The 53734-nt window shown below is 58.9% G+C and carries 70 protein-coding genes (1 of these 70 cut by a window edge); 21 read left to right on the top strand and 49 right to left on the bottom strand.

All coding sequences use genetic code 11. From position 1 onward, the window contains the following. The 7 genes from AC07W7_RS21060 to AC07W7_RS21090 form a co-directional block, all read left to right on the top strand. Nucleotides 1-699, top strand: a 699-nt coding sequence (locus AC07W7_RS21060; RefSeq protein WP_495040059.1) for an RHS repeat-associated core domain-containing protein, incomplete at its 5' end; no start/stop codon positions are given. Nucleotide 700: 1 nt separating this feature from the next. Next, nucleotides 701-1063, top strand: coding sequence for a hypothetical protein (locus AC07W7_RS21065; protein WP_495040060.1), 363 nt, complete (start codon nt 701-703; stop codon nt 1061-1063). Nucleotides 1064-1248: 185 nt separating this feature from the next. Then, nucleotides 1249-1659: a DUF6896 domain-containing protein gene (locus AC07W7_RS21070; RefSeq protein WP_495040061.1), complete on the top strand. Its 411-nt coding sequence runs from the start codon at nt 1249-1251 to the stop codon at nt 1657-1659. 186 nt (nt 1660-1845) lie between these two features. After that, the gene (locus AC07W7_RS21075; protein WP_032861653.1) at nt 1846-2088 is read left to right on the top strand and encodes an exodeoxyribonuclease VII small subunit; all 243 of its coding nucleotides are present in this window, start codon (nt 1846-1848) and stop codon (nt 2086-2088) included. Further along, nucleotides 2085-2972, top strand: coding sequence for a (2E,6E)-farnesyl diphosphate synthase (gene ispA, locus AC07W7_RS21080; protein ID WP_076965339.1), 888 nt, complete (start codon nt 2085-2087; stop codon nt 2970-2972). The genes AC07W7_RS21075 and ispA overlap by 4 nt, the downstream gene beginning before the upstream one ends. Nucleotides 2973-3070: 98 nt before the next feature. After that, nucleotides 3071-4969 carry a 1-deoxy-D-xylulose-5-phosphate synthase gene (dxs, locus tag AC07W7_RS21085; RefSeq protein ID WP_169901444.1) on the top strand — a complete coding sequence of 633 codons (1899 nt, stop codon included), beginning with the start codon at nt 3071-3073 and terminating at the stop codon, nt 4967-4969. A gap of 133 nt (nt 4970-5102) precedes the next feature. After that, nucleotides 5103-6998 (top strand): TonB-dependent receptor domain-containing protein, encoded by a 1896-nt coding sequence (locus AC07W7_RS21090; protein WP_495040062.1) that lies wholly within the window; start codon nt 5103-5105, stop codon nt 6996-6998. Between the two features lie 146 nt (nt 6999-7144). On the opposite strand, the gene AC07W7_RS21095 is transcribed toward AC07W7_RS21090, so the two are convergent. The 11 genes from AC07W7_RS21095 to nrdR all read right to left on the bottom strand — a co-directional run bounded on the left by AC07W7_RS21095 (nt 7145) and on the right by nrdR (nt 15352). Beyond that, nucleotides 7145-7942 (bottom strand): cobalamin-binding protein, encoded by a 798-nt coding sequence (locus AC07W7_RS21095; protein WP_197883675.1) that lies wholly within the window; start codon nt 7940-7942, stop codon nt 7145-7147. Further along, nucleotides 7942-8361, bottom strand: coding sequence for a nuclear FMR1 interacting 1 family protein (locus tag AC07W7_RS21100; protein ID WP_076964095.1), 420 nt, complete (start codon nt 8359-8361; stop codon nt 7942-7944). Before AC07W7_RS21100 ends, AC07W7_RS21095 begins: the two co-directional genes overlap by 1 nt. Further along, nucleotides 8358-8975, bottom strand: coding sequence for a GTP cyclohydrolase II (ribA, locus tag AC07W7_RS21105; RefSeq protein ID WP_197883677.1), 618 nt, complete (start codon nt 8973-8975; stop codon nt 8358-8360). The genes AC07W7_RS21100 and ribA overlap by 4 nt, the downstream gene beginning before the upstream one ends. Before the next feature lie 129 nt (nt 8976-9104). Next, a complete protein-coding gene (locus tag AC07W7_RS21110; protein WP_495040063.1) occupies nt 9105-9833 on the bottom strand; it encodes a substrate-binding periplasmic protein in 729 nt (242 codons plus the stop codon). Between the two features lie 66 nt (nt 9834-9899). After that, nucleotides 9900-10865, bottom strand: coding sequence for a thiamine-phosphate kinase (gene thiL, locus AC07W7_RS21115; RefSeq protein ID WP_495040064.1), 966 nt, complete (start codon nt 10863-10865; stop codon nt 9900-9902). Nucleotides 10866-10883: 18 nt separating this feature from the next. Further along, the gene (gene nusB / locus AC07W7_RS21120) at nt 10884-11384 is read right to left on the bottom strand and encodes a transcription antitermination factor NusB (protein WP_076964099.1); all 501 of its coding nucleotides are present in this window, start codon (nt 11382-11384) and stop codon (nt 10884-10886) included. Continuing rightward, the gene (ribH, locus tag AC07W7_RS21125; protein WP_003176356.1) at nt 11381-11857 is read right to left on the bottom strand and encodes a 6,7-dimethyl-8-ribityllumazine synthase; all 477 of its coding nucleotides are present in this window, start codon (nt 11855-11857) and stop codon (nt 11381-11383) included. The genes nusB and ribH overlap by 4 nt, the downstream gene beginning before the upstream one ends. A 90-nt stretch (nt 11858-11947) precedes the next feature. Beyond that, entirely contained in the window at nt 11948-13039 is a 1092-nt protein-coding gene (gene ribBA, locus AC07W7_RS21130; RefSeq protein WP_076964100.1) for a bifunctional 3,4-dihydroxy-2-butanone-4-phosphate synthase/GTP cyclohydrolase II, read from the bottom strand. Nucleotides 13040-13054: 15 nt separating this feature from the next. Beyond that, nucleotides 13055-13717: a riboflavin synthase gene (locus tag AC07W7_RS21135; protein WP_495040065.1), complete on the bottom strand. Its 663-nt coding sequence runs from the start codon at nt 13715-13717 to the stop codon at nt 13055-13057. Nucleotides 13718-13754: 37 nt separating this feature from the next. Continuing rightward, nucleotides 13755-14891, bottom strand: coding sequence for a bifunctional diaminohydroxyphosphoribosylaminopyrimidine deaminase/5-amino-6-(5-phosphoribosylamino)uracil reductase RibD (gene ribD / locus AC07W7_RS21140; protein ID WP_076964101.1), 1137 nt, complete (start codon nt 14889-14891; stop codon nt 13755-13757). Beyond that, nucleotides 14888-15352: a transcriptional regulator NrdR gene (gene nrdR, locus AC07W7_RS21145; protein ID WP_162493898.1), complete on the bottom strand. Its 465-nt coding sequence runs from the start codon at nt 15350-15352 to the stop codon at nt 14888-14890. Before nrdR ends, ribD begins: the two co-directional genes overlap by 4 nt. 139 nt (nt 15353-15491) lie before the next feature. On the opposite strand from nrdR, the gene AC07W7_RS21150 reads away from it, so the two are divergent. From AC07W7_RS21150 to trxA, 3 genes are all read left to right on the top strand, one after another. Beyond that, on the top strand, nt 15492-15947 hold the full coding sequence (locus AC07W7_RS21150) for a YbaY family lipoprotein (protein WP_076964103.1): 456 nt from the start codon (nt 15492-15494) through the stop codon (nt 15945-15947). Continuing rightward, nucleotides 15944-16600, top strand: coding sequence for a class I SAM-dependent methyltransferase (locus tag AC07W7_RS21155; protein WP_495040066.1), 657 nt, complete (start codon nt 15944-15946; stop codon nt 16598-16600). The genes AC07W7_RS21150 and AC07W7_RS21155 overlap by 4 nt, the downstream gene beginning before the upstream one ends. A gap of 69 nt (nt 16601-16669) precedes the next feature. Next, a complete protein-coding gene (trxA, locus tag AC07W7_RS21160) occupies nt 16670-17542 on the top strand; it encodes a thioredoxin (RefSeq protein ID WP_076964106.1) in 873 nt (290 codons plus the stop codon). Here the strand turns inward: trxA and AC07W7_RS21165 are convergent. Then, on the bottom strand, nt 17539-17886 hold the full coding sequence (locus tag AC07W7_RS21165; RefSeq protein ID WP_076964107.1) for a hypothetical protein: 348 nt from the start codon (nt 17884-17886) through the stop codon (nt 17539-17541). The two genes, trxA and AC07W7_RS21165, sit on opposite strands and share 4 nt — an antisense overlap. A gap of 134 nt (nt 17887-18020) precedes the next feature. Here AC07W7_RS21165 and AC07W7_RS21170 point away from each other — a divergent pair, with 134 nt between their 5' ends. From AC07W7_RS21170 to AC07W7_RS21190, 5 genes are all read left to right on the top strand, one after another. Further along, nucleotides 18021-18614: a DUF2796 domain-containing protein gene (locus tag AC07W7_RS21170; protein WP_495040067.1), complete on the top strand. Its 594-nt coding sequence runs from the start codon at nt 18021-18023 to the stop codon at nt 18612-18614. Between the two features lie 135 nt (nt 18615-18749). After that, nucleotides 18750-19460: an ABC transporter ATP-binding protein gene (locus AC07W7_RS21175; RefSeq protein WP_495040068.1), complete on the top strand. Its 711-nt coding sequence runs from the start codon at nt 18750-18752 to the stop codon at nt 19458-19460. 1 nt (nt 19461) lies between these two features. Further along, complete coding sequence (locus AC07W7_RS21180) at nt 19462-20727, top strand: ABC transporter permease (protein ID WP_076964110.1); 1266 nt, start codon at nt 19462-19464, stop codon at nt 20725-20727. An 11-nt stretch (nt 20728-20738) separates the two neighbouring features. Next, nucleotides 20739-21257, top strand: a complete 519-nt coding sequence (locus tag AC07W7_RS21185; protein WP_495040069.1) for a DUF3299 domain-containing protein — start codon at nt 20739-20741, stop codon at nt 21255-21257. Nucleotides 21258-21403: 146 nt separating this feature from the next. Then, nucleotides 21404-22102 (top strand): OmpW/AlkL family protein, encoded by a 699-nt coding sequence (locus AC07W7_RS21190; protein WP_197883685.1) that lies wholly within the window; start codon nt 21404-21406, stop codon nt 22100-22102. Between the two features lie 166 nt (nt 22103-22268). On the opposite strand, the gene AC07W7_RS21195 is transcribed toward AC07W7_RS21190, so the two are convergent. After that, nucleotides 22269-23153: a sugar nucleotide-binding protein gene (locus AC07W7_RS21195; protein WP_099169431.1), complete on the bottom strand. Its 885-nt coding sequence runs from the start codon at nt 23151-23153 to the stop codon at nt 22269-22271. Between the two features lie 194 nt (nt 23154-23347). Beyond that, nucleotides 23348-24331 (bottom strand): GlxA family transcriptional regulator, encoded by a 984-nt coding sequence (locus tag AC07W7_RS21200; protein WP_495040070.1) that lies wholly within the window; start codon nt 24329-24331, stop codon nt 23348-23350. Between the two features lie 96 nt (nt 24332-24427). Here AC07W7_RS21200 and AC07W7_RS21205 point away from each other — a divergent pair, with 96 nt between their 5' ends. Next, the gene (locus AC07W7_RS21205; RefSeq protein WP_076964115.1) at nt 24428-24976 is read left to right on the top strand and encodes a cysteine hydrolase family protein; all 549 of its coding nucleotides are present in this window, start codon (nt 24428-24430) and stop codon (nt 24974-24976) included. Nucleotides 24977-24986: 10 nt separating this feature from the next. Here the strand turns inward: AC07W7_RS21205 and tam are convergent, their stop codons facing one another. Next, nucleotides 24987-25748: a trans-aconitate 2-methyltransferase gene (tam, locus tag AC07W7_RS21210; protein ID WP_495040071.1), complete on the bottom strand. Its 762-nt coding sequence runs from the start codon at nt 25746-25748 to the stop codon at nt 24987-24989. A gap of 400 nt (nt 25749-26148) precedes the next feature. Between tam and AC07W7_RS21215 the strand changes: the two genes are divergently transcribed. From AC07W7_RS21215 to AC07W7_RS21225, 3 genes are all read left to right on the top strand, one after another. After that, the gene (locus AC07W7_RS21215) at nt 26149-26781 is read left to right on the top strand and encodes an isochorismatase family protein (protein ID WP_099169434.1); all 633 of its coding nucleotides are present in this window, start codon (nt 26149-26151) and stop codon (nt 26779-26781) included. 88 nt (nt 26782-26869) lie between these two features. Continuing rightward, nucleotides 26870-27781 (top strand): LysR substrate-binding domain-containing protein, encoded by a 912-nt coding sequence (locus AC07W7_RS21220; protein WP_076964118.1) that lies wholly within the window; start codon nt 26870-26872, stop codon nt 27779-27781. A gap of 105 nt (nt 27782-27886) precedes the next feature. Beyond that, nucleotides 27887-28765 (top strand): pirin family protein, encoded by an 879-nt coding sequence (locus tag AC07W7_RS21225; protein ID WP_076964119.1) that lies wholly within the window; start codon nt 27887-27889, stop codon nt 28763-28765. Between the two features lie 138 nt (nt 28766-28903). Here the strand turns inward: AC07W7_RS21225 and AC07W7_RS21230 are convergent, their stop codons facing one another. Then, a complete protein-coding gene (locus tag AC07W7_RS21230; protein ID WP_017849542.1) occupies nt 28904-29419 on the bottom strand; it encodes a single-stranded DNA-binding protein in 516 nt (171 codons plus the stop codon). A 9-nt stretch (nt 29420-29428) separates the two neighbouring features. After that, complete coding sequence (locus AC07W7_RS21235; protein ID WP_495040072.1) at nt 29429-30823, bottom strand: MFS transporter; 1395 nt, start codon at nt 30821-30823, stop codon at nt 29429-29431. Between the two features lie 178 nt (nt 30824-31001). On the opposite strand from AC07W7_RS21235, the gene uvrA reads away from it, so the two are divergent. After that, complete coding sequence (uvrA, locus tag AC07W7_RS21240) at nt 31002-33836, top strand: excinuclease ABC subunit UvrA (RefSeq protein WP_076964121.1); 2835 nt, start codon at nt 31002-31004, stop codon at nt 33834-33836. A gap of 67 nt (nt 33837-33903) precedes the next feature. Here the strand turns inward: uvrA and bfr are convergent, their stop codons facing one another. Continuing rightward, on the bottom strand, nt 33904-34368 hold the full coding sequence (gene bfr / locus AC07W7_RS21245) for a bacterioferritin (RefSeq protein WP_029299402.1): 465 nt from the start codon (nt 34366-34368) through the stop codon (nt 33904-33906). 155 nt (nt 34369-34523) lie between these two features. Continuing rightward, nucleotides 34524-35972 (bottom strand): catalase, encoded by a 1449-nt coding sequence (locus AC07W7_RS21250; protein WP_495040073.1) that lies wholly within the window; start codon nt 35970-35972, stop codon nt 34524-34526. Nucleotides 35973-36248: 276 nt separating this feature from the next. On the opposite strand from AC07W7_RS21250, the gene AC07W7_RS21255 reads away from it, so the two are divergent. Beyond that, nucleotides 36249-36722, top strand: coding sequence for a hypothetical protein (locus AC07W7_RS21255; protein ID WP_076964123.1), 474 nt, complete (start codon nt 36249-36251; stop codon nt 36720-36722). Nucleotides 36723-36805: 83 nt separating this feature from the next. Here the strand turns inward: AC07W7_RS21255 and rplQ are convergent, their stop codons facing one another. From rplQ to fusA, 30 genes are all read right to left on the bottom strand, one after another. Continuing rightward, a complete protein-coding gene (rplQ, locus tag AC07W7_RS21260; RefSeq protein ID WP_007918448.1) occupies nt 36806-37192 on the bottom strand; it encodes a 50S ribosomal protein L17 in 387 nt (128 codons plus the stop codon). A 41-nt stretch (nt 37193-37233) separates the two neighbouring features. Next, a complete protein-coding gene (locus AC07W7_RS21265) occupies nt 37234-38235 on the bottom strand; it encodes a DNA-directed RNA polymerase subunit alpha (RefSeq protein WP_003176403.1) in 1002 nt (333 codons plus the stop codon). Between the two features lie 22 nt (nt 38236-38257). Next, nucleotides 38258-38878, bottom strand: a complete 621-nt coding sequence (gene rpsD, locus AC07W7_RS21270; RefSeq protein ID WP_003210056.1) for a 30S ribosomal protein S4 — start codon at nt 38876-38878, stop codon at nt 38258-38260. 18 nt (nt 38879-38896) lie between these two features. Continuing rightward, a complete protein-coding gene (gene rpsK / locus AC07W7_RS21275; RefSeq protein ID WP_002555466.1) occupies nt 38897-39286 on the bottom strand; it encodes a 30S ribosomal protein S11 in 390 nt (129 codons plus the stop codon). A gap of 30 nt (nt 39287-39316) precedes the next feature. Beyond that, nucleotides 39317-39673: a 30S ribosomal protein S13 gene (rpsM, locus tag AC07W7_RS21280; protein ID WP_076964124.1), complete on the bottom strand. Its 357-nt coding sequence runs from the start codon at nt 39671-39673 to the stop codon at nt 39317-39319. A 129-nt stretch (nt 39674-39802) separates the two neighbouring features. After that, nucleotides 39803-39919 carry a 50S ribosomal protein L36 gene (gene rpmJ / locus AC07W7_RS21285; RefSeq protein WP_002555468.1) on the bottom strand — a complete coding sequence of 39 codons (117 nt, stop codon included), beginning with the start codon at nt 39917-39919 and terminating at the stop codon, nt 39803-39805. A gap of 28 nt (nt 39920-39947) precedes the next feature. After that, a complete protein-coding gene (gene secY, locus AC07W7_RS21290) occupies nt 39948-41276 on the bottom strand; it encodes a preprotein translocase subunit SecY (RefSeq protein WP_053125863.1) in 1329 nt (442 codons plus the stop codon). Next, entirely contained in the window at nt 41277-41714 is a 438-nt protein-coding gene (gene rplO / locus AC07W7_RS21295) for a 50S ribosomal protein L15 (RefSeq protein WP_003176407.1), read from the bottom strand. A gap of 3 nt (nt 41715-41717) precedes the next feature. Further along, nucleotides 41718-41894, bottom strand: a complete 177-nt coding sequence (rpmD, locus tag AC07W7_RS21300; protein WP_003176408.1) for a 50S ribosomal protein L30 — start codon at nt 41892-41894, stop codon at nt 41718-41720. Between the two features lie 2 nt (nt 41895-41896). Next, entirely contained in the window at nt 41897-42397 is a 501-nt protein-coding gene (gene rpsE / locus AC07W7_RS21305) for a 30S ribosomal protein S5 (RefSeq protein WP_003186035.1), read from the bottom strand. Nucleotides 42398-42400: 3 nt separating this feature from the next. After that, nucleotides 42401-42751 (bottom strand): 50S ribosomal protein L18, encoded by a 351-nt coding sequence (gene rplR, locus AC07W7_RS21310; protein WP_003186037.1) that lies wholly within the window; start codon nt 42749-42751, stop codon nt 42401-42403. 10 nt (nt 42752-42761) lie between these two features. Next, the gene (rplF, locus tag AC07W7_RS21315; RefSeq protein WP_003176412.1) at nt 42762-43295 is read right to left on the bottom strand and encodes a 50S ribosomal protein L6; all 534 of its coding nucleotides are present in this window, start codon (nt 43293-43295) and stop codon (nt 42762-42764) included. A gap of 12 nt (nt 43296-43307) precedes the next feature. After that, complete coding sequence (gene rpsH, locus AC07W7_RS21320) at nt 43308-43700, bottom strand: 30S ribosomal protein S8 (protein ID WP_017848802.1); 393 nt, start codon at nt 43698-43700, stop codon at nt 43308-43310. A gap of 208 nt (nt 43701-43908) precedes the next feature. Then, nucleotides 43909-44214: a 30S ribosomal protein S14 gene (gene rpsN / locus AC07W7_RS21325; RefSeq protein WP_003176414.1), complete on the bottom strand. Its 306-nt coding sequence runs from the start codon at nt 44212-44214 to the stop codon at nt 43909-43911. Between the two features lie 13 nt (nt 44215-44227). Next, nucleotides 44228-44767, bottom strand: a complete 540-nt coding sequence (gene rplE / locus AC07W7_RS21330; RefSeq protein ID WP_003210069.1) for a 50S ribosomal protein L5 — start codon at nt 44765-44767, stop codon at nt 44228-44230. A gap of 22 nt (nt 44768-44789) precedes the next feature. Beyond that, entirely contained in the window at nt 44790-45104 is a 315-nt protein-coding gene (rplX, locus tag AC07W7_RS21335; protein WP_029299388.1) for a 50S ribosomal protein L24, read from the bottom strand. Between the two features lie 11 nt (nt 45105-45115). Beyond that, nucleotides 45116-45484 (bottom strand): 50S ribosomal protein L14, encoded by a 369-nt coding sequence (gene rplN, locus AC07W7_RS21340; protein ID WP_002555479.1) that lies wholly within the window; start codon nt 45482-45484, stop codon nt 45116-45118. Nucleotides 45485-45507: 23 nt separating this feature from the next. Next, nucleotides 45508-45774 carry a 30S ribosomal protein S17 gene (rpsQ, locus tag AC07W7_RS21345; protein WP_003176419.1) on the bottom strand — a complete coding sequence of 89 codons (267 nt, stop codon included), beginning with the start codon at nt 45772-45774 and terminating at the stop codon, nt 45508-45510. A gap of 2 nt (nt 45775-45776) precedes the next feature. Continuing rightward, nucleotides 45777-45968, bottom strand: a complete 192-nt coding sequence (gene rpmC, locus AC07W7_RS21350; protein WP_002555481.1) for a 50S ribosomal protein L29 — start codon at nt 45966-45968, stop codon at nt 45777-45779. Beyond that, complete coding sequence (gene rplP, locus AC07W7_RS21355) at nt 45968-46381, bottom strand: 50S ribosomal protein L16 (protein ID WP_003232424.1); 414 nt, start codon at nt 46379-46381, stop codon at nt 45968-45970. The genes rpmC and rplP overlap by 1 nt, the downstream gene beginning before the upstream one ends. A 12-nt stretch (nt 46382-46393) precedes the next feature. Next, nucleotides 46394-47080 carry a 30S ribosomal protein S3 gene (gene rpsC / locus AC07W7_RS21360; protein WP_003176422.1) on the bottom strand — a complete coding sequence of 229 codons (687 nt, stop codon included), beginning with the start codon at nt 47078-47080 and terminating at the stop codon, nt 46394-46396. Nucleotides 47081-47093: 13 nt separating this feature from the next. Further along, a complete protein-coding gene (gene rplV / locus AC07W7_RS21365) occupies nt 47094-47426 on the bottom strand; it encodes a 50S ribosomal protein L22 (protein WP_003103908.1) in 333 nt (110 codons plus the stop codon). Between the two features lie 11 nt (nt 47427-47437). Further along, on the bottom strand, nt 47438-47713 hold the full coding sequence (gene rpsS, locus AC07W7_RS21370; RefSeq protein WP_002555486.1) for a 30S ribosomal protein S19: 276 nt from the start codon (nt 47711-47713) through the stop codon (nt 47438-47440). Between the two features lie 16 nt (nt 47714-47729). Next, complete coding sequence (gene rplB, locus AC07W7_RS21375) at nt 47730-48554, bottom strand: 50S ribosomal protein L2 (protein WP_003176423.1); 825 nt, start codon at nt 48552-48554, stop codon at nt 47730-47732. 14 nt (nt 48555-48568) lie between these two features. Beyond that, nucleotides 48569-48868: a 50S ribosomal protein L23 gene (gene rplW / locus AC07W7_RS21380; RefSeq protein ID WP_002555488.1), complete on the bottom strand. Its 300-nt coding sequence runs from the start codon at nt 48866-48868 to the stop codon at nt 48569-48571. Next, nucleotides 48865-49467, bottom strand: coding sequence for a 50S ribosomal protein L4 (gene rplD / locus AC07W7_RS21385; protein WP_029299292.1), 603 nt, complete (start codon nt 49465-49467; stop codon nt 48865-48867). The genes rplW and rplD overlap by 4 nt, the downstream gene beginning before the upstream one ends. 12 nt (nt 49468-49479) lie before the next feature. Next, nucleotides 49480-50115, bottom strand: a complete 636-nt coding sequence (gene rplC / locus AC07W7_RS21390; protein WP_003194649.1) for a 50S ribosomal protein L3 — start codon at nt 50113-50115, stop codon at nt 49480-49482. 81 nt (nt 50116-50196) lie between these two features. Continuing rightward, nucleotides 50197-50508, bottom strand: coding sequence for a 30S ribosomal protein S10 (gene rpsJ, locus AC07W7_RS21395; RefSeq protein ID WP_003186070.1), 312 nt, complete (start codon nt 50506-50508; stop codon nt 50197-50199). A 157-nt stretch (nt 50509-50665) separates the two neighbouring features. Beyond that, a complete protein-coding gene (gene tuf, locus AC07W7_RS21400; protein WP_029299269.1) occupies nt 50666-51859 on the bottom strand; it encodes an elongation factor Tu in 1194 nt (397 codons plus the stop codon). A 30-nt stretch (nt 51860-51889) separates the two neighbouring features. Then, nucleotides 51890-53734, bottom strand: partial view of an elongation factor G gene (gene fusA, locus AC07W7_RS21405; protein WP_076964125.1) — the 3' portion only. It continues 261 nt past the right edge of the window; only the last 1845 of its 2106 coding nucleotides appear in the window; its start codon lies off the right edge, out of view — the gene reads right to left on this strand; its stop codon occupies nt 51890-51892.

Genomic DNA, 53734 nt, shown 5'->3' on the forward strand with positions numbered 1-53734 from the left:
GAAAGCGGGCTGCATTACAACCGGCATCGCTACTACAATCCAGATAATGGCCGCTACCTGACGCCCGACCCGGTGAAATTGGCCGGTGGGGTGAACGGATATTTGTATGTGCCTAACCCTACGGGGTGGGTGGATCCGTTGGGGTTGAATGCGTGTCCGGGTGGGGATGGGTGTAAGCCAAGCGCGACCGTTCAGGATCCCGCGAAAAATGTTGATCACGCAGAGCCTACTCTCCCGCAAACGACACGCGCAGAACGACAGGCAAGAATTGATGAGCTTGCAGAAGCAAATGCCTATAGTCGTTTGAAAGAAATGGAGCACGCATTACCAAGAGCTCACTTCCTGGAAAAACATGGCGCGCAGACTACGCTGGACGCTCAACTTGAAAGGGTAATGACGGCTAAAAATCCAACTACAGGAGAAATCGAAAGACACGTTGATGGAAGAAGAGTCGGCCAACCAAAAATACCTAGCGCAGCTACCCGATACCTCAGCCACAGGGACCAATTAAATGCTATTTATCGGGCACAGCTTATACTCAGGAGAACCAACATAGGTAAATCACGCGAACCTATAGATATGGGAAAAGAAATTGGCGAAGGATACAAAAAAGCAAACTTAGAATACGGAAAGCAAACCAAAGCAAAAGTTATACTAGACACAGACGGAAAACCCATTACCGCATATACGGACTTTTAGCATGAAACTATTACCAAAACTTTCAATCATCAGAAGCCTACTATTTACATACAGCTTTGACAATTACGACGACCCCGACAGGGAACGTTTTATTGTTTCAAAAAACGTTAATGACGACAAAGAACTTTCAGAGTTATTCGACAAACTGACGAAACCTGAGTTTCTTCATTACAAAAAAGAAGAAAGAGAGTGGTACATCAATACACTAGAGTACTTCTTGAAAACCGACGAGAACTTTGATTCGGTTTTTTATCTCTTCGATACTTACTTTGACGATGAAATTACTGATCAGAGACAGTTTATGAAAATTTTACTCGAATGCCTCACTCGCTATCACGCCGAGGCAATGCAAAATGAGTCATAAAATTAAGATAGCTATTTAATCAGGTAACAATTACCGCAATAGGCCCAATGCTAAATAGTTCCGTCCCCTTAGGCAATAAGGCTGATTGACAATATAAAAAACCACCCCTCCTCATTTAGCAACATCAATGACGTAGTAAGTTCTTCAAAAGCTGCTGGACCAGACAGACTAAAAAGGTCAAGAAAATGAAAACTCAGACGCTAGAAGATTTAATCTGCGAGTACTTATATCAAGTTAAAAAAGCAACCGAATTACTTGAGTTAACTTTTGGCACAAAAAATATTTTAGGGCTGTGGCACTCCAAAAAAATCCCGCAGCGCGGAAAAGTCACTGATAACGCAACATACGAATTACATGGTATCGGCTGCAGGGTTTATATATCCGATAAGTGTATTGACTTCGATTACAGCCCCGACGATCGAATTGACGGTTTCGACGCATGGAGGCTTTACATGTACGCATGCGAAGTACCCAAAAAATACCAAAAATATACTAACAAAACGACGATCGAACGAGAGTTCAGTGAATACATAGAGAAAGGAAAAGCAAAGAGAATTCAGGGATCAACCTCTAACTTATACTTCCAGAACCCTTGACAAAAAAAATAATAAAAACGAATAAACGGGACGGATCAAGTTGATCGCACGTCAATACTGCAATAGCCCCCCATCCTCCGGGCATGCACAACACCCTCACCCAACGCATGCCCAGCCCCCTCATTTGCCCCTCCCCCCCCTATCTGCTAGTGTCGCGCCCGTTTACCGTCAACCGGAATAGCCGCCATGGCCCGCAAAAAAGTTGCACTCGATTTCGAACAATCCCTCGCCGATCTGCAAACCCTGGTCGAGCGTCTGGAGAACGGCGAGTTGTCGCTGGAAGACTCGTTGACGGCGTTCGAGCAAGGTATCGGCCTGACCCGCGATTGCCAGAGCGCCCTGGCGCAGGCGGAGCAGAAGGTCCAGGTGTTGCTGGAGCGGGATGGGGAGTTGGCCGAAGAACCTTTTGATGCGGAACAACCCCAATGATCGACGTTTATCAGGCCAGCAGCCAGGCCCGGGTCAATGCTGCGCTGGAACCGCTGTTTGTGGCGCCAAGCCCGGAGCTGGCCAGGCTGTATGACGCCATGCGCTACAGCGTGATGAACGGCGGCAAGCGCGTGCGGCCCTTGCTCGCCTATGCGGCCTGTGAGGCGCTGGGGGTGGACGCCGCGCAAGCCAATGGCGCGGCGTGTGCGGTGGAGTTGATTCATGCCTACTCGCTGGTACACGACGACTTGCCGGCGATGGACGATGACGATCTGCGTCGCGGCCAGCCCACGACCCATAAGGCCTTTGACGAGGCGTGTGCGATCCTCGCCGGTGACGGCCTGCAAAGCCTGGCGTTCAGCGCCTTGCTTGATCCGCGCCTGAGCGGCGTGAATGCCGAGATCCGCCTGCGCATGGTCACCGCGTTGGCCAGCGCTGCGGGCCCGGCCGGTATGGTCGGGGGGCAGGCGATTGACCTCGGTTCGGTGGGCCTCAAGCTGGACCAGCAAGCCCTGGAATATATGCACCGGCACAAGACCGGGGCGTTGATCGAGGCGGCCGTGCACCTCGGCGCCCTGGCCAGTGGCCGCGCCGAAGCCGTGCAGTTGGCGGCCTTGCAGACCTATGCCCGGGCCATCGGCCTGGCGTTCCAGGTGCAGGACGATATTCTCGACGTGGAAAGCGATACCGCGACCCTCGGCAAGCGCCAGGGCGCCGATATTGCCCGTGACAAGCCGACCTATCCGTCGCTGTTGGGGCTGGAAGCCGCCAAGGCCTATGCCCTGGAGCTGCGCGACCAGGCCCTGGCAGCCCTGCGACCATTCGACGCGGCAGCCGCGCCGCTGCGCGACCTGGCGCGGTATATCGTCGAACGTCGTCACTGATTACGACCGCATATCAGCCAAGTTCGGTGCTCTGCGTGGGCAGTTTGCGATGCTTGAGGTAAACTGCCGCCTCTTCTATACCTATAACGATTCGCCTGATGCCCACGACGTTTCAAGAGATTCCCCGCAAGCGCCCGACCACGCCTCTGCTGGACCGTGCCAACACGCCGGCCGGCTTGCGCCGCCTGGGTGAAGCCGAGCTGGAAACCCTGGCCGATGAGTTGCGCCTGGAATTGCTCTACACGGTCGGTCAGACCGGTGGGCATTTTGGTGCTGGCCTTGGCGTCATCGAGCTGACCATCGCGTTGCATTACGTGTTCGACACCCCGGACGACCGGCTGGTGTGGGACGTGGGTCACCAGGCGTATCCGCACAAGATCCTCACCGGACGCCGCGAGCGCATGGCTACTTTGCGCCAGAAGGACGGCATCGCCGCCTTCCCACGCCGCGCCGAGAGCGAATACGACACCTTTGGCGTCGGCCATTCCAGCACCTCGATCAGTGCAGCCCTGGGCATGGCGATTGCCGCCCGTCTGCAAAACAGTGATCGCAAGGCGATTGCCGTGATCGGTGATGGCGCGCTGACAGCCGGCATGGCGTTTGAAGCGTTGAACCATGCGCCGGAAGTGGACGCCAATATGCTGGTGATCCTTAACGACAACGACATGTCGATCTCGCGCAATGTCGGTGGCTTGTCCAATTACCTGGCGAAGATTCTGTCCAGCCGCACCTACGCCAGCATGCGTGAGGGCAGCAAGAAGGTACTGTCACGCCTGCCCGGCGCGTGGGAAATTGCCCGCCGCACCGAAGAATATGCCAAGGGCATGCTGGTCCCCGGCACCCTGTTTGAAGAGCTGGGCTGGAATTATATCGGCCCGATCGATGGCCACGACCTGCCGACCCTGATCGCCACCCTGCGCAATATGCGCGACCTCAAGGGCCCGCAGTTCCTGCACGTCGTCACCAAAAAAGGCAAAGGCTTCGCCCCGGCGGAAGTCGACCCGATTGGCTACCACGCCATCACCAAGCTCGAACCACTGGATGCACCCGTGGCGGCGCCGAAAAAGGCCAGCGGGCCAAAGTACTCCGGTGTGTTTGGCGAGTGGCTGTGCGACATGGCCGCCGCCGACCCGCGCCTGGTGGGCATTACCCCGGCGATGAAGGAAGGCTCCGACCTGGTGGCGTTCAGCGAGCGTTTCCCGCTGCGCTACTTCGACGTGGCGATTGCCGAGCAACATGCGGTGACCTTTGCCGCCGGCATGGCCTGCGAAGGCGCCAAGCCGGTGGTGGCGATCTACTCCACGTTCCTGCAGCGCGGTTATGACCAGCTGGTTCACGATGTGGCGGTGCAGAACCTCGACGTGCTGTTCGCCATCGACCGCGCCGGCCTGGTGGGCGAAGACGGCCCGACCCACGCCGGCAGCTACGACCTGTCGTACTTGCGTTGCATCCCCGGCATGCTGGTGATGACGCCGAGCGACGAGAACGAGCTGCGCAAGATGCTCAGTACCGGCCACCTGTACAACGGCCCGGCAGCAGTGCGCTACCCCCGTGGCAATGGCCCGAATGCCGTGATCGAGAAAGACCTGGAACCGATCGAGATCGGCAAGGGTATCGTGCGGCGCCAGGGCAGCAAGACCGCGTTCCTGGTGTTCGGCGTGCAACTGGCCGAAGCCCTGAAAGTGGCGGAAAAAATCGACGCCAGCGTGATCGACATGCGTTTCGTCAAACCCCTGGATGAAGCCCTGGTGCGCGAGATCGCTGGCAGCCATGCGTTGCTGGTAACGATTGAAGAAAACGCCATCATGGGCGGTGCCGGAGCGGCGGTCAGCGAGTTCCTGGCGCGGGAGAATATCCTCAAGTCCGTGCTGCACCTGGGCTTGCCGGACATTTATGTGGAGCATGCCAAGCCGGCGCAGATGCTGGCCGAGTGCGGGCTGGATGAAGCGGGGATCGAGGCAGCCGTTCGCCAGCGCATGGCCTTGCTCGGCCTGTAAAGCGGATCAAACTGTGGGAGCTGGCTTGCCGCGATGCAAACACCTCGGTCTTTCAGAGAGACTAGGGTGATGCTATCGCAGGCAAGCCAGCTCCCACATTTTTTTGTATTGCCTTGGAATCCATGGACGGCCCATGAAACACCTGCGACTTGCCCTGCCACTCCTGCTTTTACCCACTACAGACCTGCTCGCCGACACCCGCGACGCCGCCCTGAAGCTCCCCGATGTGGTCATCAGCGCCAACCGCCAGGTGCAGGCGCGCAATGACAGCAGCGCCGCCAACACCGTGTTCACCCGCGACGATATCGACCGCCTGCAACCCTCCAGCGTGACCGACCTGCTCAGCCGCGTGCCTGGCGTGCAAGTGGCGCGCACCGGTGGCCGGGGCAGCTTGCCGGGGATTTTCTTGCGTGGCACCAAGTCCGCGCAAAGCCTGGTACTGGTGGATGGCCAGCGGATTGCCAATACCACCTCCGGCGACAGCGGCCTGCAATACCTGAATATCGATCAGATTGAACGGGTGGAAGTGCTGCGCGGGTCGCGTTCGGTGATTTACGGCAGCGATGCCATCGGCGGGGTGATTCAGGTGTTTACCCGTCGCAATGCCGGACAAGGCCTGCAACCGCGCCTGAAGCTGGGCTTTGGTAGCAACAACACTTGGGAGCGCAGCCTCGGCCTGTCGGGCGGCGATGAGCGCACACGCTTCAACCTGGGCGCGAGCCTGGATGACACCGCCGGTATTGACTGGAGCCATGCATCCTTCCCCAGCGACCACGACCATGATGCCTATCGCAATAAGTCGCTGAGCTTGAACCTCAGCCATGAGTTCAGCGATCAGTTGGAGGTGGGTTTCAACCTGCTGGATAGCCGTGGCAAGTCGGAATATGACAACAGCTTTGGTCGCTATGATTTCGCTAGCGGGCAAAGTGTCGGCCAGAAGCCCTATACCGACTACACCGTCAGCAGCGCCAGCGCTTATATCGATGCCCAACCCAACGAGGCCTGGCAGACCCGTGTGGAGCTGGGCCACAGTGAAAACCGCGACACAAAACGTGACAAGCTCAGCGCTGACTTCAGTGTGTTCAACACCTATCGCGACTCGATCAACTGGCAGAACGACCTGACGCTCGATCAGCAGAACAGCCTGATCCTCGGTGGCGAATGGTATGAAGACCGTTTTCACGGCAGCACCACGTTCAGCGAAAACAGCCGCTGGAACCGCGCCGCGTTTATCCAGCATCGTTTCAAGGGGGGGTGGTTTTCCACCGAACTGGGGCTGCGCCGCGACGACAACCAGCAATTCGGCGGGCAGAACAGTTGGAGCGGCACGCTGACCTTGCCGGTCAACAGCGACAACGACGTATTACTGAGTTACAGCGAGGGCTTTCGTGCGCCGACCTTCAATGACCTGTACTACCCAGACACCAAGTACAGCAACCCCAACCTACAACCCGAAACCTCGAAAAGCTACGAACTGCAATGGCGCAGCCAACTCAGTGACAGCACACGCCTGGAAGCTTCGCTGTACCGCACCGACCTGAAAGACGCGATCATCCTCGACGCCAGCAGCAAACCGCAAAACGTCGCCACCGCCCGCATCAACGGCCTCGAAGCCGCACTCAAGCAAGAGCTCTTCGGCTGGCAAGGCAACCTGGGCCTATCCATCATCGACCCGCGCGACCGCGACAGCGGCCATACCCTGGCCCGTCGTGCCCGGCGCACCCTGAACCTGGACCTGGATCGGCAGTTCGATCAACTGAGCCTGGGCGCCAGTTGGCAGGCCATCAGCAGCAGCTACGACGCCGAAGACAACAAGAACCGGCTCGCGGGCTATTACCTGCTGGGATTGCGCAGCAGTTGGGCGCTGAATCGGGAAGTGGCATTGTCATTGAAGGTCGATAACCTGCTGGATCGCCGCTATACACGGGCGTGGTACAGCTATGACGAGCCAAACTTCGCGAACAACCAGCCGTATCGCGAAGAAGGCCGGACGTGGATGCTTGGGGTGACGTGGACGCCGCAGCTCTGAGGTTGCCTGGGCCGACGCCATCGCAGGCAAGCCAGCTCCCACATGTGTTCTGTGGTGTAGCTAAAATATTCTGCACTGCCGAGCTCCCACCTTTTGATGGGTGAATACAGTCAAATGTGGGAGCTGGCTTGCCTGCGATAGCGGTCTTAGCGGTTCGGCGCAATCACCTGACACAACCTCGCCACCGCCTCCACCATCTGCCCACTGGGCCGCTCCAGCCCTTTGTCCGGCACGATCAGCAAGCGTCCCTGGGCCACCGCCGCCACCTGGGGCCAGGCCTTCCAGTCGTCCAGTTGCGCTTGATCCGCCGCGAGGATCACCTGGGGATCACGCTGCAACACCGACTCGATACTGACCTGCGGGGCTGGCAGCTTGAGGTCATCAAACACATTGCGCGCGCCACACACGCTGAGTGCATCGCTGATGATTTGCCCACCGCCTACGGTGTACAGCGGCTGGTTCCATACCTGGTAGAACACCCGCAACGGCTGGCTGCGCTGATAGCGCTGGCGCAACTCGGCCAAGCGTTGACGTAAACGGGCAGCCAGTTGGCGACCTTCTTCAGCGCGGCCTAGTTGTTGGGCGATGGCTTCGACCTGGCTGCTCAGTTGTTCAAGGCTATGGGGTTCGGCGACGTAGACCGGGATGTTCAAGCGCTTGAGCTGCTCACGCTGGGCAGGGCCGACGCTGCCGGGCCAGAGCAGCAGCAAGTCAGGCTGCAGGCTGAGCAGTCGCTCCAGGTCCAACTGCCCATAACGCCCCACCGAGGGCAGGTTACGCAGCGCGTCAGGCCGTTCACCGCCGTCGAGTACGCCCACCAACAGATCGGCAGCGCCCAGTTCAACGACGATTTCAGACAAGGAAGGCGCGAGGCTGACCACCCGCTCGACCGCCGTCGCCGACGCGCTGGCGGCCAGCAGCAGACCCGCCAGCCAGAGGCGCATCAACCGAGCTGACGCGGGATGCGATAGAGGTAGAACAGCACCAGGGTCGACAAGGCCAGGAGAAACAGCGGCACCGCTTCCAGGCCGACGAACACCGCCAGCGCACCGATCCAGGCCGGCAACGCCGCGACCAGCAACGCCGTGCGCCGACGGGCCGCCAGGGTAATCCACGCGGCGGGTTCTTCAGGCGTATCGAGGGCCTTGGAGGTGGCGATCAGCGCATGTTTGTAGCCATGGAAGTAACGCAGGCTGGCAAACATCGACGCGGCCCCGGCGATAAAAAACGGCATCGCCAGCACCGGCAACAGCGGCTCACCCTGGCCAAATACCAGGTTGATCACGAACAACGGCAGCAGCGCCAACGCCAGGTACTGCCACCAACTGAAGGACAGCCGCCGCTTGACCTGGCCACGCGTCACGCCCGGTCTGCCTCGCCCTGATGCTCGTTGCCCATCATGTGGTCGAGCTTGCTGGCCTTGGTTGCCAGGTAGAGTTTGTTGTGCGGATTATGCCCGGTGTGCAACGGCACGCGCTCGGCGACGGTGATGCCCATCTCGGTCAAAGCCTTGACCTTGCGCGGGTTGTTGGTCATCAGGCGCAGGGACTTGACCCCAAGGTGTTCAAGCATCGGCAGGCAGATGGCGTAGTCGCGCTGGTCGGCGGCAAAGCCCAGGCGCTCGTTGGCCTCGACGGTATCGGCGCCACCGTCTTGCAGTTCGTAGGCGCGGATCTTGTTCAGCAAGCCAATGCCACGGCCTTCCTGACGCAGATACAGCAGCACGCCACGACCTTCACGGGCGATGGCTTGCATGGCGGCTTCCAGTTGCGAGCCGCAGTCGCAACGCTGGCTGAACAGTGCGTCACCGGTCAGGCATTCGGAGTGCAAGCGGCCCAGGACGGGGGCGCCATCGGCCACATCGCCCAGGCTGAGCACGACGTGCTCGCGCCCGGAGGCTTTTTCAAGAAAGCCATGCATGGTGAACGTGGCAAAGGGGGTAGGCAGCTTGGAAGCAGCAACGAAAACGACGGGCACCGTGTGCTCCTGATTTCAGATTTCACAGAGGCGGGCATTGTAACAGCACGTTCCTACACACGCTTAAGCTGAATTATCGCTGATAAAGATCAATAGGTTCGATTGGCCTTTGCCTTGGTTCTATGGACGTCAAAACGGATACGCCTGGTTCCAACGCTGGAAAATCGGTTTCAACTCGCCGCTGTCTACCAGTGCCGCCATGCGCCGGTCAAACAGCGCCCGCAACGCCCGCCCCCGCGGGTTGTTGGTAAACCCCAGGAACAATGGCAGCTCGGCAATGTGCGTCAGCTTGAACGCTGCAGGATCCTTGGCCTGGCCAAGGATGTATTTCAGCTCGGCCAGGGCATCGATGTAGAAGTCGGCCCGCCCGTGCTGGAGCATCGGCAAAATCCCGCCACGCCGTTCGATTTGGTTGAAGCGGTGAATATTGGGCAGGTACTCCTCGTACTTGTAGCCACGCACCCAGGCCAGGCGGTAGGTGCCCAGGGTCGCCAGGGTCGGCACCGGGCCGTTGGCCAGGCCCAGGGCGTAGATGTGGTCGGCGTCATAGTGCCAGCACGCGTACAGCACGCCCTCGGCTTCATCATGATAGGAGCCGACCCAGGCATCCACTTCGCCACGCCGGGCCAGGCCGACCGAACGGGTATAGGGCACGCTGCGAATCTTGACCTTGACCCCGGCCGGCTCGAAGATTTCCCGCAACACGTCCCAGGCCAGGCCGCTGCCGTCGGCGTTGGTGTAGTCATTCCAGGTTTCACTGGCCAGACGGATCTGGCTGGGCACTTCGGGGGTGTCACCGGCCCACACGGGAGACGCGACAATACACAGCAGGATCAGCAACCAGCGACGTAGCCCCATGATGACGTCCTCCTGGGAAAAGCGATCGTTTCTACAATGCGCTAAAGGGTAGCGCAGCCTGCCGTATCAAGGCGTCTCGCGAAAATGTTGATAACCGCCCACAGCCGGGGTGATGTCGTGGCCGCTGGCATCCAGCAGTCGCACGCCCGCCCCCGCCGCCACACGCCCGACAACCTGCACCGGCCAACCATCGGCCAGCAATGGCGCCAGCTCAGCAGGCGGCAAGGTAAACGCCAGGACGTAATCGTCGCCACCGCTCAAGGCCGCAGACCGCGCCTGATCCTCCCCCAGGAAGGCCAGCAACGCCGCCGACAGCGGCAAGCGCTGCCGCTCGATCACCAGGCTTACACCTGAAGCCTTGGCGATATGCCCGCAATCGGCCAGCAGGCCGTCGGAAATATCCAGTGCAGCCGTCGCCTTGCCACGCAACGCCATGCCCAGGGCCAACTGCGGTTGCGGCGACCAGTAGTGGCCCAGCAGCGGTTCGGCGATCTGTGCGGCGGCGCTACGCTGCCCCAGGACCAATGGCAAAGCCCCGGCCGCATTGCCCAGGTCACCGCCCACACACAGCAGGTCGCCCGGCTGCGCGCCACTGCGGGTCAACGCCTGCCCCGCCGGGACACGGCCAAATACAGTAATGGTCAGGCTCAGCGGCCCCCGGGTGGTATCGCCACCCACCAGGCCCACGCCGCAGCGCTGGGCCATGGCGTTCAAACCCTGGGCATAGCGTTGCAACCAATCGGCCGTGACCGTCGGTGTGGTGAGTGCAAGCGTGAATGCCAGAGGATTGGCGCCCATGGCCGCCAGGTCGCTGACTGCCACTGCCAGCGAGCGCTGGCCGAGCAGGAACGGGTCGCAGGGGTCGGCAAAGTGCACGCCGGCCACCAGGGTATCGGTGGAGATTGCCAGCTGTTCCCCCGGGGGAACCGCCAGCAAGGCGCAGTCGTCGCCGATCCCCAGGGCAATGCCCTCGCCGCCTTGCGCACAGGGCGCGGCGGCGAAGTAGGTGCGGATCAGCTCGAACTCGCCCATCAGGGAGCCAAGCGCAGGTTAGCGCTTGTTCGCCTTCACTTCGGCGTCACGCAGGCGCGGGGCCAGCTTGTCGAGCACGCCGTTGACGAACTTGTGACCGTCGGTCGAACCATAGACTTTCGCCAGTTCGATCCCTTCGTTGATCACAACGCGGTACGGCACGTCGACGCGCTTGAGCAGTTCCCAGGTGGACAGGCGCATCACGCACAGTTCAACCGGGTCCAGCTCTTCGAGGGTCAGGTCCAGGCAAGGCGCCAGGGCCGTGTCGATCTCGGTCAGGTTGGCATGCACGCCGTGCAGGATGTCGTGAAAGTACGGCAGGTCGGCGAAAGTAAAATCGTTGTCGACGCGAAACTGCGCTTCGATTTCGTTCAGCGAAGTACCCGCCATCTGACGCTGATACAGCGCCTGGGTCGCCAACTGACGGGCAGCCCGGCGCTTTTCGTTCTTCGATGGCTTGCCGGCGTCTGCAGGACGTGGCTCGCGTGGGTTGAAACGATCGCTCTCGTCGGAAATCACTTGGCCTCCAACTGCGACAGCAGGCTGACCATTTCCAGTGCGGACAGGGCAGCTTCAGCGCCTTTGTTACCGGCCTTGGTGCCGGAACGCTCGATGGCTTGCTCGATGGAATCCACGGTCAGCACGCCGAAAGCAACCGGCACGCCGAACTCCATGGACACCTGGGCCAGGCCCTTGGTGCATTCGCCAGCCACGTACTCGAAGTGCGGGGTGCCGCCACGAATGACCGCGCCCAGGGCGATGATCGCTGCGTATTCACCTTGCTGCGCCACTTTCTGCGCAACCAGTGGAATCTCGAAGGCGCCAGGGGCACGGATAATCGTGATATCGCTTTCGCTCACACCGTGGCGAACCAGGGCGTCCACGGCACCGCTTACCAGGCTTTCAACCACGAAGCTGTTGAAGCGGCCAACCACCAGGGCGTAGCGGCCTTTGGGGGCGATGAAGGTACCTTCGATGGTCTTGAGGGTCATTCGACAAATCTCTTAAAGAGCCGGGACGCGTTTATGACGCGCCCCTTAGTGATATTTGAACCGCGAACAACGGGCGACAATCGCCGGCCTTTATTCGGAGGGCACGTATTCTACTACTTCCAGGTCGAAACCGGATATCGCATTAAATTTCATTGGCGCACTCATCAGGCGCATTTTGCGCACGCCCAGGTCACGCAGGATCTGCGAACCGGCGCCGACGATGCTGTAGGTGGTCGGTTTTTTCGCCGGCACCTGGTCAGCACTTTCGCGGATATGCGCCAGCAGCACATCGCCATCCACCGGGTTGCCCAGCAACAGCACGACCCCGCTGCCCGCCGCGGACACCGCAGCCATGGCGGCCCGCAGGCTCCACCGGCCCGGCTGCTTGACCATCAACAGGTCGCGCAACGGGTCCATGTTGTGCACACGCACCAGGGTTGGCTCTTCGGCGCAGATGTTGCCCAGGGTCAGGGCCATGTGCACATCGCCTTCCACCGAATCACGGTAGGTCACCAGGTTGAAATGCCCCAGTTCGCTGTCCAGCGGCTGCTCGGCGATCCGCTGAACGGTACGTTCGTGGATCATCCGGTAGTGGATCAGGTCGGCGATGGTGCCGATCTTGATGCTGTGCTCGGCGGCAAAGGCTTCCAGCTCCGGGCGACGGGCCATGGTGCCGTCGTCGTTCATCACTTCGCAGATCACCCCGCTCGGCTCGAACCCGGCCATGCGCGCCAGGTCGCAGGCCGCTTCGGTATGGCCGGCCCGGGCCAGGGTGCCACCAGGCTGGGCCATCAGCGGGAAGATATGGCCAGGGCTGACAATGTCTTCGGCCTTGGCGTCTTTGGCGGCAGCGGCTTGCACGGTACGGGCACGGTCAGCGGCGGAGATGCCGGTGGTCACGCCGGTGGTCGCTTCAATCGAGACGGTGAACTTGGTGCCAAACCCCGAACCATTGCGCGGTGCCATCAGCGGCAGCTTGAGCAGTTCGCAGCGCTCGCGACTCATGGGCATGCAGATCAGGCCACGGGCGTGCTTGGCCATGAAGTTGATGTGTTCCGGCTGGCACAACTCGGCGGCCATGATCAGGTCGCCTTCGTTCTCGCGGTCTTCGTCATCCATCAGGATGACCATCTTGCCTTGGCGGATGTCTTCAACCAGTTCTTCGATGCTATTGAGCGCCACGCGGCACCCCCTTGGTCAGGATTTCAGGTAGCCGTTAGCGGCCAGAAAACTTTCGGTGATGTTACCGGCTGTAGGCTCTGCGGCCTTTTCGCCCAGCAGCAGGCGCTCCAGGTAACGGGCAAGCAAGTCCACTTCCAGGTTCACCCGGCGACCCGGCTGGTACGAGGCCATGATGGTTTCGCTGAGGGTGTGGGGAATGATGGTCAGTTCAAATTCGGCGCCATTCACGGCGTTCACGGTCAGGCTGGTGCCATCGACGGTGATCGAACCTTTGTGGGCGATGTACTTGGCCAGTTCTTTCGGCGCACGGATGCGAAATTCCACGGCCCGCGCGTTTTCGCTGCGCGCTATCACTTCGCCAACGCCGTCGACATGACCGCTGACCAGGTGGCCGCCCAGGCGGGTGGTCGGGGTCAGGGCTTTTTCCAGGTTGACCGGGCTGCCGGCCTTGAGGTCATTCATCGCGGTGCAGTCCAGCGTCTCGCGGCTGACATCGGCGGCAAAGCCATTGCCCGGCAGTTCGATGACGGTCAGGCACACGCCGCTGACGGCGATGCTGTCGCCCAGCTTGACGTCGCCGAGGTCCAGCTTGCCGGTTTCAACCAACAGGCGCACGTCGCCGCCTTTGGGGGTCATGGCGCGGATACTGCCGATGGATTCGATAATGCCAGTAAACATGAAGTCCTCCAGAAAGAAGCGTGGCGCAGGGCAAGAATTATACGCCCGCTGCTGGCACAGGAATGGCAGTGACTCGCCAGTCGTCGCCTACAGCGCGCATGTCGGTAATCCTGAGTTGGGGGGCATCGGCCAGTTTCTCAAGCGGCCAGTCCAGCAAAGGCCGGGCGGCGGAGCCCAGGAACTTGCCGGCGACAAAAATCACGTACTCGTCCACCAGGCCCTGCTGGGCAAACGCGCCAGCCAGGCTCGGGCCGGCTTCCACCAGCACCTCGTTGACGCCACGGGCCGCCAGGGCCACCAGCGCCGAGCGCAAGTCGACCTGGCCATCAACGCCCGGCACCACCAGGCATTCGGGGCCACGGGGGAACTGGTTTTCCGCGGTCACGCAGGTGATGACCAGGGCCGGGCCGGCCTTGAAGAACGGCGCATTGAGCGGCACCCGCAGGCGACCGTCGATCAGCACGCGCAGCGGCGGGCGCGACATGGCCAGGGCGGTGGTTTGCGCATCCAGGCCCAGTTCGGCGGCGCGCACGGTCAGGCGTGCGCCATCGGCCAGCACGGTATCGGCGCCGGTCAACACCACACTGGCCTCGGCCCGCAGGCGCTGCACGGCGGCGCGGGCGGCGGGGCCGGTGATCCATTGGCTTTCGCCACTGGCCATTGCGGTGCGCCCGTCCAGGCTCATCGCCAGCTTGACCCGCACAAACGGCAGGCCGTGCTCCATGCGCTTGAGGAACCCAGGGTTCAGCGCCCGCGCCTGGCTTTCCAGCACGCCGCCGAGCACCTCGATACCGGCCTGGGCCAGGCGCTGCAGGCCACGCCCGGCCACTTCCGGGTTCGGGTCCTGCATGCCCGCGACCACCCGCGCTACGCCAGCGGTCACCAGCGCATCGGCGCAGGGCGGCGTATGGCCATAATGGCTGCACGGTTCAAGCGTCACGTACACCGTGGCACCCCGGGCTTTATCGCCGGCGGCGCGCAAGGCGTTGGGCTCGGCATGGGGTTCGCCGGTGCGCTCATGCCAGCCTTCGCCGACAATCTGCCCATCGCGCACAATCACACAGCCGACCCGGGGGTTGGGATGGGTGGTGTACAGGCCCTTGCGCGCCAATTCGAGGGCACGGGCCATGTAATGGGCGTCGAGCACCGCCTGTTCTGCAGAAGGAGGGTTCATTCTTTGACCGGCTCACGGGCCAGGCGATCGATCTCTTCGCGGAACTCATTGAGGTCCTGGAAGCGTCGATACACCGAGGCGAAACGAATGTAGGCAACTTCGTCGAGCTTTTGCAGCTCGCCCATCACCAGTTCTCCAACCACCAGGCTCTTGACCTCGCGCTCACCGGTCGCCCGCAGCTTGTGCTTGATATGCGCCAGCGCCGCTTCCAGGCGCTCGACACTCACCGGGCGTTTTTCCAGGGCGCGCTGCATACCGGCGCGCAGTTTCTCTTCGTCGAAGGGCTGGCGGCTGCCGTCGGACTTGATCAGGCGCGGCAGTACCAGTTCGGCGGTTTCAAAGGTGGTGAAACGCTCACCGCAGGCCAGGCATTCGCGCCGGCGACGCACTTGGTCGCCCTCGGCGACCAGACGCGAGTCGATGACCTTGGTGTCGTTGGCACCGCAGAAGGGACAGTGCATGGTGGCAGGCAACAAAAAAAGGGAGGGCCATGGTAGCGCATCCCCGTGGCAAGACAAGCCATAGCCTTTACGGTATATAGGCTGACTATTATGTTTCTTCTGTTTAGTTCACGGATTTTTGCCCTTTTTGGAGCCGTACATGCCGTTACGACCGCTGGTTTTACTCACAATGTTCAGTTTTCTGGTCGCCTGCAGCAGCGAAGCGCCAAAACCAGCGGCCCCGCAACCCACGCCGCAACAAGAGAAAAAAATTCCCGGCCAGGAACCGCTCGGGCCTTTGCCGGCCTATCAGCGTGAAGTGAGCGGCACCCTCAATGGCGTACCGGCCGGTGCCGAAGTGGAGCTGGCGCTGCTGGTGATCGACGACCGCAGCCGCCCGCAACAACTGCTGGCCAGCAGCGTGCTGATCGGCAACAACAAACCGCTGGCCTTCCGCCTGCGCTTCAACCCGCAAGCGTTCCCCACTGGCGCCCGCGTTGAACTGCGCGGCCGCGCCAGCCAGTCCGGGCAGTTGATCCTGCACCTGCCGGCGGTGCGTATCCAGCAAGCCATCACCCAGACCACCGGCCCCCTGCAACTCGTGCGCGCCCCATGACGCCACCGCTGCACCTGCAACGGGCCTTGAGCGAACTGATCGGCGACGCGCAACTGGTGCCCTGCCCGTTACCGGGCACCGACCTGTCGTTATGGCTGCTGGACGCCGACAACATGGACCGCGCCTTCAGCCCCGAGGAAACCCGACGCATCCTGCATGAGCCGCCCTACTGGAGCTTCTGCTGGGCCAGTGGCCTGGCACTGGCCCGCTACCTGGCCGCCAACCCCGAGTGGGTGGCGGGCAAGCGCGTCCTGGATTTTGGCGCCGGCTCAGGCGTTGCGGGGATTGCCGCCGTGAAAGCCGGCGCCCTGGAAGTGGTGGCCTGTGACCTCGACCCGCTGGCACTCGACGCCTGCCGGGCGAATGCGCAACTCAATGGCGTGACGCTGGGCTATTCGGCGGATTTTTTTGCCGAAGCCGATCGTTTCGACCTGATCCTGGTGGCCGACGTGCTGTACGACCGGGCCAACCTGCCGCTGTTGGATCAATTCCTCAGCCGCGGGCGCGAAGCCTTGGTCGCCGATTCGCGGGTGCGGGACTTCCAGCATGCGGATTATCAGCGGCTGGGGATCCTGGAGGCGCTGACCCTGCCGGACCTGGCGGAGCCTTGGGAGTTTCGTAGGGTGAGTCTGTACCATTCGCGCAGGCCTTGAGGCCATCGCTTTCAGCCAACCCCACCAAGCCTTATAGTTGCCCCATTCCCGCTTTCTTCGAGATACCCCATGAGTGAGCCCACGCCCTACATTTTCGATGTCACCACCGCCACCTTCGATCAGGCCGTCATCGAAAACTCGTTCCACAAACCCGTGCTGGTGGATTTCTGGGCCGAATGGTGTGCGCCGTGCAAGGCGTTGATGCCGTTGCTGGCGCAGATTGCCGAGAGCTATCAGGGCGAGTTGCTGCTGGCCAAGGTCGATTGCGAAGCCGAGCAGGATATCGTTGCGCGCTTTGGCATTCGCAGCCTGCCGACCGTGGTGCTGTTCAAGGACGGCCAGCCGGTGGATGGGTTTGCCGGGGCCAAGCCTGAGTCTGAGATTCGCGCGCTGCTGGAACCCCATGTGCAGATGCCGCCCCCTGCCGAGGCGGACCCGCTGGAGCAGGCCCAGGCGCTGTTTGCCGAAGGCCGGGTCAGTGAGGCCGAGGCCGTACTGGTGGCCTTGCTTGGTGAAGACAACACCAACGCCGGCGCGTTGATCCTCTACGCCCGCTGCCTGGCCGAACGTGGCGAACTGGGCGAAGCGCAGGCCGTGCTCGATGCGGTCAAGAGCGATGCGCACAAGGCGGCACTCGCCGGTGCCAAGGCGCAGATCACCTTCCTGCGCCAGGCCGCCGACCTGCCGGACGCCGCTGACCTCAAGGCCCGCCTGGCGCAAAACCCGCAGGATGATGAAGCGGCGTATCAACTGGCCGTGCAGCAATTGGCCCGCCAGCAATATGACGCGGCGCTGGAAGGCTTGCTGAAGCTGTTTATCCGTAACCGCAGCTACAACGAAGGCCTGCCGCACAAGACACTGCTGCAAGTGTTCGAGTTGCTGGGCAACGACCACCCGCTGGTCACGGTGTATCGCCGCAAGCTGTTTGCGGCGCTGTACTAATCAGCAATCCAACTGTACTGCGGCGTATCCCCGCCGCTGGACACCTTCACCTTGGCGCTATGGCGCAGGCGCACCAACAGGCGCTTACCGGCCTGGGCGCTACCGGCCAGCCCTTCGAGGCGGTCTGACAACTCCAGCCCGCTGAGTGGCCCGGCCTCGCGCAGCAGGTCCTGGGCGGCCTGCCACAGGGTCTCGTCCTGATTGACCGGCGCGGCGGCGGGCACGGTGTCCGGCGCCGGCGTGGCCGCCTGCAGGTGCACGCCCAGCCGCGCCCAATCGCTGTCGTCCAGCTCCAGGGTCAAGTCCACGGGCAGCTCGCCGATGGTTCCACGAATTCGCATCATTGCTCGTCCTCAGCACTTTTCTGACGAGCATGCTCCCATGCGTCTTGCGCAACGCCAAGCAGGCGGTCAAACTCTCGGCTCTTTTGTTATAAGATCACATAACAAAACCCTCATTCTCGCCTTGGAGTCTCCCCATGCGCCGCCTGTTGCTCGCTTTGCCGTTTGCCCTGTTGCCACTGGCCGCCCAGGCCGCTGACGAACACAACCACGATCACGACCATGAACATGGCAGCCTTGGCGCCCATGAGCATGGCGTTGGCCGTCTCAATGCAGTGCTCGATGGCAAGGCCCTGGAGCTGGAGCTGGAAAGCCCGGCGATGAACTTGGTGGGGTTCGAGCACCTGGCCACCACCGACGCCGACAAAGCCAAGGTTGCCGCCGCCCGCAAGCAGCTGGAACAACCCCTGGTGCTGTTCAGCCTGCCCAAGGCTGCCGGTTGTGTGGTCAGTACCCAGGAGCTGGAAAGCCCGCTGTTTGGTGACAAGCCAGAAGACGATCATGACCACGCCACCGACGGCAAAGGTGCGGCCGCCCATGACCATGATCACAGCGAAATCCACGCCCACTACCAGTTCACCTGCGCCACCCCTGGCGCGCTGAAAAACCTCGACCTGGCGAACCTCTTCAAGACCTTCCCCGCCACCCAGAAAATTCAGGTACAACTGATCAGCCCGGGCGGCCAGCAAGGTGTTGAAGCAACGGCGGCTGCCGCGACCCTGAAATTCTGACCCCACACGGTTGATGTAGGAGCTGGCTTGCCTGCGATGGCATCGGCGCGGTGTCACTGATACACCGCGTCGTCTGCATCGCAGGCAAGCCAGCTCCCACAGGTGACCGCGCTCTGCAGGTGATATTGAGTTCCCATGACCCAAGCACTGATCGAACTGTCCGACCTGGGCTTTAACTGGCCCGGTCACCCCCAGTTGCTGGAGATCCCGGCGTTTCGCCTGGAGCCGGGGGAAACCCTGTTCCTCAAGGGCCCCAGCGGCAGCGGCAAAACCACCCTGCTCGGCCTGCTGGGCGGGGTGCAGACACCCAGTCGCGGCAGCATCCGCCTGCTGGGCCAGGAGTTGACCGACTTGTCGGCCGGCGCCCGCGATCGGTTCCGGGTCGACCACACCGGCTATATCTTCCAGCAGTTCAACCTGCTGCCGTTTCTCTCGGTCCGCGAAAACGTCGAACTGCCTTGCCACTTCTCCAAGCTGCGGGCGCAGCGGGCGATCCAGCGCCATGGCAGTGTCGACCAGGCCGCCGCGACCCTGCTCGCGCACCTGGGCCTCAAGGACCCGGACTTGCTCGGGCGCCGCGCCGATGCGCTGTCGATCGGCCAGCAACAACGGGTGGCCGCCGCCCGGGCCTTGATCGGACAGCCGGAACTGGTGATCGCCGACGAACCGACCTCGGCCCTGGACCACGATGCCCGGGAAGCCTTCCTTCAATTGTTGTTCGCCGAATGCCGCGAGGCGGGCGCCAGCCTGTTGTTCGTCAGCCATGACCAGAGCCTGGCTTCGCTGTTTGACCGCAGCCTGTCGCTGGCCGAACTCAATCGCGCCGCCGCGCCGCTCGAGGTTTGAGATGTATTTGTTCCGTCTAGCCATGGCCAGCCTGGCAAACCGCCGCTTTACCGCGATCCTCACCGCCTTCGCCATCGCCCTGTCGGTGTGCCTGCTGTTGGCGGTGGAGCGCGTGCGTACCGAGGCCCGCGCCAGCTTTGCCAGTACCATCAGCGGCACCGACCTGATCGTCGGCGCCCGCGCAGGCTCGGTCAACCTGCTGTTGTACTCGGTATTTCGCATCGGCAACGCCACCAACAACATCCGCTGGGACAGCTTCGAGCACTTTGCCGCCAGCCCGCAGGTGAAATGGGCGATCCCCATGTCCCTCGGCGACTCCCATCGCGGCTACCGGGTGATGGGCACCACCCAAGCCTACTTCGAGCACTACCAGTACGGCCGCAAGCAGAACCTGCAACTGGCCAGTGGCCGTGCGTTTGATAGCGACCCGTTTGAAGTGGTGCTCGGCGCCGAAGTGGCCGACGCCCTGCATTACAAACTCGGCGACAAGCTGGTGCTGGCCCACGGCGTGGCGGTGGTCAGCCTGGTCAAGCACGATGACAAACCGTTCACCGTGGTCGGCATTCTGCAACGCACCGGCACCCCGGTGGACCGCACGTTGCACATCAGCCTCGGCGGCATGGAAGCGATCCATATCGACTGGCACAACGGCGTGCCCGCCCAGGGCAAGGGCCGGGTCAGTGCCGACCAGGCGCGCAATATGGACCTCACGCCACAAGCCATCACCGCGTTTATGCTGGGGCTGAACAACAAGATTTCGACCTTTGCCCTACAACGGCAGATCAACGAGTTCCGTGGCGAGCCGATGCTGGCGATCCTGCCGGGCGTGGCCTTGCAAGAGCTGTGGAGCATGATGGGCACCGCCGAAAAGGCGCTGTTCGTGATCTCGCTGTTTGTGGTGCTGACCGGCTTGATCGGCATGCTCACGGCGATCCTCACCAGCCTCAATGAGCGCCGTCGGGAAATGGCGATCCTGCGTTCGGTGGGCGCACGACCGTGGCACATTGCAAGCCTGCTGGTTTTCGAGGCCTTTGCCCTGGCACTGGCCGGGGTGGTTGCGGGGGTTGGCCTGCTGTACGTATGCATCGCCGCGTCCCGTGGCTATCTACAGGCCAATTACGGCCTGGACCTGCCACTGGCGCTGCCCAGCCCGTATGAATGGACGCTGCTCGCCGGTATCCTGATCGCCGCCCTGCTGATGGGCAGCGTGCCGGCCTGGCGCGCCTATCGACAATCGTTGGCCGATGGCCTGTCGATCCGTTTATGAGGAAGGCTTTGATGCGCCGTGCCCTGCTTGCGCTGTTATTGATGGTGGCCCTGCCCGCCTGGGCCGCCGAGCCCCGAGACTTGTCGTGGCAGGAAATGATTCCGCCGGATGCCCCGGTGGAGGTGCCCAATATGACGCCGCTGCACGACCTGTCGAACATGGCCGACGCCCTGTCGGCGGAGGCCGCGCCAGCGGCCAAGCAGGACTTGCCCAATGCTCCGGTGGTGGCCCAGTTGAACGGCCAGCATCTGCGCCTGCCGGGTTATATCGTGCCGCTGGAAGTCAGTGAGGAAGGCCGCACCACTGAGTTCCTGCTGGTGCCGTACTTCGGCGCCTGCATCCATGTGCCGCCCCCGCCGTCGAACCAGATCGTGCATGTCAGGAGCGAGATCGGCGTGAAGCTGGAGGAGCTGTACCAGCCGTACTGGATCGAGGGGCAGATGCAGGTCAAGCCGTCCACCAGCGAACTGGCGGATGCGGGCTATCAGATGGAGGCCGAGAAGATCTACATCTACGAGTTGCCGGAATAGCACCACCAATCAAATGTGGGGCTCCCACAGTGTTGATTGGCGGTGTATTTGGCTGATCGCCGTTTCATTGAGCTGAGTCAAAGGCCCAGGTGCAGCGATCTTTACCATTGGACATAGCCAACTAAAAACGTCCTTTGGAGCCACCCATGCACAAGTCACTGCTTAGCGCTTCCCTCTTCGCGCTCGCACTCGCCGCCCCTCTCGCCCACGCCCACGAGGCTGGCGACATCCTGGTTCGCGCCGGTGCCATCACCGTTAACCCAAAGGCCGACAGCGGCAGCGTCAAGGTTGACCAGGGCCCATTGGCCGGCACCAACCTGGGCGGCAAGGCGACCATGAGCAGCGACACGCAACTGGGCCTCAACTTCGCCTATATGCTGACCAACCACGTCGGTATCGAACTGCTGGCCGCCACGCCGTTCGAGCATGATGTGAAGATCAAGAACACCGCCCTCGGCGCCGCCAACGGCAAGCTCGGTAGCCTCAAGCACCTGCCGCCGACCCTGAGCGTCGTGTACTACCCGCTGGACAGCAAGTCGGCGTTCCAGCCTTACGTCGGTGCGGGTATCAACTACACCTGGATCTATGACGAACACGTCAGCAGCCGCGCCCAGGGCGAAGGCTTCAGCAACTTCAAGGCCGAGAACTCCTGGGGCTGGGCGGCGCAGATCGGTATGGACTACATGATCAACGACAAGTGGATGATCAACGGTCAGGTGCGCTACATCGACATCAGCACCAAGGCCACCGTCGACAACAACGCCCTGGCGGCGGGCACCCGCGCCAAGGTCAATGTGGACGTGGATCCGATGGTCTACATGGTCGGTATCGGCTACAAGTTCTAAACCCGGCTTAATAAACGCCACAAAACAATGTGGGAGCTGACTTGTGTGGGGGCTGGCTTGCCTGCGATAGCATCGCCTCGGTGTCTTTGATAGACCGAGGTGTCTGCATCGCAGGCAAGCCAGCTCCTACATAAGCCGGGCTCCCACATTTTTTTTGTTCCGTCAGCTAGTGATGCCGGTAGAAGCGGTCGAGCAACGCCGGCAGTCCCGCACGCCACGCCCGTGGCTTGATGCCGAATGTATGCAGGATCTTCTTACAGGCCAGCACTGCATGCTGTGGCTCGTCGGCGGCATCCGGCCGGGCGGCGTGGGCCTGGGCTGTCGGCGCTTCGACCGCCAGCGCATGGAAGGTGCGCGCTTCGGTGAGGATCGCCTGGCCCAGCGCCACGGGGGTGGTCGCCTCTTGCCCGGCGTAGTGGTAGGTGCCCCACAGCGGCGCCGCACAATCGAGTTGCTTGAGCACCGAGATAATCACCCGTGCCGCATCGTCCACCGGTGTCGGGTTGCCGCGCCGGTCATCGGCCAGCAGCAAGGGCTCGGGTTGCTCGGCACGGGCCAGGAAACGCCCGAGCGCGCCATCGATACTGTCATCAAGCAGCCAGCCAAAGCGCAGTAGCACATGTTGCGGGCAGGTGGCGCGCACGCTCTGTTCAATGCGCCACAACGCCTGGCCACGCAGGCCCAGGGGCACTGGTTCGTCTTTTTCGCTGTAGGCGGTGGCGCGCGAGCCATCGAACACCCGGTAGCTGGACGGTTGCAGCAGCGTGATGTTGTGGTGTTGGCACAGTTCCGCCAGGCGCTCGACGGCAGACTCCTGCCCGGCCAGGCGGGCCTCGTTCACGCTCTCGGCCTGGAACCAGTCGAAATAGTAGGCGAGGTTGATCAAAGCGTCGGGACGGGTGTCGTCGAGCAATTGGGTAAGGCTGGCGGCATCCCAGCCGTCTTGGGGCGGGCGCGGCGCGAGGAAACCGATATCTTCCTCCGCACCAAGGCGAATCAGCGCTTGCCCGAGGGCATTCCCGCCGCCCAGTAACATAAGGCGCATTCGCATAGATTGAGCAGGCCCGGTCTGTTTGGAACGATGGCTATTATCGACAGGCATGGATGCCATGCCGTTGGTATTGGCCAGAATCGTTGCATTTTGCGGGTTTGTAGCGCAACCGTCACTTACTAAGTAGTCGCTCAATCAAGGCTTTTTGCAGGAGCGAGGCGCAGGCCGTCAGGGACACCGGGCCACTCGATAATTCAGGCAGGTGCTTTCACCCCAAACCGATTGCGGTAATCGCTGGGCGCAAGGCCGGTAATTTTCTTGAAGATGGCGCGAAAGGCGCTCGGGTCTTGGTAACCCACGGTCCAGGCAATCTGATCAATGGTGGTATTGGTGAACTCCAGCATCTGCCGTGCCTTGCCGACCCGCAGGTGCTGGCAATATTCGGTGGGTTTCAAGCCGGTGGCGTTGCGAAAACGCCGTAGGAAAGTGCGCTCTTCCAGGCCGGCCGCCTGGGCCATCGCCGTAAGGGAGACCTCCACCGCACCACTGGCCTGCAACGCGTGCTGGACCTTGAGGATCGCCCCGTCGCCATGGCTGAGGATCGGCGCAAAGTTGCTGCCGCACTGGCTGGCGCTGTCGCTGTGTGCAATCACCAGAAAGCGCGCGGTGTCGGCGGCGATGCTTGGGCCCATAAGGCGCTCGACCAAGCGCAGGCCCAGTTCGGACCAGGCCATCAGCCCGGCGGTGGTGATCAGGTCGCCATCATCGACCATCGGCTTGTCGGCCTCCAGGCGCACCGCAGGAAAACGGCTGGCGAAGGTGTTGGCCGAAGACCAGTGGGCGGTGGCCCTGCGCCCATCGAGCAAACCGCTGCGCGCCAGCATGATCGAACCGATGCACACGCCCCCCAGTACCGTGCCGGCGGCATGTTGCAGGCGCAGCCAGTGCAGCAGCGCGGGCGGCGCCTGCTCTTCGCAAAACTCGCCAATCGACGGCGGCACCAGCACGGCCATCAATGGTTGATCGGGGCCAGGCTGGCTGTCGAAGCCGCGAACAGGCGTACCATCGCCATTGACCTGCCAGTGACTGACACGTAACAAGGGCAACTGCCGGCTCTGATGCTCGGCGGCAATGCGATTGGCGACGCCAAACAGGTCGGTCAACCCATGCACAGCGGCCATCTGCGCGCCGTGATAAATCAGCACGCCGAGCTCGATGATCGAGCGTTCCACAGCCATTGTCAGTTTTCCCCCTGTTATTGTCGGTACGGCCAATCCCCGTGCCACGCGCCAGCCACGATACTGGGCGCATCAACCCCTCACGAGAAAATACCCATGGCCAAGCAAGCACTTATCCTAATCGATATCCAGAACGACTACTTCCCCCACGGCAAGTGGCCATTGACCGGCGTGGAAGCCGCGGCCGACAAGGCGCAACAGGTGCTCCAGGCATTTCGCCAGGCCGGCGACGCGGTGATCCACGTGCGCCATGAGTTCACCTCGGCGGATGCGCCCTTCTTCACCCCAGGCTCCGAAGGCGCGCACATACATGCCCAGGTGCGGAACGAAAACGACGAGCCGGTGGTGCTCAAGCATTTTGTAAATGCGTTTCGCCAAACCAACCTGCGCGAGTTGCTGGAACAACGCAGCATCACCGACCTGGTGGTGGTCGGCAGCATGAGCCATATGTGCATCGACGCAGTGGTTCGGGCAGCGGCGGACTATGGCTACAACGTCACGGTGATCCACGACGCCTGCGCCACTCGCGACCTGGAGTTCAATGGCAAGACCATTGCCGCAGCCCAGGTGCATGATGCCTACATGGCATCGCTGGCATTCGCCTATGCCAGCGTGGTGTCGGCGGATGAGTTCCTGAAGGCCTGACGGCGGGCTGTCAGCGCGTAGCGATAATGAACAGCCGTGGAAACGGCAGCAACACCGTGCCATCGGCCAGGGCGGGATAAGCCTCGCGGATGCGCGCCAGGTAGGCGTCGAGGAAGGCGCCTTTCTCGGCCTCCTCCAGCGGTGCGAGGAATGGCCGCAGGCCCGTGCCCTTGAACCACTCCACCACCGCCTCATGGCCGCTGAGCGGGTGGTAATAGGTGGTGTGCCATACATCGACGGTGCTGCAATGTTTGCTCAACAATTCGTAGTAATAACTCGCCGGGTGACGCGCCTCATGTTTGACCGCGCCGATCTTGCCCGCCCACGGCCCTTGCGCGGCCACCTCACGGGCCAGGCGGTGGGCGGGTTCGTTGAGGTTGTCCGGGGTTTGCACCGCCAGCGTCCCGCCCGGCGTCAACTGCGCCACCAGGTGCGGGTAGAGGGTGGCGTGGTCCGGCACCCATTGCAGCGAGGCATTGGCCAGGATCACATCAAACGGTTGCGCAGGCTTCCAGGCACCGATATCGGCCAATTCAAAGTTGAGTGCCGGCAACCGCTCACGGGCGCTGGCCAGCATGTCCTGCGAGCTGTCCAGGCCAGTGATCGTCGCCCGGGGGAAACGCTCGGCCAGCACCTCGGTGGAATTGCCCGGGCCACACCCCAGGTCGACCGCAGTACGCACCTCACCCGTAGGGATAGCAGCCACCAGGTCGCGGACGGGACGGGTGCGCTGTTGTTCAAACATCGAATACTGCTGGGCAGACCAGGTCATCGGGGGTTCCTTCTTGGGCAAGGGAATGCACTACAGCCTAAATCTTGTGGCGCATGGGGACAAATGCCAGAGCTGAGGGATTTTGCTTCTGCAAGCAAGCCCCCCCGAAGTGAATGCCATCGTTTTTTGTTGCCGCAGGATAACCTCTTGGCCGCCTGTGTACCCGGTGCTGGCAGTACGCAATATGTTTTTACACAAACCTCACCTCCGCTCAATCTCGGACCGCTGCTTGTTCAGGCGGCGGAGCAAAATCCGGCCCTGGGGTGCGCGTTCAACCTGTTGGACACTGAGTTCGAGTTTCAAGGGCTTCTGAGTGAATGGCTTAACCCGTAGTTTTGGTCTCATTACGACCGAGAACACGGTCGCCAGATAACACCATTTCCCTCAAGAGGCTGAAAAAATGAGCTTACCTACCGATAAAACCCTGAGCTATGACCCACTGACTGCTGATAACGCCGCACTGATCCTGGTCGACCATCAAGTTGGACTCATAGCCGGGGTCCGGGACTACTCGATCGGTGAGCTGAAACACAATGTCGTGGCATTAGCCAAAGCGGCCAAGGCGCTTAACCTGCCAATTGTGGTCACGACCACAGCACGGGACAGCTTGTGGGGGCCCACCTTCCCTGAGCTGGTCGACGCCTTGCCAGGCATCGAAATTATCGACCGCTCATCAGTCAACGCCTATGACGACGAACGTGTCGCGCAGGCCATTGAAGCCACCGGGCGCAAGAAACTGATCTTCGCCGGGGTATCCCTTGAGGTCTGCGCAGCCTTTCCCGCCATGACCGCCGTAGCCCGGGGCTACGATGCCTATGTGGCAGTCGATGCATCCGGCACGTTCAGCGACACCAAGCGTCAGGCCGGTCTGCTGCGCATGATGCAAGCGGGCGTGATCCCGTCCGACTACGCCAGCTTGATGGTGGAAATCCTCAAGGACAATGCCCGACCAGAAGCAGAGACTGTCTATGGTGCTATCGACATGCCATGGGCCACGCTGGTCGGGCAGATATACACTGCTTCTCGCCGCTAAAACCTCTTCATCGGGTCACTGGATCAGCCTGCAATATCCCGGCACAATCCCACCTCAGCGTCCAATCAGACGAACAATGAGGTGATGAGTGCTAGATCTCAATGACTTCTTTTTCTTTGTGCAGGTGGTCGACCGGGGCGGATTCACCGCTGCCGGTCGAATCTTACAGATGCCGAAATCCACCCTCAGTCACCGCATTCAGCGACTTGAAAACAATCTGGGCGTTCGCCTGCTCAACCGGACCTCACGCAAATTCGGGATGACCGACGCCGGAACGGATTTCTACCAGCATGCCGTCGCCATGCTGCGTGAGGCAGAGCTGGCCGAGAGCACGATCCGGCATCGCCTGACCGAACCGAGTGGCACGATTCGCTGCACGGCGGGCAACGCGATAATGCAATACGTCATGTCGGAAATTATTGCCGACTTCCTCACCCAGTATCCCAACGTCAATATTGTTTCCCTCGCGGCCAACCGGACCGTCGACATCGTCGGTGAAAACTACGATGTCGCTGTGCGCGCTCATTCCGCCCCGTTGCCCGACTCTGACCTGGTACAGCACACACTTGCGCCGGCCCCCTGGTTCCTGTTTGGCGGAGCCCGTTATCTGGACGCCAACGGTGAGCCCCAGACCCCTCAGGACCTGCACAAACACCCCACGCTGTTCATGGCCCGGCCCGGTGCAGTGCCAATATGGCGCTTGCGCCACGCCCATCACGCGAACGAAGAAGCGGTCATACCGCTGGAGCCGAGGCTACAAAGCGACGATATAACCGGTTTGCAGCAGGCGGCCATCAGCGGCCTGGGTATCGTGGCCTTGCCGGGCTATATCTGCCAGGCAGCTGTACGGTCTGGAGCCTTGCGACGCGTACTGCCACAATGGCTGGCGGGCGATTCGACCATCACCGCGCTCATTCCTTCTCGGCAAGGACTCTTGCCTTCAGTACGCGCGTTTCTCGATCACCTGGCCCGAGAATTCCCGAAAAAGGTCTTGATGTAGATCGTCCATTGCCTTGGACGCTGAATCCTGAAATGGACGGCTTCTCGGTTTCCGGGTTCGCCTCTAGATTGCCCCCCAACAGGACACCAATCAGAGGGCCGTATCATGAATCACATCACCAGGCTTGAACCCGACACACTCGCCAGCCCACGACTGGGTCAGATCGTCTCGGGTGTCACTCACACCATCGGCGAAGGCTTCACCGCTCTGCATTTCTCTGAGGACATGTTTGCCACCCGTATGGACCCGCTGCTTATGGTGGACCACTTCGTCATGACCGCGCCCACTTTCGCACCGCATCTTCATGCCGGGATTTCTGCCGTCACGGTGATGTTCGAGGATTCAGAAGGCAACTTGCTGAACCGTGACACCCTGGGGCACAACCTCGCACTCAAAGCTGGTGACCTGTACTGGCTGGCAGCCGCGAGTGGCGCGGTTCACGAGGAAGTCCCTGAAGCAAATGCTCGCACCCATGCTCTGCAAGTGTTCGTTAATCTCCCGAGCCATCTCAAGCTGACACCCGCGCGTACGCTTCATGTACCGGCACAACAGGTACCGATCATTCAGGCACCCGGACACCGCGTTCGGGTGGTACTGGGACGCAGTGGCGATGTCATCGGAGCGGAGGGCACGCCAGAGCCGCTAACCTTACTCGACGGTTCCCTGCAAGCCGACGGCGTATTTGCTCATACGCTTGCTGAAGGCTTTCAAGCCTGGATTTATGCAGTCAGCGGTACATTGACGGTTCACTGCAATGCAGAGGAGCAGAGCATACCCGCGGGCCACTCCACAACCGTGAGCGCTGGCGCGCAAGTCGAACTAAGGATGACTTCGAGCGAACCGTGCCACTTCGTGCTCATCGCTGGCAGCCCCATCGGTGAACCTTTCATCAAATACGGCCCTCTGGTGATGACAACCGAGGAAGACATCCGTCGCACTCTCGTCAAATACGCCAAAGGCGGCTTCGGACAAATCCCGAGCTGACACACTCTCTAAGCCGCCCTCGGGCGTCCTGCAGATACGCGGCCATCGCGGGTTGCGCTGGCGCAATAAAAAAGCCCCGGCTGCTTATGCACCGGGGCTTTCAGGGTAAAACTTTACATCAAGTATCTGAGCCGGATCCTAGAACGGAATATCGTCATCAAAGCTGTCGAAGTCGGCTGCCGGCTGCGGTGCCGCCTGCTGTGGCGCTGGACGCGACTCACGCTGTGGCTGCTGGCTTGGCTGCGGACGGGACTGCTGTGGACGCGGTGCCGAGTTGGACATGCCGCCCTGGCCCTGTTGGTCGCCCTGTGGACGGCCGCCCAGCAGTTGCATGGTGCCTTGCATGTCGACCACGATTTCCGTGGTGTAACGCTTGATGCCGTCTTTTTCCCACTCGCGGGTCTGCAGTTTGCCTTCGATGTAGACCTGCGAACCTTTGCGCAAGTATTCACCGGCGATCTCTGCAACCTTGCCGAACATCGACACACGGTGCCATTCGGTTTTCTCGACCTTCTGGCCGGTCTGCTTGTCGGTCCACTGTTCGCTGGTCGCCAGACTCAGGTTGGTCACGGCGTTACCGTTAGGCAAGTAGCGAACTTCGGGATCCTGGCCGCATGTACCGACCAATATGACTTTGTTAACCCCACGGGCCATAACGTTCTCCTAGGCTGGGCGCGCTGTCGGCACTGGGTTTACCAGTTGCTCGAGCGTCGCGCGATCCAATAGTTCGGTGTCCAATTTGATGTAAATGGCCGCCTCTTCCGCGACCACGACTGCATCTGTTACCCCTACGACGGCCTTCAGGCGCTCGACCAGACCGCTTTCACGGATCGCCTCGGGCGATAGCGGCAAACGCAGACTTGTGACGTAGGGAGGTTCGCGCATGGTAACAGCAAAGACCAGCCAAAGTGCAGCCAGCCCGGCACATCCGAGGAACACAACCGACAAACCGCCATGCTGGAACATCCAGCCGCCCATGATGCCGCCCAGCGCCGAGCCGAGGAACTGGCTGGTGGAATACACCCCCATGGCCGTGCCCTTGCCGCCGGCCGGTGAAACTTTACTGATCAGCGAAGGCAGTGACGCCTCCAGCAGGTTGAACGCGGTGAAAAACACCACCGTGCCGATTACCAGCGCCCGTAGGCTGTCGCCGAACTGCCAGAAGAATAGTTCAGTGAGCATCAATGTCGTGACGGCGCCGAGCAAAACTCGTTTCATTTTGCGTTTCTTCTCGCCGTAGATGATGAACGGGATCATGGCGAAGAACGAAATCAGCAATGCGGTCAGGTACACCCACCAGTGCTCCTCCTTGGGCAACCCGGCTTTTTCCACCAGCGCCAGGGGCAAGGCGACGAAACTGCACATCAACATCGCGTGCAATACGAAGATACCTAAATCCAAGCGCAGCAGGTCCGGGTGCTTGAGGGTCGGTAGCAGCGCCTGCTTCGCCACACCCGACTCGCGGTGCTGCAGCGGCCCGGTGGAGCGCGGCACCATGAAGGCCACGACCAGGATGCCGAACAGCGCCATGCCGCCGGTGGCCAGGAACAAGCCGTGCAAGCCAAAGGCGCGGGTCAGCAGGGGGCCGACCACCATGGCCACGGCAAACGACAAGCCGATGGTCATGCCAATCATGGCCATGGCCTTGGTGCGATGTTGTTCGCGGGTCAGGTCCGACAGCAGCGCCATCACCGCCGCGGAAATCGCCCCGGCACCTTGCAGGATGCGCCCGGCGATCACGCCCCAGATCGAATCGGCATTGGCTGCCAACACGCTGCCCAGGGCGAAGACGATCAATCCCAGGTAGATCACCGGCCGGCGGCCAATGCGGTCGGAAATGATCCCGAACGGGATCTGGAAAATCGCCTGGGTCAGGCCATAGGCACCAATCGCCAGGCCGATCAGGGCCGGGGTCGCGCCGGCGAGGTCCATGCCATAGGTCGCCAGCACCGGCAACACCATAAACATACCCAGCATACGGAAGGCGAACACCAGGGCCAGACCGCTTGCCGCTCGGGTCTCGCCGCTACTCATGCGTTCGCTGTGGGGATCGTGCATGGAAAAACCTCGTGTGAACCGGCGGCGATTCTACCAGTCCCATCGATTGAGAGGGTATATGCGGCGCTTTGCCGCGTGGCTTTCATGTCAGGCTGCAAGCGGCCTTTTGGCAGTGTATATTCATCCAGTCTTTAGCCGTATACTCCTGCATTATTTACGCCCGCCGTGCGAGGCCATCTTGGACAAGATCCTGATTCGTGGGGCTAGAACCCACAACCTGAAGAACATCGACCTGACCCTGCCCCGGGACAAACTGATTGTCATCACCGGCTTGTCCGGGTCCGGCAAGTCATCACTGGCGTTCGATACGCTGTATGCCGAAGGTCAGCGGCGTTATGTGGAGTCGCTGTCGGCCTATGCCCGGCAGTTCCTGTCGATGATGGAAAAGCCTGATGTCGACACCATTGAAGGCCTGTCGCCAGCCATTTCCATCGAACAGAAGTCCACCTCCCACAACCCGCGCTCCACCGTGGGCACCATCACCGAAATCTACGATTACCTGCGCTTGCTGTACGCACGCGTCGGCATCCCGCGCTGCCCGGATCACGACATCCCCCTGGAAGCCCAGACCGTCAGCCAGATGGTCGACCTGGTGCTGGCCCAGCCGGAAGGCGCCAAGCTGATGCTGCTGGCCCCGGTGATTCGCGAGCGCAAGGGCGAGCACTTGTCGGTCTTTGAAGAGCTGCGCGCCCAGGGCTTTGTCCGCGCCCGCATCAACGGCAAGCTGTATGAGTTGGATGAAGCGCCGAAGCTGGATAAACAGAAGAAGCACACCATCGATGTAGTGGTCGACCGGTTCAAGGTGCGCGCCGATCTGCAGCAACGCCTGGCGGAGTCGTTCGAGACCGCATTGAAGCTGGCGGATGGTATCGCCCTGATGGCGCCGATGGACGACGAGCCGGGCGAAGAGATCATCTTCTCCGCGCGCTTTGCCTGCCCGATCTGCGGCCATGCCATCAGCGAGCTGGAGCCCAAGCTGTTCTCCTTCAACAACCCGGCCGGCGCCTGCCCGACCTGTGATGGCCTGGGGGTCAAGCAGTTCTTCGATATCAAGCGCCTGGTCAATGGCGACCTGACGCTGGCGGAGGGCGCAATACGCGGCTGGGACCGACGCAATGTGTATTACTTCCAGATGCTCGGGTCGTTGGCCGCCCACTATAAATTCAGCCTGGAAGTACCGTTCAACGAGTTGCCGGCCGAGCAACAGAAAGTCATCCTGCATGGCAGCGGCTCGCAGAACGTCGACTTCAAGTACCTCAATGACCGTGGCGATATCGTCAAGCGCTCCCACCCGTTCGAGGGCATCGTGCCTAACCTGGAACGGCGCTACCGGGAAACCGAGTCGGCCAGCGTGCGCGAGGAGTTGGCCAAGTTCCTCAGCACCCAGCCCTGCCCGGATTGCCGAGGCACCCGTTTGCGTCGCGAAGCCCGCCACGTATGGGTCGGCGAGAAGACCCTGCCGGCGGTGACCAACCTGCCGATCGGCGATGCCTGCGAATACTTCGGCGTACTGAAGCTGACCGGGCGCCGCGGCGAGATTGCCGACAAGATCCTCAAGGAAATCCGCGAGCGCCTGCAGTTCCTGGTCAACGTGGGCCTGGACTACCTGTCCCTGGATCGCAGTGCCGACACCCTGTCCGGTGGCGAGGCCCAGCGCATTCGCCTGGCCAGCCAGATCGGTGCCGGCCTGGTGGGCGTGCTGTACATCCTCGACGAACCCTCCATCGGCCTGCATCAGCGCGACAACGATCGCTTGCTGGGCACGCTCAAGCACCTACGGGATATCGGCAACACGGTGATCGTGGTCGAGCATGATGAGGATGCCATTCGCCTGGCGGACTACGTCGTCGATATCGGCCCCGGTGCGGGCGTGCATGGCGGCCATATTGTTGCCCAGGGCACACCGGCCGAAGTCATGGCCCACCCGGACTCATTGACCGGCAAATACTTGTCTGGCCGGGTGAAAATCGAAGTGCCGGCCAAACGTACGCCACGTAACAAAAAACAGGCGCTGCACCTCAAGGGCGCGCGCGGCAACAACCTGCGCAATGTCGATCTGGAAATCCCTCTGGGCCTGCTGACCTGCGTGACCGGTGTATCCGGCTCAGGCAAGTCGACGCTGATCAACAACACCCTGTTCCCCCTCAGCGCCACCGCATTGAACGGTGCCACCACCCTGGAAGCTGCCGCCCATGACAGCATCAAGGGCCTGGAGCTGCTGGACAAGGTGGTGGATATCGACCAGAGCCCGATTGGTCGTACCCCCCGCTCCAACCCGGCGACCTATACCGGGCTGTTCACGCCCATACGCGAACTGTTTGCCGGCGTGCCGGAGTCCCGCTCCCGGGGTTATGGGCCTGGGCGTTTCTCCTTCAACGTCAAGGGCGGGCGCTGCGAGGCGTGCCAGGGCGACGGCTTGATCAAGGTCGAGATGCACTTTTTGCCGGACATCTACGTGCCGTGCGATGTGTGCAAGAGCAAGCGCTACAACCGCGAAACCCTGGAGATCAAATACAAGGGCAAGAACATCCATGAAACCCTCGAGATGACCATCGAGGAAGCGCGGGTGTTCTTTGATGCAGTGCCAGCCCTGGCACGCAAGCTCCAGACCCTGATGGACGTGGGCTTGTCGTATATCAAGCTAGGGCAGTCGGCGACTACGCTGTCCGGTGGTGAGGCGCAGCGGGTGAAGCTGTCCCGCGAGCTGTCCAAGCGCGATACCGGCAAGACCCTGTATATCCTCGATGAGCCGACCACCGGTTTACACTTCGCGGATATCCAGCAATTGCTCGACGTACTGCATCGTTTGCGCGACCACGGCAATACCGTAGTGGTGATCGAGCACAACCTGGATGTGATCAAGACAGCCGACTGGCTGGTGGACCTGGGGCCGGAAGGCGGTTCCAAGGGTGGGCAGATTATTGCGGTGGGTACGCCGGAGCAGGTTTCGGAGATGCCGCAGTCCCACACTGGCTACTATCTGAAGCCGTTGCTGGCGCGCGACCGGGCCTGAGTTTTCGGGCCCAACAAAAAGCCCCTGTCACCGCTACGGTGACAGGGGCTTTTTTATGCCGGCGGAATCAGAACTGCGATTGCAGGTAGTTTTCCAGGCCGATCAACTTAATCAGACCCAACTGTTTTTCCAGCCAATAAGTGTGATCTTCTTCGGTATCGTTCAACTGTACGCGCAGGATTTCCCGGGTCACATAGTCGTTGTGCTTTTCGCAAAGCTCAATGCCCTTGCAGAGCGCAGCGCGAACCTTGTATTCCAGGCGCAAGTCGCTGGCGAGCATCTCAGGCACGGTGGTGCCGGTATCCAGGTCGTCAGGACGCATACGCGGCGTGCCTTCGAGCATCAGGATACGGCGCATCAGTGCGTCGGCGTGCTGTGCCTCTTCTTCCATTTCGTGGTTGATACGCTCGTAGAGCTCGGTAAAGCCCCAGTCTTCGTACATACGCGAGTGGATGAAATATTGGTCACGAGCTGCCAGTTCGCCCGTCAGCAACGTGTTGAGGTAATCGATTACGTCGGGGTGACCTTGCATCGCCCTACATCTCCCTGCTTGAAAGGCTGTAGTTTGAACCAAGCGGACCCGCAGGTCACGGGATGAACGGCATAAAAGTGAAGTTTTTCGGAGAAAAGTAGCTGAAATAACGCAAAAACCGCCCAAATGAGGGCGGTTCTGCTTATCACTTAGAGTTAGTTAATCGATACACCCAGTGCCGTTGCGATCCCTTCTCCATAAGCCGGATCGGCCTTGAAGAAGTGCTGCAACTGACGCTGAACCACATCGCTGGAAACTCCCGCCATCGCGCCGGCGATGTTGTTGATCAACAGCGCTTTTTGCTCAGCATTCATCAGGCGGAACAACGCACCGGCGTGGCTGTAGTAGTCAGTGTCTTCGCGGTGATCGTAGCGATCCGCCACACCACTGAGGGCCAGAGCAGGTTCTGCGTACTGCGGAGCCTGTTTGGGCGCATCGCTGTAGCTGTTGGGCTCGTAGTTGGGAGCCGCGCCACCGTTGCTGCCAAACGCCATGGAGCCATCGCGCTGGTAGTTGTTGACCGGGCTGCGCGAGGCATTCACCGGCAGGTGCTGGTGGTTGGTACCAATACGATAGCGGTGTGCGTCAGCGTAAGCGAACACGCGACCTTGCAGCATGCGATCCGGCGACAAACCGACACCAGGCACCATGTTGCTTGGACCGAACGCGGCCTGCTCCACTTCGGCGAAGTAGTTCTGCGGGTTGCGGTTCAACTCCAGTTCCCCCACTTCAATCAGCGGGAATTCTTTCTGCGACCAGGTTTTGGTCACGTCGAAAGGGTTCTCGTAATGAGCGTTGGCCTGGGCCTCGGTCATGATCTGGATGCACACCCGCCATTTTGGGAAGTCACCGCGCTCAATGGCCTCGAACAGATCGCGCTGGGCGTAATCCGGGTCGGTGCCGGCAAGGCGTGCAGCATCGGCAGGCGCCAGGTTCTTGATGCCTTGCTTGGTCTTGTAGTGCCACTTGACCCAGTGACGCTCACCCTTGGCGCTGATCAGGCTGTAGGTGTGGCTACCAAAGCCGTGCATATGACGATAGCCATCCGGGATGCCACGGTCCGAGAACAAGATGGTGACCTGGTGCAGCGCCTCAGGCGAATGCGACCAGAAGTCCCACTTCATCTGCGCACTTTTCAGATTGCTTTGCGGCAAACGCTTTTGGGTGTGGATAAAGTCCGGGAATTTCAGCGGGTCACGGATGAAGAAGATCGGGGTGTTATTGCCCACGATGTCCCAGTTCCCTTCTTCGGTGTAGAACTTCAGTGCGAAACCACGTGGGTCGCGCTCAGTATCAGCCGAGCCGCGCTCACCGCCGACTGTCGAGAAACGCAAGAAGGTCGGAGTCTGTTTGCCAACCGCTTCAAACAGTTTGGCACTGGTGTAGCGGGTGATGTCTTTGGTCACCGTGAATGTGCCATACGCGCCCGAGCCTTTGGCGTGTACACGACGCTCTGGGATGTTTTCACGGTTGAAGTGGGCAAGCTTCTCGAGCAGGTGAAAATCGTCGAGCAGCAGCGGGCCACGCGGGCCAGCGGAACGGGAGTTCTGGTTATCCGCGACGGGAGCACCGCTGGCGGTTGTAAGGGTTTTATTCTGGCTCATGCTCAATCTCCTCAGGTCAGTCATGGAACTGCCGGCTAATCGGCTTGGAGAGAGTATTGACCAGGAAGATGACACCATCAAATTTATTAAATCATGCACATCGATAGTTAATTACTAACGAAATTCTGATTCAAATAGCCAAAGCCAAACAGGCCACTGGCCGTGGAACCGGTATTGGTACATTTGCTAAAGATTCCTTGGGGGCTCAGAAATAATTTTTAGGTACCCGAACTCATATACTCAGGCCCCACCCCAGAAAAGTCATGGCACACAATGATGAAAATAAATTTGATGGGATTGATGTTCTTAACCTTCAGTATTCCGGCTCTGGCAGCTCCTGCAGCCCCGTCCATTGACGTCACATTCGGTAAGCCTACCCATATCCACCACCTGACCTATCAGAAGCTTTATGACGCCAAACCCTTCAAGGAAGCGACGCTTTATTACTATGAAAATGGGTTATACAAAATCATTTCTCCGGGTGAAGAGCACTATGGCGTCTATGTCGTGAAAGGCTCCTTCGCAGATCAAGACTACGCCATCAGTTATATCTCACTCCCCTCAGAGGACTGGTACGGAAATGTGGCGCTGCATGACCTGACATTTAATGCCAAGACCGGCATCTTCGGACAGCAAGCTCACATCCCCAGCGACCAGAACATCCCCAAGCAAGACGGCACCTTCCTACTCGAGAAGAATCAGGAAGCGGACCCTCGTTCGATCAAGTGGCCTGTTGCCGCTCGACAATAAGCATCATCCCCACAACCGGATGCTTTTCCATCGCCCACAAAAAACCGGGCACTAGGCCCGGTTTTTCGTAGCAGACTGTCGTCTTACTCGGCGGATACAGCTTCGCCAGCAGTAGCACGATCAACCAACTCGACGTACGCCATAGGCGCGTTGTCGCCAGTGCGGAAACCGCACTTGAGGATGCGCAGGTAGCCACCCTCACGGGTAGCATAACGCTTGCCCAGGTCGTTGAAGAGCTTACCAACGATAGCTTTCGAGCGAGTACGGTCGAAAGCCAAACGGCGGTTAGCCAGGCTGTCTGTCTTGGCCAAAGTGATCAGCGGCTCAGCAACGCGACGCAGTTCTTTGGCTTTCGGCAGTGTAGTTTTAATCAGCTCGTGCTCGAACAGCGACACCGCCATGTTTTGAAACATGGCCTTGCGGTGCGAGCTGGTACGGCTCAGGTGACGACCACTTTTACGATGACGCATGGTTCATTCCTTACCAAACTCACGTTCGGTGATTACGACGATCAGGCAGTCGCCTTGTCGTCCTTCTTAAGACTTGCAGGCGGCCAGTTGTCGAGGCGCATGCCGAGGGACAGACCGCGGGAGGCCAGAACGTCCTTGATTTCAGTCAAGGATTTCTTGCCCAGGTTCGGAGTCTTCAACAGTTCTACTTCGGTACGCTGAATCAGGTCACCGATGTAGTAAATGTTTTCCGCCTTAAGGCAGTTAGCCGAACGTACAGTCAGTTCCAGATCGTCAACCGGGCGAAGCAGGATCGGATCGATCTCGTCTTCCTGCTCGATTACCACTGGTTCGCTGTCACCCTTGAGGTCGACGAACGCAGCCAACTGCTGTTGCAGGATGGTTGCAGCGCGGCGAATAGCCTCTTCAGGATCCAGAGTACCGTTGGTTTCCAGATCAATAACCAGCTTGTCCAGGTTAGTACGCTGCTCGACACGGGCGTTTTCCACCACGTATGCGATACGGCGAACCGGGCTGAACGAAGAGTCAAGCTGCAAGCGACCAATGCTGCGGCTTTCGTCTTCATCGCTCTGACGCGAGTCGGCCGGTTCATAACCACGACCACGAGCTACGGTGAGCTTCATGTTCAGGGCGCCGTTAGACGCCAGGTTAGCGATTACGTGATCGGGGTTAACGATCTCGACATCATGATCCAGCTGAATATCGGCAGCGGTAACCACCCCCGAACCCTTCTTCGACAAGGTCAGCGTAACTTCGTCACGGCCGTGCAGCTTGATAGCCAGACCTTTAAGGTTCAACAGGATTTCAATTACGTCTTCCTGTACACCTTCGATGGCGCTGTACTCGTGGAGCACACCGTCAATCTCGGCCTCGACTACTGCACAGCCGGGCATTGAGGACAACAGGATGCGGCGCAGCGCGTTGCCCAGGGTGTGGCCAAAACCACGCTCGAGAGGCTCGAGAGTGATCTTGGCGCGGGTTGGACTGACAACCTGCACATCAATGTGGCGGGGTGTCAGGAACTCATTTACCGAAATCTGCATGGATGCACCTATTTTCTAGCCCTTACTTGGAGTAGAGCTCGACAATCAGGCTTTCGTTGATGTCGGCGGACAGATCACTGCGAGCAGGAACGTTCTTGAAAACGCCCGACTTCTTCTCAGTGTCTACTTCTACCCATTCTACGCGGCCACGTTGGGCACACAGATCGAGAGCTTGGACAATGCGAAGTTGGTTTTTTGCTTTCTCGCGAATCGCGACCACGTCACCAGCACGAACCTGGTAGGACGGGACGTTAACGGTTTGGCCGTTTACGCTGACGGATTTGTGCGATACCAGCTGACGGGATTCGGCACGAGTCGAACCAAAGCCCATACGGTATACAACGTTGTCCAGACGGCATTCGAGCAGTTGCAGCAGGTTTTCACCGGTTGCACCTTTCTTGCCAGCAGCTTCTTTGTAGTAGCCGCTGAACTGACGCTCGAGAACGCCGTAGATACGACGGACCTTCTGCTTTTCACGCAGTTGGGTGCCGTAGTCGGACTGGCGACCGCGGCGTTGGCCGTGGATACCAGGTGCTGCTTCAATGTTGCACTTCGATTCGATCGCGCGCACGCCGCTCTTCAGAAAGAGATCGGTGCCTTCGCGACGAGCGAGTTTGCATTTTGGACCAATGTAACGAGCCATTCTTTACAATCTCCTGGATTACACGCGGCGCTTCTTCGGCGGACGGCACCCGTTGTGCGGGATTGGCGTCACGTCGGTGATGCTGGCGATCTTATAGCCACAGCCGTTCAAAGCACGGACAGCAGACTCACGACCTGGACCTGGACCCTTGACGTTAACGTCGAGGTTTTTCAGGCCATATTCCAGCGCAGCTTGACCAGCACGTTCAGCAGCTACTTGAGCAGCAAACGGGGTGGACTTGCGGGAACCGCGGAAACCCGAACCACCGGAGGTAGCCCAAGAAAGCGCGTTACCTTGACGGTCGGTGATGGTCACGATGGTATTGTTAAAAGACGCATGGATGTGGGCGATGCCATCAACCACTGTCTTTTTAACTTTTTTACGAGGACGAGCAGCAGGTTTTGCCATGATAATTTTCCTGTCGATTCGCTGGGGCGATTACTTGCGGATCGGCTTACGCGGACCTTTACGGGTACGCGCGTTAGTCTTGGTACGCTGACCGCGCACTGGAAGACCACGACGATGACGCAGACCGCGATAGCAACCGAGGTCCATCAAACGCTTGATTTTCATGTTGATTTCGCGACGCAGGTCACCTTCAGTGGTGAACTTCGCCACTTCGCCACGCAGCGATTCAATCTGCTCGTCGCTCAGATCCTTGATCTTAGCGGCTGGGTTTACCCCAGCAACTGCGCAAATTTTCTGCGCAGTAGTGCGACCAACACCATAGATGTAGGTCAGCGAGATAACAGTGTGCTTGTTATCTGGAATGTTAACGCCTGCAATACGGGCCATTCAGTGGGACTCCAATTGACAGCTACCTACGCCCCGGAAGCCAAGAAATAGGGCGCGAGATAATATCGCTGTAATAACAAATAATCAACCCGGCAGCGCACTAGCTGCCGGGCTTCAAGCGGATCACACTCAGCCTTGGCGCTGTTTGTGACGCGGTTCCGCGCTGCAAATTACTCGAACAACACCTTCGCGGCGAATAATCTTGCAGTTACGGCACAGCTTTTTCACCGATGCACGAACTTTCATCACCAACTCCTCGAACCTTATGGGGTACTCAGCGCAACATGCCGCTGCCGTAGCCCTTCAGGTTGGCTTTCTTCATCAGGGATTCGTACTGGTGCGAAACGAGGTGCGATTGTACTTGGGACATGAAGTCCATCACAACCACGACGACGATCAGCAACGAGGTCCCGCCAAGGTAGAACGGAACGTTTGCTGCAACCACCAGGAACTGGGGCAACAAGCACACGGCCGTCATATATAGAGCACCGAACAGGGTCAAACGGGTCAGAACGCCATCAATGTAGCGTGCCGACTGCTCGCCTGGACGAATACCCGGAATAAAGGCACCGGACTTCTTCAGGTTTTCCGCTACGTCTTTCGGATTGAACATCAACGCCGTATAGAAGAAGCAGAAGAAAATAATCCCTGCACTAAACAGCAGAATATTCAACGGCTGACCAGGAGCGATCGACTGCGAGATGTCCTGCAACCAGCCCATACCTTCAGACTGACCGAACCAGGCACCCAACGAAGCCGGAAACAGCAAAATGCTGCTCGCGAAGATAGCAGGAATTACACCGGCCATATTCACTTTCAGCGGCAAGTGGCTGGTCTGCGCGGCGAAGACCTTGCGGCCCTGCTGACGCTTGGCGTAGTGAACAGCAATACGACGCTGGCCACGCTCAATGAACACCACAAAACCGATAATCGCTACTGCCAGCAAACCGATGGCAACCAAGGCGAAGATATTGATATCACCCTGACGTGCAGACTCGAAAGACTGCCCGATTGCCCTCGGAAGACCGGCGACGATACCTGCGAAAATCAACATCGAGATACCGTTGCCAACACCACGCTCAGTAATCTGCTCACCCAGCCACATCATGAACATCGCACCAGCCACAAACGTGGTTACCGCGACGAAATGGAAGCCAAAGTCACCAGTGAACGCTACGCCCTGCCCTGCCAGGCCAATGGACATGCCAATCGCCTGGACAAGAGCAAGAACGACAGTGAGGTAGCGGGTGTACTGGCTAATCTTGCGACGACCAGCTTCACCTTCCTTCTTCAACTGCTCCAGCTGCGGGCTGACGGCGCTCATCAACTGCATGATGATCGATGCCGAAATGTACGGCATGATCCCCAGTGCAAAGATGCTCATCCGCTCCAGCGCGCCGCCGGAAAACATGTTGAACAAGCTAAGAATGGTCCCCTCATTCTGTCGAAACAGGTCTGCGAGTCGGTCCGGGTTGATACCTGGAACCGGGATGTGTGCGCCTATTCGGTAGACGATAATCGCCAGGAACAGAAAACGCAGACGAGCCCAAAGTTCAGACATACCGCCTTTGCCGAGCGCTGAGAGAGCACCTTGCTTAGCCATTTATTCCTCGAACTTGCCGCCAGCTGCTTCGATAGCCGAACGCGCACCTTTGGTGGCGCCGATTCCCTTGCCGATAGTGACAGCGCGAGTCACTTCACCGGACAGCATGATTTTCACACGCTGTACGTTGACGTTGATCACGTTGGCATCTTTCAGGGTCTGCACGGTAACGATGTCGCCTTCCACTTTAGCCAGCTCGGACAAACGCACTTCTGCGCGATCCATGGCTTTCAGGGAAACGAAACCGAACTTCGGCAGGCGACGATGCAGCGGCTGTTGACCGCCTTCAAAGCCTGGAGCGATGGTGCCACCGGAGCGGGAGGTTTGACCTTTGTGGCCACGGCCACCAGTCTTACCCAAACCGCTACCGATACCACGGCCCGGACGATGCTTTTCGCGACGGGAACCCGGCGCTGGACTCAGATCATTGAGTTTCATCGATTAACCCTCGACACGCAGCATGTAGTAAGCCTTGTTGATCATCCCGCGATTCTCGGGAGTATCCTGGACTTCTACAGTGTGACCGATGCGACGCAGACCCAAACCCTTAACGCACAATTTGTGGTTAGGGATGCGGCCGGTCATGCTTTTGATCAGCGTTACTTTAACGGTAGCCATGATCAGAAGATCTCCTTGACGCTTTTGCCACGCTTGGCGGCAATGGATTCAGGAGATTGCATAGCTTTCAAACCCTTGAAAGTGGCGTGAACCACGTTTACAGGGTTAGTCGAGCCGTAGCACTTGGCCAGAACGTTCTGAACGCCAGCAACCTCGAGGACAGCACGCATAGCGCCGCCAGCGATGATACCGGTACCTTCAGAAGCAGGCTGCATGTACACCTTCGAAGCGCCGTGAGCGGACTTCATTGCGTACTGCAGAGTGGTGCCGTTCAGGTCAACTTGGATCATGTTGCGACGAGCAGCTTCCATTGCCTTCTGGATCGCAGCAGGCACTTCACGCGACTTGCCACGGCCGAAGCCAACACGGCCCTTGCCATCACCAACCACGGTCAACGCGGTGAAGGTGAAGATACGGCCGCCTTTAACGGTTTTGGCTACGCGGTTAACTTGAACCAGCTTCTCAATGTAACCTTCGTCGCGCTTTTGGTCGTTATTTGACATAACTTAGAACTCCAGCCCAGCTTCACGAGCAGCATCAGCCAGCGCTTTAACGCGGCCGTGGTACTTGAAGCCAGAGCGGTCGAAAGCCACTTGCGAGACGCCAGCGGCCTTAGCACGCGTAGCGACCAGCTGGCCAACCTTAGTGGCCGCGTCGATGTTGCCAGTGGCACCATCACGCAGTTCTTTATCCAAAGTCGAGGCGCTTGCCAGGACTTTGTTGCCGTCGGCCGAGATGACCTGGGCGTAGATGTGCTGCGACGAGCGGAACACGCAGAGACGCACGACTTCGAGTTCGTGCATTTTCAGGCGTGCTTTGCGAGCGCGACGCAGTCGAGTAACTTTTTTGTCGGTCATTTGCTATGCCCTACTTCTTCTTGGCTTCTTTACGACGGACGACTTCGTCCGCGTAGCGCACACCTTTGCCTTTGTACGGCTCTGGTGGACGGAAGTCGCGGATCTCGGCAGCCACTTGACCTACCAGCTGCTTATCGATGCCCTTGATCAGGATATCGGTCTGGCTAGGAGTTTCAGCGGTGATGCCTTCCGGCAGTTCGTAATCCACTGGGTGCGAGAAGCCAAGGGCCAGGTTCAAAACCGTGCCTTTTGCTTGCGCTTTGTAACCAACACCGACCAGCTGGAGCTTACGCTCGAAGCCTTGGCTTACGCCTTGGACCATGTTGTTTACCAACGCACGCGTGGTACCGGCCATTGCGCGAGTTTGTTGATCGCCATTGCGAGCAGCGAAACGCAGCTCACCAGCTTCTTCAACGATCTCAACGGACGAATGGATGTTCAGTTCAAGAGTACCCTTGGCACCCTTCACCGAAAGCTGTTGGCCTGCGAATTTGACTTCGACACCGGCTGGCAGCTTAACGGGGTTCTTAGCGACGCGAGACATGCTTATCCCCCCTTAGAACACAGTGCAAAGAACTTCGCCGCCGACACCGGCAGCGCGCGCAGCACGATCCGTCATCACACCTTTGTTGGTGGAGACGATAGACACACCGAGACCGCCACGAACTTTCGGCAGATCTTCAACGGACTTGTACTGACGCAGGCCTGGACGGCTAACGCGCTTCACTTCCTCGATGACCGGACGGCCTTCGAAGTACTTCAGCTCGATGGACAGCAGTGGCTTGATTTCGCTGCTGATCTGATAACCCGCAATGTAGCCTTCGTCTTTCAGGACTTTGGCAACAGCTACCTTCAACGTGGAAGATGGCATGCTTACGACGGACTTTTCAGCCATCTGGGCATTACGGATACGAGTTAGCATGTCCGCTAACGGGTCCTGCATACTCATGGGCTAGACGCTCCTAATACAAAAAAATTAGCCTTGCGGCTACATATGTCACCGAGAATCTCCGGGCATAAAACACACGGGCTCAGGCGAGCCGCGTATTTTAGACACACTCCGGAAATGAAACAAGCCCCAAAAGGGGCTTGTTCCAGTTTCTAGGCCACCGGCGGTCAGTATCTTGCGATCCTGGCCACCGAGACGTCGAAAGTACTTACCAGCTGGCTTTGACCAGACCTGGTACGTCACCACGCATAGCCGCTTCACGCAGTTTGTTACGGCCGAGGCCGAACTTGCGGTAAACGCCGTGTGGACGACCGGTCAGGCGGCAGCGGTTACGCATGCGCGAGGCGCTTGCGTCACGTGGCTGCTTCTGCAGAGCTACTGTAGCTTCCCAACGCGCTTCTGGACTTGCGTTCAGATCAACGATGATAGCTTTCAGTGCTGCACGCTTCTTGGCGTACTTGGCAACCGTGAGCTGACGCTTCAGCTCGCGGTTTTTCATGCTCATCTTGGCCATGGTCCTACTCCAATCAGTTGCGGAACGGGAATTTGAACGCACGCAGCAGAGCGCGGCCTTCATCATCGTTCTTGGCAGTGGTGGTCAGGGTGATGTCCAGACCGCGGAGAGCATCGATCTTGTCGTAGTCGATTTCCGGGAAGATGATCTGCTCTTTCACGCCCATGCTGTAGTTACCACGACCATCGAAGGACTTGGCATTCAGGCCGCGGAAGTCGCGAACCCGAGGCAGGGAGATCGACAGCAGACGATCCAGGAACTCGTACATACGCTCACGGCGCAGAGTCACTTTGACGCCGATCGGCCAACCTTCACGGACTTTAAAGCCAGCGATGGATTTCCGAGCGTAAGTCACAACGACTTTTTGACCGGTGATCTTTTCCAGGTCAGCAACAGCGTGTTCGATGACTTTTTTGTCGCCGATCGCTTCGCCCAGACCCATGTTCAGGGTGATTTTGGTAACGCGCGGAACTTCCATCACGTTCGAAAGCTTAAGTTCTTCCTTAAGCTTCGGAGCGATTTCCTTCCGGTAAATCTCTTTTAGTCGTGCCATGGTCTTATCTACCTAGCAGTGTTCAAGCATCAACCGCTTTTTGGGTCGACTTGAAGACACGAATTTTCTTACCGTCTTCTACTTTGAAACCAACGCGGTCAGCCTTGTTGGTTTCGCCGTTGAAGATGGCGACGTTAGAAGCGTGCAATGGCGCTTCTTTCTCGACGATACCGCCCTGTACGCCCGACGCGGGGTTAGGCTTGGTATGACGCTTGACCAGGTTCAGACCACCAATGACCAGACGGTCATCAGCAAGAACCTTCAGCACCTTACCGCGCTTACCTTTGTCTTTGCCGGCGATCACGATGATCTCGTCGTCACGACGAATCTTTTGCATGTCGGATCTCCTTACAGCACTTCTGGGGCGAGCGAGACGATCTTCATGAACTTCTCAGTACGAAGTTCACGGGTCACTGGCCCAAAGATACGGGTGCCGATCGGCTCTTGCTTGTTGTTCAGAAGAACAGCAGCGTTGCCATCAAAGCGGATAATGGAGCCATCAGCACGACGTACGCCGTGACGAGTGCGGACTACAACAGCAGTCATCACTTGGCCTTTTTTCACTTTACCGCGCGGAATTGCTTCCTTGACGGTAACTTTGATGATGTCACCGATACCAGCGTAACGACGATGGGAGCCACCCAGCACCTTGATGCACATAACACGGCGAGCGCCGCTGTTATCGGCCACATCGAGCATGGATTGAGTCTGAATCATATAATTTCTCCGACCCCTAGTCCTTAGACTTCCACAGCGCGTTCGAGAACATCAACCAGTGCCCAAGACTTGGTCTTGGCCAGCGGACGAGTTTCACGAATAGTGACTTTGTCGCCGATGTGGCACTGGTTGGTTTCGTCGTGCGCGTGCAGCTTAGTCGAACGCTTAACATATTTACCGTAGATCGGGTGCTTAACGCGACGCTCGATCAAAACGGTGATGGTTTTGTCCATCTTGTCGCTGACAACACGGCCAGTCAGCGTACGGACAGTCTTTTCGGCTTCAGCCATGATCACTTACCTGCCTGCTGGTTGAGCACAGTCTTCACGCGAGCAATGTCACGCTTAACTTGCGAGAGCAGATGAGACTGCCCCAACTGGCCAGTTGCTTTCTGCATACGCAGATTGAACTGGTCGCGCAGCAGGCCGAGCAGTTGCTCGTTCAGCTGCTGTGCGGATTTTTCACGAAGTTCATTCGCTTTCATCACATCACCGTCCGTTTAACAAAGGCGGTGGCGAGCGGCAGCTTTGCAGCAGCCAGGGCAAAAGCCTCACGCGCCAGCTCTTCAGTTACACCCTCGATTTCATACAGGACTTTGCCTGGCTGAATCTGGGCTACCCAGTATTCCACGTTACCCTTACCTTTACCCATCCGAACCTCGAGAGGTTTTTTGGAGATCGGCTTGTCCGGGAATACACGGATCCAGATCTTGCCGCCACGTTTTACGTGACGGGTCAGTGCACGACGCGCTGACTCGATCTGACGAGCGGTGAGACGACCACGAGCTACAGACTTCAGCGCGAACTCGCCGAAGCTGACTTTGCTACCGCGCTGTGCCAGACCACGGTTGTGGCCTGTCATCTGCTTGCGGAACTTCGTACGCTTAGGTTGCAACATTTGGCGTACCCCTTACTTAGCAGCTTTTTTACGAGGCGCTGGTGCTTGTGGTTTCAGTTCTTCTTGGCGACCACCAATTACTTCGCCCTTGAAGATCCAAACCTTTACACCGATCACACCGTAAGTGGTGTGAGCTTCGTAGTTGGCATAGTCGATGTCGGCACGCAGGGTGTGCAGTGGCACACGACCTTCGCGATACCATTCAGTACGTGCGATTTCAGCACCGCCGAGACGACCGCTCACTTGGATTTTGATGCCCTTGGCACCAATGCGCATGGCGTTCTGTACAGCGCGCTTCATAGCACGACGGAACATTACGCGGCGCTCCAGCTGCTGAGCTACGCTCTGCGCAACCAGCATACCGTCGAGCTCCGGCTTGCGGATCTCTTCGATATTGATGTGCACAGGCACACCCATTTGCTTGGTCAGGTCCTGACGCAGTTTCTCAACATCTTCACCTTTCTTCCCGATAACGATACCTGGACGAGCGGTGTGGATGGTGATACGTGCAGTTTGGGCCGGACGATGGATATCGATACGGCTTACGGACGCGCTTTTTAGTTTGTCTTGGAGATACTCACGCACCTTCAGATCAGCGAACAAATAGTCCGCATAAGTCCGACCGTCTGCGTACCAGACGGAGGTGTGCTCCTTGACGATTCCCAGGCGAATGCCAATGGGATGTACTTTCTGACCCATCTCTTCGACTCCGTTACTTGTCAGCAACCTTGACAGTGATATGGCAAGACCGCTTGACGATGCGATCAGCACGGCCTTTGGCACGCGGCATGATACGCTTCAGCGAACGCCCTTCGTTGACGAAAACGGTGCTGACCTTCAGGTCATCAACGTCTGCGCCTTCGTTATGCTCGGCGTTGGCTACGGCCGACTCCAGCACTTTCTTCATGATCTCGGCGGCTTTCTTACTGCTGAAAGCCAACAGGTTGAGCGCTTCGCCCACCTTCTTCCCGCGGATCTGGTCGGCGACCAAGCGGGCTTTCTGGGCGGAGATTCGAGCGCCCGACAACTTAGCGGCTACTTCCATTTCCTAACCCCTTAACGCTTGGCTTTCTTGTCTGCCACGTGCCCACGATAAGTGCGGGTACCGGCAAACTCGCCCAGTTTGTGGCCGACCATGTCTTCGTTAACGAGAACTGGGACGTGCTGACGACCGTTGTGTACTGCGATGGTCAAACCGACCATTTGTGGCAGGATCATAGAACGGCGCGACCAGGTCTTAACTGGTTTGCGATCGTTCTTTTCCGCCGCCACTTCGATCTTCTTCAGTAGGTGAAGATCAATAAAAGGACCTTTTTTCAGAGAACGTGGCACTGTCGTATCCCTCTATTTACTTGCGACGACGGACGATCATTTTGTCGGTACGCTTATTACCACGAGTCTTCGCGCCCTTAGTCGGGAAGCCCCATGGCGATACCGGATGACGACCACCAGAGGTACGACCTTCACCACCACCGTGTGGGTGGTCAACCGGGTTCATGGCAACACCACGAACGGTTGGGCGAACGCCACGCCAGCGTTTGGCACCAGCTTTACCCAACGAACGCAGGCTGTGCTCGGAGTTCGAGACTTCGCCCAGGGTCGCACGGCACTCAGCCAGTACTTTACGCATCTCACCAGAACGCAGACGCAGGGTCACGTAGACACCTTCACGAGCGATCAGCTGAGCCGAAGCACCAGCGGAACGAGCGATCTGTGCGCCTTTACCTGGCTTCAATTCGATGCCGTGTACGGTGCTACCAACTGGAATGTTACGCAGCTGCAGAGCGTTGCCCGGCTTGATCGGTGCCAGGGCACCTGCGATCAGCTGGTCGCCAGCACTCACGCCTTTAGGCGCGATGATGTAGCGACGCTCGCCATCTGCGTACAGCAGCAGAGCGATGTGAGCAGTACGGTTTGGATCGTATTCGATACGCTCGACAGTGGCAGAGATGCCATCTTTGTCGTTGCGACGGAAATCGACCAGACGATAATGCTGCTTATGGCCACCACCGATGTGACGAGTGGTAATACGACCATTGTTGTTACGACCACCAGTCTTCGATTTCTTCTCGAGCAGCGGTGCGTGAGGAGCGCCTTTATGCAGCTCCTGGTTGACCACCTTGACCACAAAACGGCGGCCAGGGGAAGTCGGTTTGCATTTAACGATTGCCATGATGCACCCCTTCCTTACTCAGCACTGCTGCTGAAATCGAGATCTTGGCCTGGCTGAAGGGAGATAACTGCCTTCTTCCAGTCATTACGCTTGCCCAGACCGCGAGCAGTGCGCTTGCTCTTACCCAGAACATTCAGGGTAGTAACACGCTCTACTTTCACGCTGAACAGGCTTTCGACGGCCTTCTTGATTTCCAGCTTGGTTGCGTCAGTTGCAACCTTGAAAACGAACTGGCCTTTCTTGTCAGCCAGAACCGTAGCCTTTTCGGAAACGTGCGGGCCAAGCAGAACTTTAAATACGCGTTCCTGGTTCATCCCAGCAGCTCCTCGAATTTCTTCACGGCCGACACGGTGATCAACACCTTGTCGTATGCGATCAGACTAACTGGATCGGAACCTTGCACGTCACGGACATCAACGTGTGGCAGGTTGCGAGCAGCCAGGTACAGGTTCTGATCAACAGCTTCGGACACGATCAAAACGTCGGTCAGATTCATGTTGTTCAGCTTGCCCAGCAGATCTTTGGTTTTTGGACCTTCAACAGCGAAGTCCTGAACCACGACCAGACGATCAGTACGCACGAGTTCAGCAAGGATGGAGCGCAGTGCTGCGCGATACATCTTCTTGTTGAGCTTCTGAGAGTGATCCTGTGGACGAGCTGCGAAAGTGGTACCGCCGCCACGCCAGATTGGGCTACGGATAGTACCGGCACGAGCACGGCCAGTACCTTTCTGACGCCAAGGGCGCTTACCGCCACCACGAACGTCGGAACGGGTCTTTTGCTGCTTGCTACCTTGACGGCCGCCGGCCATGTAGGCCACGACTGCTTGGTGAACGAGCGTCTCGTTGAATTCGCCGCCAAATGTCAGTTCGGAAACTTCGATCGCTTGAGCGTCATTTACATTTAATTGCATGTCAGCTTCCCCTTAACCGCGAGCCTTGGCCGCTGGACGTACAACCAGGTTGCCGCCAGTAGCGCCAGGAACAGCACCCTTGACCAACAACAGATTGCGTTCAGCGTCGACGCGCACTACTTCGAGGGACTGCACGGTCACGCGCTCAGCGCCCATATGACCGGACATTTTTTTGCCCTTGAATACACGACCAGGAGTCTGGCACTGGCCAATAGAGCCCGGGACGCGGTGGGAAACGGAGTTACCGTGAGTGTTGTCTTGGCCACGGAAATTCCAACGCTTGATCGTACCCTGGAAGCCTTTACCCTTGGACTGACCGGTTACATCAACCAGTTGACCAGCGGCGAAGATTTCAGCGTTGATCAGATCGCCAGCCTGGTAGTCGCCATCTTCAAGACGGAACTCCATGACAGTACGACCAGCTGCAACGTTTGCTTTAGCGAAGTGACCTGCTTGAGCAGCAGTCACGCGCGAAGCACGACGCTCGCCGACAGTGACTTGCACTGCACGATAGCCATCGGTTTCTTCAGTTTTGAACTGGGTGACGCGATTCGGCTCGATCTCAATGACCGTGACCGGAATGGAGACACCTTCTTCGGTGAAAATACGGGTCATACCGCATTTACGACCGACTACACCAATAGTCATGTTGTAAACCTCATGAGTGTACGGGGCTTTCACCCGCTATGGCCGCCCATTTCAGAGCGTTACACGACTAAGACCCGAGTCTTAGCCGAGGCTGATCTGTACTTCCACACCGGCCGCCAGATCAAGCTTCATAAGAGCATCAACGGTTTTATCCGTTGGCTGGACGATGTCCAGAACGCGCTTATGAGTACGGATCTCGTACTGGTCACGCGCGTCTTTGTTGACGTGCGGGGAGACCAGAACGGTGAACCGCTCTTTGCGGGTAGGCAGTGGAATAGGACCACGCACTTGTGCCCCAGTACGTTTCGCGGTTTCCACGATTTCCTGGGTGGATTGGTCGATCAGGCGATGGTCAAAAGCCTTCAACCTGATACGGATTTGCTGATTTTGCATTGGATTTCAGACTCCGGCTGCTATTCCCAGCGAGCGCAATACGCCCGTTAAAAGGAGGCGCAATTCTATAGACGCCCCAGATAGGTGTCAACCCAATAAAAAAGCCCCCGCTGAGCGGGGGCTTTTCAAAGCATCGAAGCTATCTCAGAAGAGATGCTTACTCGATGATTTTAGCTACAACACCAGCACCAACGGTACGGCCGCCTTCACGGATAGCGAAGCGCAGACCGTCTTCCATTGCGATGGTTTTGATCAGGGTAACAACCATTTTGATGTTGTCGCCCGGCATTACCATCTCAACGCCTTCCGGCAGTTCGCAGTTACCAGTCACGTCAGTAGTACGGAAGTAGAACTGTGGACGGTAGCCTTTGAAGAACGGAGTGTGACGACCGCCTTCTTCTTTGCTCAGCACGTACACTTCAGCTTCGAACTTGGTGTGCGGCTTGACCGAACCTGGCTTGACCAGAACCTGGCCACGCTCAACGTCGTCACGCTTGGTACCACGCAGCAGAACGCCGCAGTTCTCGCCAGCACGACCTTCGTCGAGCAGCTTACGGAACATTTCAACACCGGTGCAGGTGGTGACGGTAGTGTCACGCAGACCAACGATTTCCAGTGGATCCTGAACCTTGACGATACCGCGCTCGATACGGCCAGTTACAACAGTACCGCGACCGGAGATCGAGAATACGTCTTCGATTGGCATCAGGAACGGCTTGTCGATAACACGAACTGGATCTGGAATGTAGCTATCCAGAGTCTCAACCAGTTTACGAACAGCAGTGGTGCCCATTTCGTTTTCGTCGTTACCTTCCAGAGCCATACGAGCAGAACCGATGATGATCGGAGTGTCGTCGCCTGGGAAGTCGTAAGTGCTCAGCAGATCGCGCACTTCCATCTCAACCAGTTCCAGCAGCTCAGCGTCGTCTACCAGGTCAGCCTTGTTCAGGAAAACCACGATGTACGGAACGCCAACCTGACGGGACAGCAGGATGTGCTCACGGGTTTGTGGCATCGGACCATCAGCGGCCGAGCAAACCAGGATTGCGCCGTCCATCTGGGCAGCACCGGTGATCATGTTCTTCACATAGTCGGCGTGACCTGGGCAGTCAACGTGAGCGTAGTGACGGATCAGCGAGTTGTATTCAACGTGCGCGGTGTTGATGGTGATACCACGAGCTTTTTCTTCTGGCGCGCTGTCGATTTTATCGAAATCAACGATTGCGGAACCGAATACTTCGGAGCAAACGCGAGTCAGAGCAGCAGTCAGAGTGGTTTTACCGTGGTCAACGTGACCGATGGTGCCAACGTTGACGTGCGGTAGGGAACGATCAAATTTTTCTTTAGCCACGACAATTAACTCCTTGCCTAAAGGACTGAATCAGCCTTGTTTTTTGGATACAGTTTCAGCGATATGCGCCGGAGCTGTGTTGTATTTTTTGAATTCCATAGAGTAGCTTGCGCGACCCTGGGACATGGAGCGAACGTCGGTCGCATAACCGAACATCTCACCCAACGGAACCTCGGCGCGAATCACTTTGCCGGAAACCGTGTCTTCCATACCCAAGATCATGCCGCGACGACGGTTAAGGTCGCCCATGACATCACCCATATAGTCTTCAGGTGTAACAACTTCTACCGCCATGATTGGCTCAAGCAACTCACCACCGCCCTTCTGGGCCAGTTGCTTGGTTGCCATGGAGGCAGCCACCTTAAACGCCATCTCGTTGGAGTCGACGTCGTGGTAAGAACCGTCAAAAACGGTTGCTTTCAGGCCGATCAGCGGATAGCCGGCAACAACACCGTTCTTCATCTGCTCCTCGATGCCCTTCTGGATAGCAGGGATGTATTCCTTAGGAACAACACCACCTACTACTTCGTTCACGAATTGCAGACCTTCCTGACCTTCGTCAGCAGGAGCAAAACGGATCCAGCAGTGACCGAACTGACCACGACCGCCGGACTGACGAACGAACTTGCCTTCGATTTCACAGTTCTTCGTGATGCGCTCACGATAGGAAACCTGAGGCTTACCGATGTTGGCTTCGACGTTGAACTCACGGCGCATCCGGTCAACCAGGATGTCCAGGTGCAACTCGCCCATGCCGGAGATGATCGTTTGACCAGTCTCTTCATCAGTCTTGACGCGGAAAGATGGATCTTCCTGAGCAAGCTTGCCCAGTGCGATACCCATTTTTTCCTGGTCATCCTTAGTCTTAGGCTCTACGGCAACCGAAATAACCGGCTCCGGGAAGTCCATGCGAACCAGGATGATTGGCTTATCAGCGTTGCACAAGGTTTCACCAGTGGTGACGTCCTTCATGCCGATCAGGGCCGCGATGTCACCAGCGCGCACTTCCTTGATCTCTTCACGGGCGTTTGCGTGCATTTGCACCATACGACCCACACGCTCTTTCTTGCCCTTGACCGAGTTGATCACGCCGTCGCCGGAGGCCAACACGCCCGAGTAAACGCGGACGAAAGTCAGGGTACCCACGAATGGGTCGGTAGCGATCTTGAACGCCAAGGCCGAGAACGGCTCGCTGTCGTCTGCATGTCGCTCCATCTCTTCTTCCTCGTTATCCGGGTTGGTACCCTTGATAGCAGGAATGTCGGTTGGAGCAGGCAGGTAGTCGATCACGGCGTCGAGAACCAGGGGAACACCCTTGTTCTTGAAGGAAGAACCACAAACAGCCAAGACGATCTCACCAGCAATAGTACGCTGACGCAGAGCAGCCTTGATTTCCACGTTGGTGAGTTCTTCACCTTCGAGGTACTTGTTCATCAATTCTTCGTTGGCTTCGGCCGCAGCTTCTACCAGGTTGTTGCGCCATTCGTCAGCCAGCTCCTGCAGTTCAGCAGGAATAGGCTCGCGACGAGGAGTCATGCCTTTGTCGGCATCGTTCCAGTAGACCGCTTCCATGGTGATCAGATCGATCTGGCCCTGGAAGTTGTCTTCGGAACCGATTGCCAACTGGATTGGCACCGGAGTGTGACCCAGGCGCTGCTTGATCTGACCGATCACGCGCAGGAAGTTCGCACCGGCACGGTCCATCTTGTTTACGTAAACAAGACGTGGAACACCGTACTTGTTGGCTTGACGCCATACGGTTTCCGACTGAGGCTCAACACCCGAAGTACCGCAGAACACAACGACCGCGCCGTCGAGTACACGCAGGGAACGCTCAACTTCAATAGTGAAGTCCACGTGGCCCGGGGTATCGAT

This window comes from Pseudomonas sp. GW821-FHT01D09 (assembly GCF_059422465.1).

What these genes read in the sequence shown, in the direction of transcription:
- AC07W7_RS21065 (WP_495040060.1), top strand. Translation starts at nt 701, where the DNA reads ATGAAACTATTACCAAAACTTTCAATCATCAGAAGCCTACTATTTACA.
- AC07W7_RS21070 (WP_495040061.1), top strand. Translation starts at nt 1,249, where the DNA reads ATGAAAACTCAGACGCTAGAAGATTTAATCTGCGAGTACTTATATCAA.
- AC07W7_RS21075 (WP_032861653.1), top strand. Translation starts at nt 1,846, where the DNA reads ATGGCCCGCAAAAAAGTTGCACTCGATTTCGAACAATCCCTCGCCGAT.
- ispA (WP_076965339.1), top strand. Translation starts at nt 2,085, where the DNA reads ATGATCGACGTTTATCAGGCCAGCAGCCAGGCCCGGGTCAATGCTGCG.
- dxs (WP_169901444.1), top strand. Translation starts at nt 3,071, where the DNA reads ATGCCCACGACGTTTCAAGAGATTCCCCGCAAGCGCCCGACCACGCCT.
- AC07W7_RS21090 (WP_495040062.1), top strand. Translation starts at nt 5,103, where the DNA reads ATGAAACACCTGCGACTTGCCCTGCCACTCCTGCTTTTACCCACTACA.
- AC07W7_RS21095 (WP_197883675.1), bottom strand. Translation starts at nt 7,942, where the DNA reads ATGCGCCTCTGGCTGGCGGGTCTGCTGCTGGCCGCCAGCGCGTCGGCG.
- AC07W7_RS21110 (WP_495040063.1), bottom strand. Translation starts at nt 9,833, where the DNA reads ATGGGGCTACGTCGCTGGTTGCTGATCCTGCTGTGTATTGTCGCGTCT.
- thiL (WP_495040064.1), bottom strand. Translation starts at nt 10,865, where the DNA reads ATGGGCGAGTTCGAGCTGATCCGCACCTACTTCGCCGCCGCGCCCTGT.
- ribH (WP_003176356.1), bottom strand. Translation starts at nt 11,857, where the DNA reads ATGACCCTCAAGACCATCGAAGGTACCTTCATCGCCCCCAAAGGCCGC.
- AC07W7_RS21135 (WP_495040065.1), bottom strand. Translation starts at nt 13,717, where the DNA reads ATGTTTACTGGCATTATCGAATCCATCGGCAGTATCCGCGCCATGACC.
- ribD (WP_076964101.1), bottom strand. Translation starts at nt 14,891, where the DNA reads ATGAACCCTCCTTCTGCAGAACAGGCGGTGCTCGACGCCCATTACATG.
- nrdR (WP_162493898.1), bottom strand. Translation starts at nt 15,352, where the DNA reads ATGCACTGTCCCTTCTGCGGTGCCAACGACACCAAGGTCATCGACTCG.
- AC07W7_RS21150 (WP_076964103.1), top strand. Translation starts at nt 15,492, where the DNA reads ATGCCGTTACGACCGCTGGTTTTACTCACAATGTTCAGTTTTCTGGTC.
- AC07W7_RS21155 (WP_495040066.1), top strand. Translation starts at nt 15,944, where the DNA reads ATGACGCCACCGCTGCACCTGCAACGGGCCTTGAGCGAACTGATCGGC.
- trxA (WP_076964106.1), top strand. Translation starts at nt 16,670, where the DNA reads ATGAGTGAGCCCACGCCCTACATTTTCGATGTCACCACCGCCACCTTC.
- AC07W7_RS21165 (WP_076964107.1), bottom strand. Translation starts at nt 17,886, where the DNA reads ATGATGCGAATTCGTGGAACCATCGGCGAGCTGCCCGTGGACTTGACC.
- AC07W7_RS21170 (WP_495040067.1), top strand. Translation starts at nt 18,021, where the DNA reads ATGCGCCGCCTGTTGCTCGCTTTGCCGTTTGCCCTGTTGCCACTGGCC.
- AC07W7_RS21175 (WP_495040068.1), top strand. Translation starts at nt 18,750, where the DNA reads ATGACCCAAGCACTGATCGAACTGTCCGACCTGGGCTTTAACTGGCCC.
- AC07W7_RS21180 (WP_076964110.1), top strand. Translation starts at nt 19,462, where the DNA reads ATGTATTTGTTCCGTCTAGCCATGGCCAGCCTGGCAAACCGCCGCTTT.
- AC07W7_RS21185 (WP_495040069.1), top strand. Translation starts at nt 20,739, where the DNA reads ATGCGCCGTGCCCTGCTTGCGCTGTTATTGATGGTGGCCCTGCCCGCC.
- AC07W7_RS21190 (WP_197883685.1), top strand. Translation starts at nt 21,404, where the DNA reads ATGCACAAGTCACTGCTTAGCGCTTCCCTCTTCGCGCTCGCACTCGCC.
- AC07W7_RS21195 (WP_099169431.1), bottom strand. Translation starts at nt 23,153, where the DNA reads ATGCGAATGCGCCTTATGTTACTGGGCGGCGGGAATGCCCTCGGGCAA.
- AC07W7_RS21200 (WP_495040070.1), bottom strand. Translation starts at nt 24,331, where the DNA reads ATGGCTGTGGAACGCTCGATCATCGAGCTCGGCGTGCTGATTTATCAC.
- AC07W7_RS21205 (WP_076964115.1), top strand. Translation starts at nt 24,428, where the DNA reads ATGGCCAAGCAAGCACTTATCCTAATCGATATCCAGAACGACTACTTC.
- tam (WP_495040071.1), bottom strand. Translation starts at nt 25,748, where the DNA reads ATGACCTGGTCTGCCCAGCAGTATTCGATGTTTGAACAACAGCGCACC.
- AC07W7_RS21215 (WP_099169434.1), top strand. Translation starts at nt 26,149, where the DNA reads ATGAGCTTACCTACCGATAAAACCCTGAGCTATGACCCACTGACTGCT.
- AC07W7_RS21225 (WP_076964119.1), top strand. Translation starts at nt 27,887, where the DNA reads ATGAATCACATCACCAGGCTTGAACCCGACACACTCGCCAGCCCACGA.
- AC07W7_RS21230 (WP_017849542.1), bottom strand. Translation starts at nt 29,419, where the DNA reads ATGGCCCGTGGGGTTAACAAAGTCATATTGGTCGGTACATGCGGCCAG.
- AC07W7_RS21235 (WP_495040072.1), bottom strand. Translation starts at nt 30,823, where the DNA reads ATGCACGATCCCCACAGCGAACGCATGAGTAGCGGCGAGACCCGAGCG.
- bfr (WP_029299402.1), bottom strand. Translation starts at nt 34,368, where the DNA reads ATGCAAGGTCACCCCGACGTAATCGATTACCTCAACACGTTGCTGACG.
- AC07W7_RS21250 (WP_495040073.1), bottom strand. Translation starts at nt 35,972, where the DNA reads ATGAGCCAGAATAAAACCCTTACAACCGCCAGCGGTGCTCCCGTCGCG.
- AC07W7_RS21255 (WP_076964123.1), top strand. Translation starts at nt 36,249, where the DNA reads ATGAAAATAAATTTGATGGGATTGATGTTCTTAACCTTCAGTATTCCG.
- rplQ (WP_007918448.1), bottom strand. Translation starts at nt 37,192, where the DNA reads ATGCGTCATCGTAAAAGTGGTCGTCACCTGAGCCGTACCAGCTCGCAC.
- AC07W7_RS21265 (WP_003176403.1), bottom strand. Translation starts at nt 38,235, where the DNA reads ATGCAGATTTCGGTAAATGAGTTCCTGACACCCCGCCACATTGATGTG.
- rpsD (WP_003210056.1), bottom strand. Translation starts at nt 38,878, where the DNA reads ATGGCTCGTTACATTGGTCCAAAATGCAAACTCGCTCGTCGCGAAGGC.
- rpsK (WP_002555466.1), bottom strand. Translation starts at nt 39,286, where the DNA reads ATGGCAAAACCTGCTGCTCGTCCTCGTAAAAAAGTTAAAAAGACAGTG.
- rpsM (WP_076964124.1), bottom strand. Translation starts at nt 39,673, where the DNA reads ATGGCCCGTATTGCAGGCGTTAACATTCCAGATAACAAGCACACTGTT.
- rpmJ (WP_002555468.1), bottom strand. Translation starts at nt 39,919, where the DNA reads ATGAAAGTTCGTGCATCGGTGAAAAAGCTGTGCCGTAACTGCAAGATT.
- secY (WP_053125863.1), bottom strand. Translation starts at nt 41,276, where the DNA reads ATGGCTAAGCAAGGTGCTCTCTCAGCGCTCGGCAAAGGCGGTATGTCT.
- rplO (WP_003176407.1), bottom strand. Translation starts at nt 41,714, where the DNA reads ATGAAACTCAATGATCTGAGTCCAGCGCCGGGTTCCCGTCGCGAAAAG.
- rpmD (WP_003176408.1), bottom strand. Translation starts at nt 41,894, where the DNA reads ATGGCTACCGTTAAAGTAACGCTGATCAAAAGCATGACCGGCCGCATC.
- rpsE (WP_003186035.1), bottom strand. Translation starts at nt 42,397, where the DNA reads ATGTCAAATAACGACCAAAAGCGCGACGAAGGTTACATTGAGAAGCTG.
- rplR (WP_003186037.1), bottom strand. Translation starts at nt 42,751, where the DNA reads ATGACCGACAAAAAAGTTACTCGACTGCGTCGCGCTCGCAAAGCACGC.
- rplF (WP_003176412.1), bottom strand. Translation starts at nt 43,295, where the DNA reads ATGTCTCGCGTCGCTAAGAACCCCGTTAAGCTGCCAGCCGGTGTCGAA.
- rpsH (WP_017848802.1), bottom strand. Translation starts at nt 43,700, where the DNA reads ATGAGTATGCAGGACCCGTTAGCGGACATGCTAACTCGTATCCGTAAT.
- rpsN (WP_003176414.1), bottom strand. Translation starts at nt 44,214, where the DNA reads ATGGCCAAGATGAGCATGAAAAACCGCGAGCTGAAGCGTCAGCTCACG.
- rplE (WP_003210069.1), bottom strand. Translation starts at nt 44,767, where the DNA reads ATGGCACGACTAAAAGAGATTTACCGGAAGGAAATCGCTCCGAAGCTT.
- rplX (WP_029299388.1), bottom strand. Translation starts at nt 45,104, where the DNA reads ATGCAAAAGATTCGTCGTGACGACGAGATCATCGTGATCGCCGGCAAA.
- rplN (WP_002555479.1), bottom strand. Translation starts at nt 45,484, where the DNA reads ATGATTCAGACTCAATCCATGCTCGATGTGGCCGATAACAGCGGCGCT.
- rpsQ (WP_003176419.1), bottom strand. Translation starts at nt 45,774, where the DNA reads ATGGCTGAAGCCGAAAAGACTGTCCGTACGCTGACTGGCCGTGTTGTC.
- rpmC (WP_002555481.1), bottom strand. Translation starts at nt 45,968, where the DNA reads ATGAAAGCGAATGAACTTCGTGAAAAATCCGCACAGCAGCTGAACGAG.
- rplP (WP_003232424.1), bottom strand. Translation starts at nt 46,381, where the DNA reads ATGTTGCAACCTAAGCGTACGAAGTTCCGCAAGCAGATGACAGGCCAC.
- rpsC (WP_003176422.1), bottom strand. Translation starts at nt 47,080, where the DNA reads ATGGGTCAGAAAGTACATCCCATTGGCATTCGCCTGGGAATCGTCAAG.
- rplV (WP_003103908.1), bottom strand. Translation starts at nt 47,426, where the DNA reads ATGGAAGTAGCCGCTAAGTTGTCGGGCGCTCGAATCTCCGCCCAGAAA.
- rplB (WP_003176423.1), bottom strand. Translation starts at nt 48,554, where the DNA reads ATGGCAATCGTTAAATGCAAACCGACTTCCCCTGGCCGCCGTTTTGTG.
- rplW (WP_002555488.1), bottom strand. Translation starts at nt 48,868, where the DNA reads ATGAACCAGGAACGCGTATTTAAAGTTCTGCTTGGCCCGCACGTTTCC.
- rplD (WP_029299292.1), bottom strand. Translation starts at nt 49,467, where the DNA reads ATGCAATTAAATGTAAATGACGCTCAAGCGATCGAAGTTTCCGAACTG.
- rplC (WP_003194649.1), bottom strand. Translation starts at nt 50,115, where the DNA reads ATGACTATTGGTGTAGTCGGTCGTAAATGCGGTATGACCCGTATTTTC.
- rpsJ (WP_003186070.1), bottom strand. Translation starts at nt 50,508, where the DNA reads ATGCAAAATCAGCAAATCCGTATCAGGTTGAAGGCTTTTGACCATCGC.